We start from the raw sequence: 56,105 nt of genomic DNA on the forward strand, positions 1-56,105 counted from the left end.
GATCAGGGCAGCGCCCAGCAAGGGGAGCGCCCGATTGCCCGAACGCGCGGCGATCAGCAGTGCGGCCAGTGCCAGAACGGCAGCCCAGAGCGCCGCGCCGCCGGGCAGGGTGGCCAGCGAGACGGTCTCGCCCAGGTCACTGGTCACCGCGCCAAGGCTGGTACGCAGCGGCGCCAGCACGCCCTTGAGCATCGCATGGGCCACGACGGCAAAGACCAGCAGCACGGTCAGCGCCCGCAAGTTGCCGGTGCCGCCCAGCACGGTCAGACGCGAGATGCAGCCGCGTGTCAGCACCATGCCGGCGCCGAACATCAGCCCGCCCAGCACCACCGCCAGAACCGGCAGGTCCGAGCTCAGGAGCCGGTGATCGGCAAAGCCGATCAGCCCGGACGCCACGGCGGCCTGAGTGCCCAGGATCGCCACGGCGAGCGCGGTGAACCAGACACCGGCGGCCTGACGCGCGTCCTCGCCCACCACGGCGCGGCGGAAACAGAACCGCGTCCGCTCGGCCAGAAGGCCAAACAGAAAGCCCAGGATCAGGCCCAGAAGAACGCTGATCTCTTTTGCGGTGGTCTCTTCGAAACCAAGGGACTCGAACATGGCAGTCTCACGGGGAATTGAGAATATTTTCCCAGATGCGGGCAAAACGCGTGACAATCAAGCATATCAGAATACGTTCTGACGTTCTCGGGCGGGATTTTGTCCCATTCATGGGGAGGTGTCGAAAATGCTGTTCCGGCCTTGCCGGTTACAGGAAACCAAAAGGCCGCCCCGGATCGGAGCGGCCTTTCTTTCGTTCTTTTTTGCCTCAACGGCCCCGGATGCGCGGGTCGAGCGCGTCGCGCAGGCCGTCGCCCATATAGTTGACGCTCAGCACCGTCAGCGAGATCGCCAGCCCGGGCCAGATCACCCGCTCGGGGAATTGTTGCAGATAGTCGACGCCATCGAACAACAACCGCCCCCAAGTCGGAAAGTCGGGCGGGAAGCCCAAGCCCAGGAAGCTGAGCGCGCTTTCGGTGATGATCGCGGTGGCGATGCCTAGCGTGGCCGAAACCATGATCGGCGACAGCACGTTGGGCAGGATATGCCGGGTGATCAGCCGCGTGTTCGTGGTCCCGATCGAGCGGGCTGCCAGCACGAATTCCCGCTCTTTCAGGGCCAGTACGTCGCCGCGCACGATGCGTGCGGTGGGCATCCACGAGGTGATCCCGATGGCCGACACGATCAGGATGAATATCCCCCGTTCCAATCCGAATGCCGCGTTCAGCGGCTCGCGGAACAGCAGCATCATGACCAGCAGCAGGGGCAGCAGGGGCAGGGCAAGGAACAGGTCGGTGAGCCGCATCAGCGGCCCGTCGAGCTTGCGGAAGAACCCGGCCAGCACGCCGACGAAAGAGCCAAGAAACAGCGCCAGCAGCATCGCGGTGATCCCCACCGAGACAGAAGTGGCACCTCCCGCCATCATCCGGGCCAACAGGTCGCGACCCAGCTGATCGGTGCCAAAGGGATGGGCCAGGCTGGGCCCCTGGTTGCGTTCCCGGATCGCCGTCTTGGTCGGGTCGATATCCCAAAGATACGGACCCAGATAGACAGCGGCCACGATCAGGAAGAACAGGGTCGCCCCCATCATCGCGCCCTTGTGCTGACGGAACTGGTCCCACACGTCATACCATTGGCTGCGCGGCGGTTTGGTGGGCTGGGGTTGGCTCAACTCAGTCATAGCGGATCCGCGGGTCAAGGATGCCGTAAAGAACGTCGGCGATCAGGTTGAAGAGGACGATCAGCACGGCAAAGATAAAGGTCAGGGTTTGTACCATCGGCAGGTCATTGGCCTGAAGCGCACCGATCAGCAGCTGGCCGATACCATTCACCTTGAACACCTGCTCGGTGATGATGGCGCCGCCAAAGATCGACGGGATGCCCAGCGCGATCACCGTCACCACCGGGATCATCGAGTTCCTGAGCACATGCACCATGACCACGACATACTCGCTGAGCCCTTTGGCGCGGGCGGTGCGGACGTAATCCTGGTTCAGGTTGTCCAGCATCGAGGCCCGCATGAAGCGGGAAAGCTGTGCGGTGATCTGGAGCGCCAGCACCATCACCGGCATGATCATCTGTTTGAGCTGATAGACGAAACTATCCCAGCTGTTGACCACATGGGTGGTGTCATAGATCGACGGGAACCAGCCCAGCTGCACCGAGAAGATCACGATCACCAGCACCCCCGAGAAGAAGGGGGGCACCGAGAAACCGACCATCGAGACAAAGGTGCCAAGCTGGTCAAACCAGCTGTACTGCCGATAGGCGGAGTAGATACCGATGGGCAGGGCGATGATGATGGCGACCACATAGGCGGTGCCGACCACCCAGAGGGTCTGCGGGACGCGCTGCACCACGATATCCATCACCGGCGAGCGGGTCTGCCACGAGATCACCCGCAGCTTGCCCTCGGAAAAGGCGGTGCCAAAGTAATGGTCGATCAGCACCTGCGGCTCGATCCAGAAGAACTGCACGATCCATTTCCAGAAGCGGATATGCAGCGGTTGGCCCAGGCCCAGGGCCTCGCGCATCTTTTCCTTGACCTCGGGGGGCACCGTCAGTGGTACCTGCGCCATCGGGTCACCGGGGGCAAGTTCTAGCAGCAGGAAAATGACAAGACTGATGAACAAAAGCGTCGGGACGGCCAGGACCAGACGACGGATGGTGAAGGTCAGCATTCGGGTGCGCCTTTGTTAACGAGTCTTTTTGTTGGGACGGATGCCAAGGCGCCGCGCCCCGATCATGGATCGGGACGCGGCTGAAAGGTGTTGGCGTTACTTGATGCGGTGCCAGTCGGCTGCGTTCCACAGCTCGCTGTCCCACACGTTCAGGACGACGCCGCCCAGCGTGTTGGAATGGGCCGACAGACGACCACGGTGCACCAGCGGGATCATGCCGCCGTTTTCAACCATGATGTCGTTCAGACGCTTGGCGATTTCCGCGCGCGCATCTGCACCAGCCGTTTTGGTGAGTTCCGCATGCAGCGCGTCGAACTCTTCGTTGCAGAAGCGGCTGATGTTCTCACCCTGCCACTGGCTTTCCGGCCTGGGGGCCTTGTCGCACAGGCCGTTGCCCAGGTAGGACTGCGGGTCGGTGCCGTTGAAGGTGTTGGCGTACATTTCAACGTCGGCATAGAACTTCTGGAAGGTGTCGGGCGAGCCCGGGTCACCACCGAAGAACACGGATGCGTTGATGTTGCGCAGTTCGGTTTCGATACCGATCTCGGCCCACCACTCTTTGATCAGTGCCTGGAAGTCCTGACGCACGGCGTTGGTCGAGGTCTGGTAGACCACTTTCAGCGGCACGCCGTCCTTTTCGCGCACGCCGTCGCCGTTGGTGTCGACGATGCCCGCATCATCCAGCAGCTTCTTGGCGCCTTCGATGTCCTGGGTGTCGCAGGAGAAAGTGTCCGAGTTCACCGCAGCAGGCGCCGGAACCCAGTTGCAGGTGACCTTGCCGGCCTGGCCATAGCCGATCTCAACCAGCAGCGGCCGGTCGATGGCCATCGACATCGCCTTGTAGACAGCCGGATCCTTCAGGAAGGGATGCGGATGCTTGGCGGTCGAACGCTCGCCTTCGGGCAGGTCGGGCGAGGGGTTGGTCTGGTTCAGCATGATACGCTCGACCAGCGGACCAAAGCCCGCGACCGGGGTGCCCTTGCCGCCGGCCTGCATCTGCTGGATCACCTCGGGCGCCAGCTGCAGGTTCCAGGCATAGTCGAACTCGCCGGTTTCCATCACGGCACGACCGGCCGCGGTGGCATCGCCGCCGCCCTTGAAGGTCAGCGTGGCAAAGGCCGGCTTGTTCGGGTCACGATAATTGTCGTTGGCCTTCATCGTGATCACGTCGTTCGGCTTGAACTCGGTGACGACAAAGGGGCCGGTGCCGATCGGACCAAAGTTCTCGGTAGTGCATTCGGGGGCCTTGGCGCCCATGCAGTTCTCGAATTGCGCCTTCTGGATGATCGGGCTTTCGCCACCCACGAAGGGGCCATAGGGGAACGGGGTCGGCTTGTCGAAGGTGACCTTGACGGTCATATCATCCAGCGCCTCGACCGAGGTCACGCCTTCGAACTTGGTCAGCTGCGCGCAGCCACCTTCGGGATGCATGCAGTAATCGGCGGTGAATTTCACGTCATGGGCGGTAAACGCGCTGCCATCCGACCACTTGATGCCGGGTGCGATCTTCCAGGTGATCGAGGTCAGATCCTCACTCACGCCGCCATTCTCGACGGTCGGGATCTCTGCCGCCAGGAAGGGCACCATGCCACCGTTTTCGTCGTAGCGGGCCAGCGGTTCGATGATCAGCGAGGCGGATTCAACGTCCTTGGTGCCGCCCGACAGGAACGGGTTCAGGATCGAGGGTGCCTGCCAGTAGATGATGCTGACATTGCCGTCCGAACCACGCTCGGCAAAGGCTGCCGGGGCGAGGGCCGTGCTGGCGATTGCACCCATCAAAAGGGCCTTGAGTTTCATACTACACTCCTTGTTGGACACGGATGTGTCGTGATTTTTTCCACGGTTAACCGTGGCTTGGGTGTTGCCGTCCGTTGGGTAAATCCTTGAAAGTAAATTCCTATTCCATTCGCGCTACGCGAAGGAACCAGGCTCCCCCAGGAACGGTTACGGGTCGTATCGAAACAGAGTTTTGGAAAATTGCAAGCCTTGCCGTCGGGAAAACGGTCAATGGGTTTGACTCCCCCCCCGAGAGGGCCTTAGCGTTTGCCAACAACCAAAAAGGGCGACCAAGGGGAGCGCGCGCGTGCTGGATCAGCCTATTGCACAGATCAAGAAGCTCAGAGTCGAGTTCCAGACCAAGGACGGACCGGTTGTCGGGGTCGAGGATGTCTCGTTCGATATCAATCCGGGCGAGACGGTCTGTGTTGTCGGCGAATCAGGCTCGGGCAAGTCTGTTTCTTCATTGTCGCTGATGCGATTGGTGGAGTTTGGCGGCGGTGACATCGCCGGTGGCCAGCTTTTGTTCGACCGCCGCGACGGTGGCGAACTGGATCTGGCCACGGCCGACCAGGACTATATGCGCCACATTCGCGGCAACGAGATAGGCATGATCTTTCAGGAGCCGATGACGGCGCTGAACCCGGTGTTTACCGTTGGCCGCCAGTTGACCGAGGGGTTGCGGGTGCATCGCGGGCTGAACCAGTCTCAGGCCGAGCAGCGCGCGCTGGAACTTCTGCGCCAGGTCCGCATTCCCGAACCCGAGCGCCGGCTGAAGCAATATCCGCACGAACTCAGTGGCGGCATGCGCCAGCGGGTGGTGATCGCCATGGCGATGGCCTGCGAGCCGCGCCTGCTGATCGCCGATGAACCAACGACCGCGCTTGACGTGACCATCCAGGCCGAGATCCTGGCGTTGATGGACCGGTTGAAGCGCGAGACCGGCACCGCGGTGATGTTCATCACCCATGACATGGCGGTGGTGGCACAGATGGCCGACCGCGTGGTGGTGATGTTCCGTGGCAACAAGGTCGAGGAGGGCACGGTCGAGGAGATCTTTGAGAACCCGCAACATGACTACACCAAGGCACTGCTGGCCGCGGTGCCCAAGTTGGGCGAGATGCGGGGCAAGGTGGCGCCCGAACCGATGAAGCTGATGGGGGTCGCCGATCAGAAGATCGAGCCGATCATGGGCACCGAAACCCCGTTGTTGACCGTCAAGGGGCTGACCACGCGGTTTCCGGTCAAGGGCGGCTTCTTTCGCCGCACGGTGGCCAATGTGCATGCGGTCGAGGATGTGTCGTTCACTCTCAACAAGGGGCAGACCCTCAGTCTGGTGGGCGAATCCGGTTGCGGCAAATCCTCGGCTGGTCGTTCGATCCTGCGCCTGGTCGAACCGATGGCGGGCCAGATCAATCTGGACGGCGTCGATATCATGCAGCTGGATCAGGCAGGACTGCGCAAGGCGCGGCTCGACATGCAGATGATCTTTCAGGATCCGTTCGCCTCGCTGAACCCGCAGATGCAGTTGCTGGAGCAGGTGGCCGAACCCATGCGCAACTATGATGTTGCCAGCGGCTCGGAACTGGTGGACCGCGTCGCGTCGCTGTTTGATCGGGTGCAATTGCCGCGCAGCTTCATGCGCCGCTATCCGCATGAAATGTCGGGCGGCCAGCGGCAACGAATCGCGATTGCGCGCGCGCTGGCGCTGAACCCCAAGCTGATCGTCGCCGACGAGGCGGTCTCGGCGCTGGACGTGTCGGTGCAGGCGCAGGTGCTGAACCTGATGATGGAATTGCAGGCGGATCTGGGGCTCAGCTATCTGTTCATCAGCCATGACATGGCCGTCGTCGAACGGGTCAGCCACCATGTGGGCGTCATGTATCTGGGCCGGATTGTCGAACTCGGGCCGCGCGTGCGCGTGTTCGAAAACCCGCAGCATCCCTATACCCAGGCCCTGATGAAGGCGGTGCCGATCGCCGACCCGCGCCGACGCAAGTCCGAGAAGGACCTGAACTTCAAGCCGATTCCCTCGCCGATCCATCCGATCGGCTACGACCCTGATCCCTCGCGCTATATCGAGGTCGAGCCGGGCCATTACGTGCTGGATGGCGAATGGGCGGGCTATACGGTCGACCGCGATTCGATCAATGCGGCCGCTCTGTCGCATGCGGGACAGGGCGGACACTGACCCATGACTGAACGCCTGTCGCCGGTCGAGATCATGGGAGCGCTTGTCGCCTTTCCGACCGTCAGCCGCGATACCAACCTGCCGCTGGTGGACTGGGTCGAAACCTATCTGGCCGGGCACGGCATCACCGCCCATCGCTGGGTTGATCCCGACCAGCCGCACAAGGCGGCGCTCTTTGCCCATGTCGGCCCTTGGGAAGAGGGGGCCGTGGTGCTCTCAGGCCATACCGATGTGGTGCCGGTCGATGGCCAGCCCTGGGACAGCGATCCGTTCACCGTGGTCGAGCGCGACGGCAAGTATTTCGGGCGCGGCACCTGCGACATGAAGGGGTTCGATGCGCTGGCGATCTGGGCGCTGGTCGAGGGGCGCTATCGCGATCTGAAGCGCCCGCTGCAACTGGCGCTCAGCTTTGACGAGGAGGTCGGCTGTACCGGCGCGCCACCGATGATCGTCGAGATGCAGAACCACCTGCCCAAAGGCAGCGCCGTGATCGTGGGCGAGCCGTCGATGATGCAGGCAGTAACCGGGCACAAGGGCGGTTTTGGCTATGACACCCATGTTGTCGGCTTCGAGGTGCACAGTTCGATCATGCATACCGGGGTCAACGCGATCATGGCCGCCGCGCCGCTGATCGACTGGGCCAATCACCGCAATGCCGAAAACCGCGCGGCGACGCCTTCGGCGCTGGCGGCGATGTTCGATCCGCCCTGGACCACCTGCCATGTGGGCATGATCTCGGGTGGAACCGCGCATAACATCACCGCCAAGGACTGCCGCTTCGCGATGGATTTTCGCATCGTGCCCGGCGAGGCAAAGGAGCGGTGGCGCGACGCCTATTTCGAGGCGGTGCGCGAGGTCGAGACGCAGATGCAGGCGGTGCATCCCGAGGCACGGATTGATCTCTCCGAACAGTTCCACGTGCCGCCGCTGGTCCCCGAGCAGGAGGGCGAGGCCGAGATGCTGGTGCGCGCCCTGACCGGCGACAATGCAGGCCACGTGGTCAGCTATGGCACCGAGGCCGGACAGTTCCAGGAGGCGGGTTACTCCGCTGTGATCTGCGGCCCCGGCGACATCGCCCAGGCGCATCAGCCCAACGAGTTCATCACCGTCGCCCAGTTCGAGGCGGGTCATGGTTTCATGGCGCGATTACTCGACCGATTGTCGGAGTAACGGCAATGCAGGTGCGACCGGGCGCAACAGGATGGACCCCAACAGGTCGGCGCACCGGCGCAGCCGCCAAGCCCCGTTTTCACGCGCCGTGCCCCCGGATATCCGGGGCGCGGCGTTTTCGTTTGTGTCAGGTGCCCGGATGTATCCGGCAAGGAGAGCAATAAATGCCGATCAAGAACCGTCTTGCGGACATGAAAGAAGAAATCACCGGATGGCGCCGGCATCTGCATGCCCATCCCGAGCTGTTGTTCGATGTGCATCAGACCGCCGCATTTGTGGCCGAGCGTCTGCGTGAATTCGGTGTGGATGACATCACCACCGGCATCGGGCGCACCGGGGTTGTCGCCACCATCAGGGGCAAGACCGACACGGCGGGCAAGGTGATCGGCCTGCGCGCCGATATGGACGCGCTGCCGATCACCGAGGCGACCGGGCTTGACTATGCCTCGACCGTGCCGGGCAAGATGCATGCCTGCGGTCATGACGGGCATACCGCCATGCTGCTGGGTGCCGCCAAATACCTGGCCGAGACCCGCAATTTCGACGGCACGGCGGTGTTGATCTTTCAACCTGCCGAAGAGGGCGGCGCGGGGGGCCGCGAGATGTGCGAGGACGGCATGATGGACCGCTGGAACATCCAGGAGGTCTATGGCATGCACAACACGCCGGGCCTGCCGGTCGGGCAATTTGCGATCCGGCCCGGGGCGCTTCTGGCCTCGTCCGACGAGTTCGAGATCGTGGTAACCGGCAAGGGCGGCCATGCCGCCGCCCCGCATGATGCTATCGACACCACGCTGGTGGCCTCGCAGATCGTGGTCTCGCTGCATTCCATTGTCTCGCGCAACGTGGATCCGATCAAACGGGTGGTGCTGACCGTCGGCACGTTCGAGACGGACAGTGTCGCCTCGAACATCATCGCCCATACCGCGCGGCTGTGCGGGACGGTGCGCACGCTTGACCCCGAATACCGTGCCCTCGCCGAGGCGCGGGTGCGCCGCGTGGCCGAGGATATCGCCTCGGCCTATGGTGCCACGGCGCAGGTGGTCTGGACCCCCGGCTATCCCGCCACCATCAACAGCGAGACCGAAACGCAATATGCGGCCGAGGCCGCGCTGGCGGTCTCAGGCGCGGTGGATGATGCTGTCGACCCCATCATGCCCAGCGAAGATTTCGCCTATATGCTGGAAGAACGGCCCGGCGCCTATATCTTCCTTGGCAACGGGGACACGGCGCAATGCCATCACCCGGCCTATAATTTCGATGACGAGGCGATCCCGGCGGGCAGCAGCTGGTATGCCGAGATGGTCGAACGCCGCATGCCCGCGCGCTGAGCGGTAATAAAGACAGGGAAGAGAACAAGATGCCGATCAAGAACCGTCTGGCGGAGATGCATGAGGAAATCGCGGGCTGGCGGCAGGACATCCACCAGCACCCCGAGATCCTGTATGAAACGCACCGGACCAGCGCGCTGGTGGCAGACAAGCTGCGCGAATTCGGCTGTGACGAGGTGGTCACCGGCATCGGTCGCACCGGCGTTGTCGGCGTGATCCGGGGCAAGGCGGATACGGCGGGCCGGGTTGTGGGGCTGCGCGCCGATATGGATGCGCTGCCGATGCAGGAGCAGACCGGGCTGGCACATGCCTCGACCATCCCCGGCGCGATGCATGCCTGCGGCCATGACGGCCATACCGCGATGCTGTTGGGGGCGGCCAAATACCTGGCCGAGACCCGCAATTTCGACGGCTCGGTGGTGGTGATCTTCCAACCCGCCGAAGAGGGCGGCAATGGCGCCGAGGCGATGGTCAAGGACGGCATGATGGACCGGTTCGGCGTGCAGGAGGTCTATGCCATGCACAACAATCCGGGCCTGGCTGCCGGTCAGTTCAAGATAAGGCCCGGTCCGCTGCTGGCCGCTGCCGACACGTTCGAAATCCATCTCGAAGGGCGCGGCGGCCATGCGGCCAAACCGCATGACACTGTCGATACCACGGTGATGCTGTCGCAGATGATCGTGGCGCTGCAAACCGTGGTGTCGCGCAATATCGATCCGATCCTGCAGGCGGTTCTGTCAGTCACCTCGGTCGAGACCTCGTCCAAGGCCTTCAACGTGATCCCGCAGGCCGCCGCCCTCCGGGGCACGGTGCGCACCCATTCGGGTGAGATGCGCGACCTGATTGAACGGCGTCTGGGCGAGGTGGTGCAGGGCGTGGCTGCCACCTTTGGCGGCAAGGCCAAGGTGAACTACGAACGCGGCGTGCCGGTGACGGTGAACGCCGAAGAGCCCACCCGCTTTGCCGCCGAGGTGGCCAAGGCGGTCTCGGGCAGCTGCGGTGAGGCGCGCATGGTGATGGGGGGCGAGGATTTCTCCTTCATGTTGGAGGCGCGCCCCGGCGCCTTCATCATGATCGGCAATGGCGACAGCGCCGGGTTGCATCACCCTGAATACGATTTCAACGACGAGATCATCCCGGCCGGATGCAGCTGGTTCGCCGAAATGGTCGAACGTCGCATGCCCGCCGCCTGAGAAGGACCCAGCCGATGCCGGTCAGAAACCGATTTGCCGAGTTGCAGGATCAGATCGCCGAATGGCGCCGTGACATCCATGCCCATCCCGAGATCCGGTTCGAAGAGCACCGCACCGCCGCGCTGGTGGCCGATCGGCTGCGCGCCTTTGGCTGCGATGCTGTGGAAACCGGCGTCGGGCAGACCGGGGTTGTTGGCCTCATACGCGGGCGCCAAAGCACCTCGGGCCGGGTGATGGCGTTCCGCGCCGATATGGACGCGCTGCCGATTACCGAGGCGACCGGGCTGCCGCATGCCTCGACCCATCCGGGCAAGATGCATGCCTGCGGCCATGACGGTCATACCGCAATGCTGCTGGGCGCGGCGCAATACCTGGCCGAGACCCGCAATTTCGACGGTACCGTGGTGCTGCTGTTCCAGCCCGCCGAAGAGGGCGGCGGCGGCGCCAAGGCGATGCTCGCCGACGGGGTAATGGACAAGCACGGCGTAACAGAGGTCTATGGCCTGCATAACTGGCCCGGCCTGCCGGCGGGCCAGTTCGCCCTGCGTGAAGGGCCGATGATGGGGGCAGTGGATTTCTTTGAAATCCGGGTGCAGGGCCGGGGCGGGCACGGCGCGATGCCGCATTTGACCGCCGATGCCACGCTGGCCGCCGCGCAGCTGACCGTGGCCTTGCAACAGGTGGTGGCGCGCAATGTCGATCCGATGAAACCGGCGGTGCTGTCGGTCTGTTCGCTGCGCACCGACAGCAACGCCCATAACGTGATCGCCGACAGTGCGATGATCAAGGGCACCGTGCGCTACCTGCACCCCGAGGTTCAAGCGTTGATCCGCACCCGCATCGCCGAGGTGGCCCGCGCCACGGTCGAGGCGCATGGCGCAACGGCCGAGCTGAATTACATGCAGCTGGTGCCGGTCACCAGCAACCCAGCAGCCGGGACAGCCCATGCCGCCGAGGCGGCCCGGGCGGTGACCGGCCAGGCGCCGCTGGAGATCGACCCGGTGATGGGGGGCGAGGACTTTGCCGACATGCTGGCCGAACGCCCCGGCGCCTTCATTTTTCTGGGCAATGGCGATAGCGCCGATCTGCACCACCCCGCCTACGAATTCAACGACGCGGCCATCCCCGCCGGATGCAGCTGGTTCGCCACGCTGGCCGAGCAGCGGATGCCGCTTAACCCCTGATGTGACGCAAGAGGAAACACCATGCCCGTCAAGAACCGCTTTGCAGAATTGCAATCCGAGATCACCGAATGGCGCCGGGACATCCATGAAAACCCGGAAATCCTGTTCGAAACCCACCGGACCAGCGCGCTGGTTGCCGAAAAACTGCAAGAGTTCGGCTGTGACGAGGTGGTCACCGGTATCGGCCGCACCGGCGTTGTCGGCATCATCAAGGGCAAGAGCGACAGCAAGGGCAAGGTGATCGGGTTGCGCGCGGATATGGACGCGCTGCCGATCCATGAGCAGACCGGGCTCGACTATGCCTCGAAGACGCCCAATGCCATGCATGCCTGTGGCCATGACGGTCATACCGCCATGCTGTTGGGCGCGGCAAAATACCTGGCCGAGACCCGCAATTTCGACGGCACCGTGGTGGTGATCTTTCAGCCCGCCGAAGAGGGCGGCGGCGGTGGCCGCGAGATGTGCGAGGATGGCATGATGGACCGCTGGAACATCCAGGAGGTCTACGGCATGCACAACTGGCCGGGTGCCCCCGTGGGCAGTTTCGCAATCCGGCCCGGTGCCTTCTTTGCCGCTACCGATCAGTTCGATATTACGTTCGAGGGGCGCGGTGGCCATGCGGCCAAGCCGCATGACACGATCGACACCACGGTGATGACCGCTCAGGCGGTGCTGGCGCTGCAAACCATCGCCAGCCGCAACGCCGACCCGATCGATCAGGTGGTGGTCTCGGTCACCTCGTTTGAGACCTCGTCCAAGGCGTTCAACGTGATCCCGCAGCGGGTGCAGATCAAGGGCACGGTACGCACCATGTCAAAGGAAATGCGCGATCTGGCCGAGAAGCGCATTCACGAGATCTGCGCGGGCATTGCGGCCACTTTCGGCGGTACCGCGCATATCCGCTATATCCGGGGTTATCCGGTGATGGTGAACTCGGACGAGCAGACCGAGTTCGCCGCCAAGGTGGCGCGCGACGTGTCGGGCGGCTGCGAGGAGGCGGCGCTGGTCATGGGCGGCGAGGATTTCGCCTATATGCTCGAAGAGCGCCCGGGCGCCTATATTCTGGTCGGCAACGGCGACACCGCGATGGTGCATCACCCCGAATACAACTTCAACGACGAGGCCATTCCGGCGGGATGCAGCTGGTGGGCCGAGATCGTCGAACAGCGGATGCCCGCTGCCTGAGCAAGAAACAGGGAGAGGCGCCGCCTCTCCCATAGCCTCGCAAGGCGCGTGCCACCCAGATCGTTACCCGGTCTGCGGAGGTGCGAATGCGGTCTCGTCCAGTCCCGACCAGCCATCCGTTCCAGCCAGTTCGTGGGTTACCGGAGCCGAGCGGCAGATCACCGCGCCCTTGCGGATGGTGGCCAGGCGATGGGCGCGCAGGCGGATCGCCTCGATCCGGTCGCGGGCCTGCAACAGCACGAAATTCGCATGACAGCCCTTGGCCAGCCCATAACCGTCGAGACCCATGATCCGGGCCGAGTTGACAGTAACCGCGTCAAAGCACCAATCCATGTCGGCGCGGCTGGACAATTGCCCCACATGCAGCCCCATGAAGGCCACGTCGAGCATGCAGGCGCGGCCCAGCGAATACCACGGGTCCATCACGCAATCCGAGCCGAAGCCCACGGTGATGCCCGCATCGCGCAGCTCGCGCACGCGGGTCTGGCCGCGCCGTTTGGGATAGCTGTCATGCCGCCCCTGCAACATGATGTTGATCAGCGGATTGGGAATGGCATGAACGCCTGCCTCGACCATCAGCGGGATCAGCTTGGACACATAGTAGTTGTCCATCGAATGCATCGAGGTCAGGTGCGAACCCGCCACACGGCCCTGAAGGCCCAGACGCCGGGTCTCATAGGCCAGCGTCTCGACATGGCGGCTCAGGGGATCGTCGCTCTCGTCGCAATGCATGTCGACCATCAACCCGCGTTCGGCGGCAATCTCGCACAAGAGGCGCACGCTTTCGGCGCCATCGGCCATGGTGCGCTCGAAATGCGGGATGCCACCCACCACATCGATGCCCATGTCCAGCGCGCGTACGGTGTTGGCCATCGCGGTCGGGTCGCGCAGCACCCCGTCCTGGGGAAAGGCCACCAGTTGCAGGTCGAGCCGGTCCTTGACCCGCTCGCGCACCTCGAGCAGGGCCTGCACGCCTTTCAATTCGTCGTCGCAGGTGTCCACATGGCTGCGGATCGCGCCGATCCCCTTGGCCACCGCCAGATCACAATAGCGCAGGGCGCGAGCAATGATGTCATCGATCGACTGGATCGGCTTCAGCTCACCCCACAGCGCGATCCCCTCCAGCAGCGTGCCCGAGATGTTCATGCGCGGCGTGCCCAGCGACAGGGTTGCGTCCATGTGAAAATGCGGATCGACAAAGGGCGGCGAGACCAGATTGCCGCCCGCCTCGATCACCGTGCCCGCCTCTGCGGTGATGCCGGGTTCGACGGCGGCGATCAGGCCATCCTTGCAGGCGATATCGACGCCGCTCTGCCCGTCGGGCAGATTGGCGTTCTTGACGATCAGGTCGAACATGGCAGGCTCCTATCGTTGGCCCTTGAACCAGGGTTGCAGCAATGCGCGCGGATAGTCGGCAGAGCGCGCGGCGATGACAAGGGCGATGATCGAAAGGATATAGGGGGCCATCAGGAACACCTGTCCCGGCACCAGCGCGCCCATCTCGGTCTGCAACCGGACCTGAAGCGCATCGAAGGCGCCAAACAGGAGCGCCCCGAACAGCGCCTTGCCCGGTCGCCAGCTGGCAAAGATCACCAGCGCGATACAGACCCAGCCGCGCCCGTTGACCATGCCGAAAAAGAAGGCGTCGAACGCGCTCATCGTCAGGAAGGCGCCGCCAAGCGCCATCAGCGCCGAGCCCGCCACGATGGCACCGATCCGCAGCCCATAGACAGACAGGCCCTGCGCATCGACACTGTCGGGATTGTCTCCCACCGCCTGAATGGCCACCCCCAGCGCGGTGCGGTTCAGCACGTACCAGACCAGTCCCACCATCATCAGTGCCAGCCAGGTCAGCGCGGTCTGCTGAAACAGTACCGGCCCGAGGAAGGGCAGATCGGACAGCACCGGCAGGTCCAGCGGCTGAAACGGCTCGATCCGGGGCGGCGACGAGACATTGGGCAGCGCGGTGCGATAGGTGAAATAGCTGACCGAAGTGGCAAACAGGGTGATGCCAAGGCCCGAGACGTGTTGCGACAGGCCCAGCGGAACGGTCAGGATCGCGTGCAACAGGCCAAAAAAGGCCCCGGCCAGTGCCGCCACCAACACGCCGCCCCACAGGCCCGCGCCCAGCCAGACTGCCATCCAGCCGCACATGGCGCCGACCACGAATATCCCCTCGATACCAAGGTTCAGCACGCCTGCGCGTTCACAGATCAGCGCGCCCAGCACGCCGAATATCAACGGGGTCGCGATCCGCAGGCTTGCGGCCCAGAAGCTTTCGCTGAGCAGGATGTTCAAGATGTCCATCATGACGCGGCCCTTCCCGTGCCCGAGCGGATGATCCGGTAGCGGGCGATGAAGCCGCCCACCAGAACGCAGAGCAGCGACATCGACACCACCAGATCGGCCAGGAACGAGGACACGCCCATTGCCCGGCTCATGCTGTCGGCGCCGACAAAGACCGAGGCGATGAAGAGGGCGGCGATGACAACCCCCACCGGCGACAGGCCCGCCAGCATGGCCACCACGATGCCGGTATAACCGAAACCGGGCGACAGATCGGCGGTCAGATAGCCCTTGAGGCCCGCGACCTCGCTGACGCCCGCCAGCCCGGCCAGTCCGCCCGAGATGATCGCCACGCCAAACAGCGAACGGTTGACGTTGATCCCGGCATGGCGGGCGGCGGCGGCGTTCTCGCCCACCGCGCGCAGCCGGAACCCCCAGACCGAGCGCGCCAGCATGAACTGCGCCACTGCGGCCAGTACCAGCGCCAGGATCAGCCCGGAATGCACCCGCATCCGGTCCATCAGTGGCGGCAGCATGCCCTGGTCGAGGATAGGCGCCGATTGCGGCCAGCCCAGCCCCATCGGATCCTTGAGCGGTCCTTCAAGCATCATTTGCAGGAAAATCAGGATGATGAAGTTCAACAGAAGCGTGGTCACCACCTCGTCGGCGCCAAAGCGCGATTTCAGGTAGGTCGGCACCGCCATGCCCGCCGCCCCGGCCGCAGCGCCAAGGATCACGATCAGCGGCACCAGCACCAGCCCCGGCAGGTCGAGCCAGCCGGCGCCGACCGCCACCGCCGCCATCGCACCGAGGTAGAGCTGACCCTCGGCCCCGATGTTCCAGAGCTTGGCGCGAAAGGCCAGGGCGGCGGCCAGCCCGGTAAAGATCAGCGGTGTCGCGCGGGTCAGCATTTCGGACACGGCAAAGACCGAGCCAAAGACGCCCTTGACCATCTCGCCATAGGCGGCGATCGGGTTGGCGCCCGCCGCCATCAGCGGAATGGCCGCAAAGGCCAGCGCGATCACGGCAGAAAGCACCGGAATACCCAGGTCCATGGTGCGCGACCTGTTTTGGCGCGGTTCAATCCGGATCATGCCGCCTCTCCTGCCATCATCAATCCAATCCGCTCGCGGTCATGGCTGCCGGTCTCGACGATCTGGCCGTCGCGGATCACCACCACCCGGTCGGCTAGGCCCAGGATTTCGTCCAGATCCTCCGAGATCAGCACGATCCCGGCGCCGCGTTCGCGCGCCTCGAGCAGGCGCCGCCCGACCTCGGCCGCCGCCCCCATGTCCAGACCGCGTGTCGGCTGGTTGGCCAGGATCAGGCGGGGCGCGCGTTCGAACACCCGCGCCAGGATCAGTTTCTGGATATTGCCACCAGAGAGCAGCCGCGCAGGTGCCGTGACGCCCGGACCGCGCACGTCATAGGCACGGGCCAGTTCGTCGGCATGGGTCGCGATCGCCTCGCGCCGGAGCAGCCCGCGCGATTGCACCTGCGGGTCGTCCAGCCGTTCGATCACCATGTTCTCGGCCACGCTCATTGCGCCGACAATGCCCTCGTGATGGCGGTCCTCGGGGATGCGCCCGACACCGGCGCGCACCATCCTGGCGGGAGAGGGGCGGGGGATCTCGCTCCCATCCACCCGGATATGCCCTGCGGTGGGGACCGAAAGGCCCGATATCACGTTGGCCAGCGCGCTTTGCCCGTTGCCCGAGATGCCGGCAACACCCAGGATTTCATGGGCATGTACGGTCAGATCGGCCTGTTTCAGGCTGTCGCGCTGGGACCGGCCCGCGACCGACACCCCCTGCAAATGCAGCACCGGGGCACCCGGCGCCATGGCGCTGCGCGCGATGCGGGGCGTGTCTGCGCCCACCATCATGCGGGCAATCGCCGCCTCGTCGGCCTCGGACGTGGCCATCTCGCCCACCTTGCGCCCATGGCGCAGCACCGCGATCCGGTCGGAAAAGGCCAGCACCTCGCGCAGCTTGTGCGAGATGAATATCACCGACAGGCCCTCGGCCGTCATCGCCTTGATGCTGGCAAACAGCGTATCGGCCTCTTGTGGGGTCAGCACCGCGGTGGGTTCGTCCAGAACCAGGATACGGGCATCGCGATAAAGCGCCTTGAGGATCTCGACCCGCTGTCGCTCGCCCACGGAAAGGCGGCCCACCGGCACGTTCAGCGGTGCCTTGAGCCCGCTATGGGTCATGATCGCCTCGATCCGCGTCCGCGCGCCGCGCCGGTCGCGGCGGATCGCACGCAGCGGCTCGGCGCCCAGCGTGATGTTGTCGAGCGCGTTCAGGTTCTCGGCCAGGGTGAAATGCTGGTGTACCATGCCCACGCCGGCGGCCAGCGCCGCCTGCGGATGGCCCAGCGGCAGGGGCGCAAGATGCCCGGCCTCGTCCGCCACCTCGACCGTTCCCGCGTCGGGCAGGTAATGCCCGAACAGCATGTTCATCAGCGTGGTCTTGCCCGCGCCGTTTTCGCCCAGCAGCGCCAGCACCTCGCCGCGCGCCAGCGACAGGCTGACATCGTCATTGGCCACCACCGGGCCAAAGCGCTTGCTGAGCCCGTTCAGCCTGAGAACCGTTCTATCTGTCATGGGGAAACGGGTCGGCGGTCGCGCCCGCCGGCCCTGCTTTCATCAGTTGTCCGAGACCGGGCGGTCATCGTTCACGTTAACACGGAACAGACCATCCAGAATCTCGGCTTCCTTGGCCTTGACCGCCGTGATGGTTTCCGGCGCGACCAGGCTCTCGTCCATCACCAGCGAGCCGCCGCCATAGGCCATGAAGCTGTACTGGCCGTAATCGGCAGCCTCGAAACTGCCTCCGGCGACGTTTTCGATCGCCTTGTCGATGGTGGCCTCCATGTGCCACAGCGCCGAGGCGATGATGGTACCGGGATAGTCGCCCGAGGTGTCGATCACGTTGCCGACCGCCTTAACGCCGCGCTCGACCGCGGCATCGGAGACGCCGAAGCGTTCGGCATACATCACATCCGCGCCCGCATCCATCATGGCAAAGGCGCTTTCCTTGGCCTTGGGCGGATCATACCAGCTGTCGATGAAATTGACGATGAACTTGACATCGGGATTGACCGAGCGCGCGCCGTCCATGAACGCATGCATCAGCCGGTTCACCTCGGGGATGGCATAGCCCCCGACCATGCCGATCACGTTCGATTCGGTGGCGGCCCCGGCCACCATGCCGGTCAGATAGCTGGGTTCGTGGATCCAGTTGTCGAAGACCGAGAAATTCGGTGCCACCGGCCCGAAGGACGATCCCATCAGAAAGGCGGTGTCGGGATAGTCCTTGGCCACCTTGCGCGCGGCGCGTTCCAGACCGAACACCTCGCCCACGATCAGTTGGGCACCCTGTTCGGCATATTCGCGCATTACCCTTTCATAATCGGTATTTGCGACGTTTTCCGAGAAGGCATATTCGATATCGCCGCGGTCGGCGGCGGTGTTCAGCGCCTTGTGAATGCGGCTGATCCACTGCTGTTCCACCGGCAGCGTGTAGATGGCCGCGACCTTGACCTTTTCGGCGGCGGCGGCCCCCGCCGTCATCAGCGCCGAGGCTGCGACGGCCGCAGCAAGCATGACCCTGCGCGTGATTGATGTGTTCTTCATGATCCTCTCCTGCTTTTTTCAGGAAGCGGAGCATTATTTTACCGATTAGTCAATTTTTTCACGCAGGCACGTTGGTAAACCGGGCTTGAATTCGGCCGTCCTGCCTCCGGTTTGCGCATCTGGCCGGGTCAGGCCTTGGGGGCAGCCTGCGACCAGAGCTGTTGATAGACTTCCTCGATCCCCGCGGCCTCGCGCGCGGCGCTGAAATTCTCGACCGCGATTTCACGGGCGGCAAGGGCGGCGGCACCGTGGACATCCTCGTCGGCCAGCAGGGCGCGGGCGGCCTCGGCCCCCTGGGCCGCGTTTTCAAGCGGTACCACCCGCCCGGTACGGCCCTGGGCCGAGAATTCGCGAAAGAATCCGGTGTCCGAGCCGACAAAGGGTACGCCCGAGGCCATCGCTTCGAGCGGGACCATGCCGTATCCCTCGTATCGCGGCAGTTGCACCACCAGCGATAGGGCGCGCATCAGGTCCGGCAGGCGGTTGGGCGGCACCTCGTCGATGAAACGGATGCGGTCGATCATGCCGGCGCGCTGCACCTTGTCCTTGAGGGTCAGGGCGAATTTCTGATGCTCCTTGGTGGCGCGGCCCACCACCAGCGCCACCGCGCCCGGCATATCAGGCAAAAGGCGCAGCATCGCTTCGACAAACAGGTCGGTGCCCTTCTCCGGGCGCACCCGCCCGATGGTGGCAATGCCGAAGTCGCCGCCATAGCCCTGCGCCGCCCAGGCGGCGGGGCGGTCGGGGGCGGGGGTGAAGCGGTCGGTATCGACGCCATGGGGCACCACTGCGCGCACATGCGGGACAAAGCTTGCCGCTGCGTCCGAGGTGGCCACTACCGCGTCCATCCGGCTGATCAGCCAGCACGGAAAGGCCGAATGCCGCCGGATCGCGGCCGAGGTAAAGACGATGCGGATCGGCAGGCGCAGCACGTCGCGCGCCCAGATCGCGGTGTGCATTTCGGGGTTGCGGCGCACATGCCAGATGGCAAAGGGCTTGCCCGGCGGTGGCGTGCGTGAGAGCGCGCGCGCGGCGCGGGCGCTGATCGGTGCGGGGCAGCCGGGCAGGGCGTGGCCCACCAGCGCCAGATCGTGGCTTTGGACCTGCTGGCGGATCACATTTGCCGCCGTGGCCGAGACGCCGGTGAAGTTGCGGTTGAAATTGGTGACGAAGAGATCGGGCATCAGTCCAGTCCCAGCCGGGTTGTCAGGGTGTCGATGACACCCTCAAGCGCGGTTTCTTGCGCGGCGACCAGCGCGCGGGCCTGGGTGCGGGCGGTGTCAAACGCCTCTGCATCGTCAAGCCAGCGGCGGACGGCTCGGGCCAGCGGAGCGGCGCCTGTCACCTCTATGGCGCCACCGCTCGCAATCAATGGTTGATAGGTTTCGGCAAAGTTGAAATAGCCCGGCCCGGTGATCACCGCCGCGCCCGCCTGGGCCGGTTCGAACGGGTTGTGGCCGCCGATCTCGCGCAGCGAGCCGCCGAGGAAGACCAGCGGGCAAAGCGCGTACCAGGTGCCGGTCTCGCCCAGCGTGTCGGCCAGATAGATCTGTGTCGTGGAGGTGATCCGCTCGCCGCTGCTGCGGCGGGCGGAGGTGAGTCCGGCACCTGTTATCAGCGCCGACACTTCAGTGCCGCGCTCGGGGTGGCGCGGGATCAACAGCAGCAACAGTTCAGGGTGGTCGGCCAGCAATTGGCGATGTGCTTCCAGCACCACCTCCTCCTCACCCTGATGGGTGGAACTGGCGACCCAGACCGGGCGGGGGCCGATGGCGGCACGCATCTCTGTCAGCAGGGCGGCATCGACCGGCAGCGGCCCCGCCATAGCCTTGAGGTTGGTGCCGGGCGTGACCCGCGCCGGGTCGGCGCCCATGGCGATCAGGTTGTCGGCGGTCTGCTGGTTCTGGGTCAGGAACAGGCGGAAACGGTCCAGCAGGAATCGCGCTGTATCCGGGAAACGTTGCCAGCCGCGTACCGATTTCTCGGACAGGCGGGCATTCAAGAGGGCCAGCGGCACGCCCTCGCGGGCACCCTCGACGATCATGCGCGGCCAAAGCTCGCTTTCGACGAACACCGCCGCGTCGGGGCGCCAGTGGCGATAGAACCGCGCCACCGGGCCGGGCCCATCGAGCGGCGCGAACTGGTGGCGGCAGCGCGGCGGCATCCGCCGCGCGATCAGATCGGCCGAGGTGGGCGTACCCGAGGTGATCAGGAATTCGAGGTTTGGCAGGCGCTCGCCCATGCGGGTGATCAGTCGCAGCACAGACAGGCTTTCGCCGACGCTGGCGGCATGGAACCACACAAGTTGCCCGGGCGGGCGTGGTAGGCTGGCATGGCCCAGCCTTTCGTGTTGACGCTCCAGCGGCACATCGGCGCGGCTCAGCTTTTTGCGGACGGCGCGCCATGCAAACGGAACCAGCACCGACGAGGCCGCGCGGTACAGATGATAGAGCGGGGTCGGCGTCAGGCCGGGGCCGGACATGCGTCAGCCGCCCGTGTGGCTCATATGCCGGGACATCCTGCCGTCGACCTGCTGGCGGGAATAGTCGAAATCATGGCCCTTGGGTTTCAGCCCGATGGCGGCACGGATCGCCTGTTCCAGCGGCTCCTCGCCGCCCGGGTGGTCGCGCAAAGGCTTGCGCAGATCGGCCATGTCCTCTTGGCCGAGGCACATATACAGCTCACCGGTGCAGGTCAGCCGCACCCGGTTGCAGCTTTCGCAGAAATTATGGCTGAGCGGTGTGATGAAGCCGATCTTTTGCCCGGTCTCCTCCAGCCGCACGTAGCGCGCCGGGCCACCGGTGCGTTCGGACAGGTCGGTGACGCGGTAATGGTTTTCATACTCCGCGCGCACGTCCTTGAGCGACCAGAACTGGCCCAGCCTGTTCTCGTTGCCGATATCACCCATCGGCATGACCTCGATCCAGGTCAGGTCCATGTCACGCTCGGCGCACCATTCGGTGATGCGCGGCAGTTCTTCCTCGTTGAAGCCCTTGAGCGCGACCGCGTTGATCTTGATCCTGAGGCCCGCGCGCTGGGCCGCGTCGATGCCGCGCAGCACCTGCGGCAGGCGGCCCCAGCGGGTGATGTCGGCGAATTTCTGATCGTCCAGCGTATCAAGCGAGACATTCACCCGGCGCACGCCTGCGGCATAAAGCTGATCGGCAAAGCGTTCCAATTGCGAGCCATTGGTGGTCAGCGTCAGTTCTTTCAGCGCACCGCTGTCCAGATGCCGGGTCATGCCGTTGAAAAAGGTCATGATCTCGCGACGCACCAGCGGCTCGCCACCGGTGATGCGCAGCTTCTCCACTCCCATGCGCACAAAGGTCGAGCACATGCGGTCCAGCTCTTCAAGCGTCAGCAGCTCTTTCTTGGGCAGAAAGGTCATGTTTTCCGACATGCAATAGACGCAGCGAAAATCGCAGCGGTCCGTGACGGAAACACGCAGATAGGTGATGGCGCGCGCGAAAGGGTCGATCAGTGGAGCTGTCATGGCGACATAGGTAAAGCGGGTCGCTGCCAGCGGCAAGGGCGATGTGGGTTTGGGCTGGCGCAGGCCCGCTCTCTGGCGCTAGGGTCGGGCCATGAGATACCTGGTTCTGATTTCCCTCGTGGCGCTGGCGGGCTGTGACCGCGTGCGCACCACCACCGACAAGCTGTTCGGGGGCGACAAGGCCCCGGAAACCACCGCCGCGCCGCAGGCCGAAACCGCGCCTGAAGAGGCGGTCGAGGCCGCAACGCCCGAGGCCGAAACCGCCGCGCCACCTGCCGACATCCTTCCCGGATGGGAGGGCGCGCGCCAGACCGTGGCCGGTCTGGGCGATCCCACGATTCCGGGCCGCTGGATGGAGACCGCGCTGGTCGAGCAGGAGCGCAACGGCCGCGTGGTGGTGCGAAAGACCGGCGCCACCGCCCATGTCACGCTGATTCCTGCAGGAGGCGATCCGGGCAGCGGCAGCCGCCTGTCGCTTGACGCGATGCGGGCGCTCTTGGCACCGATCGACGAACTGGTCGAGCTTGACGTCTATTCCAACTGAGCCCTCAGGTATTTGCCCGCCTCCTTGCGGGCAAATGCCTTCATGGCGGGGCCGTGTTCGGCCAGAAAGGCGCGCACCGCTTCGGGATCGTGCTTGGAATGGTCGCGCAGCCACCAGGCCACGGATTTCTGGATGAACCAGTCTCGGTCGGACACATAGCCCGCCGCCCATCCCAGGATACGGTCGCGCGCGGCGGTATCGGCGGGTTTGGGGTTGCTCATCTTGGCCCAGGGCAGGGTGGCCACCAGCGCGGCGCGCCGGGTCCACATATGGTCCGAGCGGATCCAGCCCTCGACCTGGTCCAGCCGCGCCGGATCGGCCACCAGCCGTTTCTGCATCGCCATCGCCGCATGATCGGCAATTGCCCAGGCATCGAAATCGGGCAGCCATGACAGCAGCAGGTCCCAGACCGCGTCGTCGGGGCGGATGCGAGCCTGGGTCAAAAGCTTGGCCGCAGCCACCCGCGCCTCGTGGATATCGGTCTGCCAAAGCGCCTTGGCCAGCGCCACCCGGTCGGGAACAGCCAACTGTTGCCGCCAGTCCCGGCTTAGATCGTTCAGCACCGGGTTGGCGACCCCCAGATAGACGCGCGGAGCCTTGTGATAGGCGGCCATCTCGGCGGCGCGTTCGGGGTCGGCATGGGCGCGGATCCGGTCGAGATAGGGGCTGAGCATGGCGTCCTCCACGGCTGGGGTAGTGACAACCGGCGCGGGCGCCGGTTGTCGTGAACCTGTCGCAGGCAGAGGCGCGTCAGGTGTCTTTCTGCTTGCGGGCCTTCTTGGCGCGCAGCATGTCGAACAGCTTGCGCGCGCGGTCGGGCTTGTTCTCCTGCTTGGTGCGGGCAACGGCCAGCGCGTCCGGTTCCACATCGCGGGTGACCACGGTGCCGGTCGCGGTCATCGCGCCGTCGCCCAGGGTGACCGGCGCCACCAGCATCGTGTTCGAGCCGATAAAGACATTGGCGCCGATGGTGGTGCGGTGCTTCATCACGCCGTCATAATTGCAGGTGATGGTCCCGGCACCGATATTGCTGTTCGCGCCGATGCTGGCATCGCCGATATAGGTCAGGTGGTTGACCTTGGCGCCCTCGCCGATCTCGGCATTCTTGATCTCGACGAAATTGCCGATGCGGGCATTCTCGGCCAGTTCGGCGCCGGGGCGCAGGCGGGCATAGGGGCCGACCACCGCGCCTTGGCTGACATGGCAGCCCTCGAGATGCGAGAAGGCGCGGATGGTGGCGCCGCTTTCCACCGTGACGCCGGGGCCGAACACCACGTTGGGCTCAATCACCGTGTCGCGTCCGATCACCGTATCGGCGGCCAGATAAACGGTGTCCGGCGCCATCAGGGTGACGCCCAGATCCAGCAACTCGGCCCGGGCGCGCTCCTGAAAGATCGCGTCTGCCGCTGCCAGATCGGCGCGCGAGTTGACGCCCAGCGTCTGCGCCTCGTCACAGGCCACCGCAGTCACCGCCAGCCCCTGTTTGCGCGCGATCTCGACCACGTCGGTCAGGTAATACTCGCCCGAGGCATTGTCATTGCCCACCGCCGCGATGAGGCCGAACAGGGTTTCCGCGTTGCAGGCCAAAAGGCCCGAGTTGCAGAAGCGGATCGCGCGCTCGGTTTCGGTGGCATCCTTGAACTCGACGATCCGTTCCAGGCTGTCGCCCTGCATCACGAGGCGACCATACCGGGCGGGGTCGGCGGCCTCGAACCCGAGGATGACCAGGTCGTGGGTCTTGCGGGCGGCCAGCATCCGCTCCAGCGTGTCGGGTTGCAGAAAGGGCGTGTCGCCATAGAGCACGACCACATCACCCGCGAACCCTTCGAGCGCGGCACGGGCCTGATCGACCGCGTGGGCGGTGCCCAGCTGCTCCTCTTGCAGGACAACCGTTGCGCCCTCGTCCTCGGCCAGAGCGGCGGCGCGCACGGCTTCGGCGCCATGACCGGCTACGATCACGGTGCGCTCAGGCTCCAGCACGGCGCCCGCGCGCATGGCATGAACCAGCATAGGGGCGTGGGCGATGGGGTGCAGAACCTTGGGAAGATCGGATTTCATCCGGGTTCCCTTGCCTGCGGCGAGAATGACCAATGCAGTGCTCATAATGCGTTTTCTCTTTAGTTTTCCTAGCGCCCGTTTTATCCGCTGGGACCACAGGCGCAAGCGATAGTGCGGGCGGGTAAAGATGGACAGGGCGGAGCACCGCCCGGAAAGGGGCGGTATGCGCACGGTGATCTTCGATCTGGACGGCACGCTGGCCGATACCTCGGGTGATCTGCTGGCCGCGGCCAATCACTGTTTTCGCGACATGGGGCTGGGCGATGTGCTGGTGCCGGGGCAGGATGCGGGTATCGCGCTCCGGGGTGGGCGGATGATGCTGACGCGCGGGTTGGAGCGCGCGGGCGTCTATGACGCGGCCACCGTTGACCGCTATTACCCGGTGCTGCTGGAGGCCTATCGCGCGGCGATCGACCATCACAGTTTCCTCTATCCCGGCGCGATGGAGGCGGTCGAGGACCTGCGCAGGCGGGGATATGGCGTCGGCATCTGCACCAACAAACCCGAGGCGCTGGCCGATCTGCTGTTGCAACGGCTGGGGGTGCGCGAGACCTTTGCGGCGCTGATCGGTGCCGATACGCTGCCGGTGCGCAAACCCGATCCCGAACCGCTGCGCGCCGCCGCGCGGGCGGCGGGGGGCGATCCGGCGGCCTGCGTTCTGGTGGGCGACAGCGATACCGACCGCAACACTGCGCGCGCCGCAGGTGTACCCACGATCCTTGTGACCTTCGGCCCTTCGGGGGCCGATATGGCGGCGCTGGAACCCGAGGCACTGCTGGACCGGTTCGAGGACCTGCCGCAGGTGGTGAGCCGGCTGATCGGATAAAACCCGATTTGGCCTTTGCAAAACTGCATCTCGGCTCTTGACCACCTGTCGGGCGCCGCCTCAGATACCAGCCATGACAGAGATATTCTCGGGTAGTTTCACCCAGCAGGAACCCATTCCGGACGAGGCGATCGAGGCGGCACTGGCGGTGCTGCGTCATGGCCGGTTGCACCGGTACAATCTAGCCAAGGGCGAGTTGGGCGAGACCGCCCTGCTGGAGCAGGAATTCGCCGCCCAGACCGGCGCGCGCTATTGCCTGGCGGTGGCCTCGGGCGGCTATGCGCTCGCCACCGCGTTGCGCGCTGCGGGGGTGGGGCCCGGCGATGCGGTGCTGACCAATGCCTTTACGCTCGCGCCGGTGCCCGGCGCCATCGCCTCGGTGGGCGCGCGGCCCGTGTTTGTGGGCGTGACCGAGAGCCTGACCATCGACCTTGACGATCTGGCCGCCAAGGCAGGCGCGGCGCGGGTGCTGATGCTGAGCCACATGCGCGGGCATCTGTGCGACATGGACCGGCTGATGCAGATCTGCGACGCGGCCGGGATCACCGTGATCGAGGATTGCGCCCATACGATGGGCGCGGCGTGGAACGGTGTGCCTTCGGGCCGGCAGGGCGCGGTCGGCTGCTATTCCTGCCAGACCTACAAGCACGTGAACTCGGGCGAGGGTGGTCTGCTGGTCACTGATGACGAAGAGATTGCGGCGCGGGCGGTGATGCTTTCGGGCTCTTATATGTTGTACGAGCGCCATCTGGCGGCGCCGGGGCCCGAGGTGTTCGAGCGCATCAAGTACCACACCCCCAATATCTCGGGCCGGATGGACAATCTGCGCGCCGCCATCCTGCGGCCGCAGTTGCGTGCGCTGGATGCGCAGGTGGCACGCTGGAACGAACGCTATCAGAGGATCGAGGCGGGGCTGCGCGGCACACCCGGCCTGAGTGTGATCGAGCGGCCCGAGGCCGAGACTTATGTCGGCTCGTCCATCCAGTTCCTGCTGCTCGACTGGGCGGCGGACAAGGTGCAGGAGGTGCTGCGCCGCTGTATTGCCCGTGGGGTCGAGCTGAAATGGTTCGGCACGCCTGAACCTGTGGGCTTTACCTCGCGCTATGACAGCTGGCGCTATGCCGAGAGCGCGCCGATGCCTGCCAGCGATAGGGTGCTGGCCGGGATCGTCGACATGCGGGTGCCGCTGACCTTCAGCCTCGAGGATTGCGATCTGATCGCGCGCATCATCCGGGCCGAGGTGGGGACGGTCCACCAGTCCTGACGTCGCGAAACGCCGCAAAGCCGCAAAGGCGCCGTTCCGCAAGGGGCGGCGCCTTTGCCGTCATGCTTCATATGCAGGAATCGTTGACGGGTGAGGAAAACGCTGGTATCGCCTTTATTGAACAGTTGTTCATTAATGCGGAGAGGAGAGCGCGATGTTCGCAGCTACCATGCAATTCGATCTGGGCGAGGACGTGAACGCGCTGCGCGACATGGTGCATCGCTGGGCGCAGGAGCGGGTTCGCCCGATGGCCGCCGAGATCGACCAGACCAACGAGTTTCCCAACGAGCTGTGGCGCGAGATGGGCGAGCTGGGCCTGTTGGGTATCACCGTGCCCGAGGAGTTCGGCGGCGCCGGCATGTCTTATCTGGCGCATGTGGTGGCGGTCGAAGAGATCGCGCGCGCCAGCGCTTCGGTCAGCCTCAGCTACGGCGCGCATTCCAACCTCTGCGTCAACCAGATCAAGCTGAACGGCAATGACGAGCAAAAGCGCAAATACCTGCCGGGCCTGGTCTCGGGCGAGCATGTGGGCGCGCTGGCCATGTCCGAGGCGGGCGCTGGGTCGGACGTGGTGTCGATGAAGCTGCGCGCCGAAAAGCGCAACGACCACTACCGTCTGAACGGCAACAAGTACTGGATCACCAACGGCCCAGACGCCGATACGCTGGTGGTCTATGCCAAGACCGACCCCGAGGCCGGCAGCAAGGGCATCACCGCCTTTCTGATCGAAAAGTCGATGAAGGGGTTCTCGACCTCCAAGCATTTCGACAAGATGGGCATGCGCGGCTCGAACACCGCCGAGCTGGTGTTCGAGGATGTCGAAGTGCCGTTTGAAAACGTGCTGGGCCAGGAGGGGCGTGGCGTTGCCGTGCTGATGTCGGGTCTCGATTACGAACGCGTGGTGCTGGCTGGCATCGGCACCGGCATCATGGCCGCCTGTCTGGACGAGATCATGCCCTATATGGCCGAGCGCAAGCAGTTCGGCAAACCGATCGGCTCGTTCCAGTTGATGCAGGGCAAGATCGCCGACATGTACACGGCGATGAATTCGGCCCGTGCCTATATCTACGAGGTGGCCAAGGCCTGTGACCGGGGCGACGTGACCCGTCAGGACGCCGCTGCCTGCTGTCTCTATGCCAGCGAACAGGCAATGGTGCAGGCGCATCAGGCGGTGCAGGCCATGGGCGGCGCGGGCTTCCTGTCGGACAGCGCGGTCAGCCGCATCTTCCGCGATGCCAAGCTGATGGAGATCGGCGCCGGTACCTCGGAGATCCGCCGCATGCTGATCGGCCGCGAACTGATGAACACGGTGCTCTGAGAACACAAACGGCCCGCAAGCCGAGGGAACTTGCGGGCCGCCTGTCTTGCCGAGGAGGGATCAGAACCGATGCACGTACTGGACGCCGATCACCAGCGGGTCGATCTCGGCCGTGCCGATTGCGGCACCGTTCAGGGTGGCGTCGGTTTCGAGGTTGATCCAGCGTGCGTTCAGACGCAGCGCGCCCCGGTCGCTGATCTGATAATCGAGGCCCGCGTTGATCGCGACACCGAAACTGTCATCCAGTTTGAGCGTGCCCAGTGGCGAGCTTTCCTCGAAGAAGGTGGTGTAGTTCACACCAATACCCAGATAGGGCTTCCACGCCGAATTGGTCGGGAAGTGATAGTTCAGCGACAGGGTGGGCGGAAGGTGCTTGACGGTCCCGGCAAAGCCGATACCGCTGATCGAGACGTCATGCTTGAAGGGCGTGGCTGCCAGCAACTCGATACCCAGATTGTCACGGATGAAGTATTCGACGGTAAAGATCCCCTGGGTGTTGTCGTCGACGGTGGCCGCGCCACCGGCCAGGGTGCCGTTGTTGGATTTGGGGTTCACATAGCCCACCCCGACACCTACGGTCCAATCGCCCTGAGATTGGGCCGCGAGTGGTCCGGCAAGGGTGACGAGAGCTGTGGAAAGCGCCAAGGCAGCAGCGATACGTGTCATGTGGGTACCTTTGTTTTAAGTGACGCTCCAATTTTGAGCACGGACATATGCAAATTCCCTGATCTGGATCAAAATACAGGCGAATTTCACCCCGTAACCAATTACGTTCATTTGAGAAGCACGTTTCAAAGCCCTTCTTTAGAAGGGATTTTGTGGGGTCGGGTCCTATGACATTCTCCGTGCGCATACCGGGTCTGCGCCCTGATGGCGGCTGGGACCTGCCCAAGCGTCTGAACATGGCGCGGCAATGCCTGTCGCAACCTGCCGACGCGCTGGCCATCATCGACCTGACCGGGCCCGCGCGGCGCGACATCACCCATGGGGATCTGACCGGGATGGTGCAGGGGCTGGCGCGGGCGCTGATGCCGCGCGTTGCGCCGGGGGACCGGGTCGGCGTGCTGCTCAGCCAATCGCCCTGGTGCGCGGCGGCGCATCTGGCGCTCTGGCATATCGGCGCCATTTCGGTGCCGCTGTTCAAGCTGTTCCAGCAGGACGCGCTGCGCAGCCGTCTGGAGGATTCCGGCGCCCGTCTGGTGCTGACCGATGCCGAGGGCGCCGCCCTGCTGGGCGATCTGGCGACCCCGTTGATGGCGGCCGAGATCGGGCTGCCCGGCGAAGCGGCGCCGCAGGCCGATACAAGGCCCGATGATCCGGCGGTGCTGATCTATACTTCGGGCACCACGGGCCGGGCCAAGGGCGCGCTGCATGGTCACCGGGTGCTGACCGGCCATTTGCCGGGCGTTTCGATCAGCCACAACCACCTGCGTCCGGGCGATTGCCTGTGGACGCCTGCCGACTGGGCCTGGATCGGTGGTCTGTTCGACGTGCTGATGCCGGGTCTGGCGCTGGGCATTCCGGTGGTGGCCGCGCGGCTGGACAAGTTCAGCGCAGGGGCCTGCGCCGATGTGATCACGCGGGGCGGGGTCAGGAACGTGTTCTTTCCGCCCACCGCGCTCCGCATGCTGAAAGCGGCGGATCAGGCACTTCCCGGCCTGCGCTCGGTCGCCTCGGGCGGCGAGCCGCTGGGGGCCGAGATGTTGGCCTGGGGCGAGGGCGCCTTTGGCCTGACGATCAACGAATTTTACGGCCAGACCGAATGCAACATGACCGTGTCCTCCTGTGCCGCCGATTTCCCGGTGCGCCCGGGCTGTATCGGCCAGCCGGTGCCGGGGCACGAGGTTGCGGTGATCGACGACACGGGCCAGCCCACAAAGGGCGAGGGTGATGTCGCCGTGCGGCGCGGCTCGGCCTCGATGCTGCTGGAATACTGGCGTAACCCGGCGGCCACCGCCGAAAAGTTCCGCGGCGATTGGCTGATCACCGGCGACCGCGGCGTGTGGGAGGGCGACTACCTGCGCTTTGTCGGGCGCGAGGATGACGTGATCACCTCGGCCGGCTACCGCATCGGCCCGGCAGAGATCGAGGATTGTCTGCTGACCCATCCGGGCGTCGCGACGGTGGGCGTGGTGGGGAAGCCCGACCCGCTCAGAACCGAGATCGTCAAGGCCTATGTGGTGCTGAAACCGGGCGCCCGGGCCAGCGCAGAAGAGCTGCAAGCCTGGGTCAAGGACCGGCTTGCCCAATATTCATACCCGCGCGAGGTGGCGTTTCTGGAGGCGCTGCCGATGACGGTGACAGGCAAAGTGATCCGCAAGGAATTGAAGCGCCGCGCAGCGGCAGAACTGGAGGCCAATCCATGAAACTCACATCCAAGGCCATGCCCGCCTCCGAGGGCTTCAAGGCGAACCGCGCCGCGCATCTGCAGGCGCTGGCGCAGATCGGGGCGGCGGCCGAGGCCGCGCGCCTGGGTGGCGGCGAGAAATCGCGGGCCCGCCACGAAAGCCGGGGCAAGATGCTGCCGCGCCGCCGGGTGGCCAACCTGCTCGACGCAGGCTCGCCCTTCCTCGAAATCGGCGCCACCGCCGCCCATGACATGTATGACAACGCGGCCCCTGCCGCCGGTGTCGTCGCGGGCATTGGCCGGGTCGAGGGGCAGGAGGTCATGGTCGTCTGCAACGACGCCACGGTAAAGGGCGGCACCTATTACCCGATGACGGTCAAGAAACACCTGCGCGCGCAGGAGATCGCCGAGGAAAACAACCTGCCCTGCATCTATCTGGTGGACAGTGGCGGCGCCAACCTGCCCAACCAGGACGAGGTGTTCCCGGACCGCGACCACTTTGGCCGCATCTTCTATAATCAGGCGAGGATGAGCGCCAAGGGCATCCCGCAGATTGCGGTGGTGATGGGATCGTGCACCGCAGGTGGCGCTTATGTTCCGGCGATGTCCGACGTCACCATCATCGTCAAGGAACAGGGCACCATCTTTCTGGCCGGTCCGCCACTGGTCAAGGCCGCCACCGGCGAGGTGGTCAGCGCCGAGGATCTGGGCGGCGGTGATGTGCACACCCGCCTGTCGGGCGTGGCCGATTACCTGGCTGAGGATGACGCCCATGCGCTGGCGCTGGCGCGCCGCGCCGTGCGCTCGCTCAACCGCCGCAAGCCGCTGACGGTGGACTGGGCCAGCCCCGAGGAACCGGCTTATGACCCCGAGGAGATCCTGGGCGTGGTGCCCGCCGATCTGAAAACCCCCTATGACATCCGAGAGGTGATCGCGCGGCTGGTCGACGGTTCGCGTTTTGACGAGTTCAAGCCGCGCTTTGGCGAGACCATTGTCTGCGGTTTTGCCCATCTCAAGGGCTGCCCGATCGGTATCATCGCCAATAATGGTGTGATCTTCAGCGAGGCGGCGCAGAAGGCCGCGCATTTCGTGGAACTGTGCAGCCAGCGCAAGATCCCGCTGGTATTCCTGCAAAACATCACCGGTTTCATGGTGGGCCGCAAATACGAAAACGAAGGCATCGCGCGCCACGGCGCCAAGATGGTGACGGCGGTCGCCACCACCAGCGTGCCCAAGATCACCATGCTGGTGGGCGGCTCGTTCGGGGCGGGCAACTATGGCATGGCGGGGCGGGCCTATCAGCCCCGCTTCCTGTGGACCTGGCCGAACAGCCGCATTTCGGTGATGGGCGGCGAGCAGGCGGCAGGTGTGCTCGCCACCGTCAAGCGCGACGGGATCGAACGGCAGGGCGGCAGCTGGTCGGCCGAGGAAGAGGCTGAATTCAAGCGCCCGACGCTGGAAATGTTCGAGCGCCAGTCGCATCCGCTCTATGCCAGTGCCCGGCTTTGGGATGACGGCATCATCGACCCGCGCAAATCCCGCGATGTGCTGGCGCTGTCGCTCAGCGCTGCGCTGAATGCCCCAATCGAGGACACGCGGTTCGGCGTGTTCCGGATGTGATCCTCGTTTCGCAGGAAATATTCCGGGGGCGCAGTAGCCGCACCATTGGGTCGATCCCAATGGCGACGGACATCGCCCCCGAACCGACCCTTGAGTCAAAAGGACCGACCCCATGTTCGACAAGATCCTGATTGCCAATCGCGGCGAGATCGCCTGCCGCGTGATGGAAACCGCGCAGCGCATGGGCGTCGCCTGTGTCGCGGTCTATTCCGATGCCGATGCCGGCGCCAAACATGTGGCGATGGCCGACGAGGCGGTGCATATCGGCGGCCCGGCCCCCGCCGACAGTTACCTCAAGGGCGATGTGATCATCGCTGCCGCGCTGGAAACCGGTGCGCAGGCCATTCATCCCGGCTATGGCTTCCTGTCAGAAAATCCCGATTTCGTGGACGCGGTGGAGGCGGCGGGGCTTACCTTCATCGGTCCCTCGGCCAGCGCGATCCGGGCGATGGGCCTCAAGGACGCCGCCAAGGCGCTGATGCACGAGGCGGGCGTGCCCGTGGTGCCCGGCTATCACGGCGACAACCAGGACCCCGAGCATCTGGCGGGCGCCGCCGATACCATCGGCTATCCGGTGCTGATCAAGGCGGTCGCGGGCGGCGGCGGCAAGGGCATGCGCCTGGTCGAGCGTCCGCAGGATTTCGCCGCCGCGCTCGACAGCGCCCGGGGCGAGGCCAGAACCGCCTTTGGCAATGACGCGGTGCTGGTCGAGAAATTCGTGTCCAAGCCGCGCCATATCGAGGTGCAGGTATTCGGCGACGGCACCCATGCGGTGCATCTGTTCGAACGCGACTGCTCGCTGCAACGCCGCCACCAGAAGGTGATCGAGGAGGCGCCCGCGCCCGGCATGACCGAGGACATGCGCGCCGCGATGGGGCAGGCGGGCGTGCGCGCCGCCGAGGCCATCGGTTACAAGGGCGCGGGGACGGTCGAGTTCATCGTCGACGCCTCCGACGGGCTGCGCGCCGACCGGTTCTGGTTCATGGAGATGAACACCCGCCTGCAGGTCGAACATCCGGTGACCGAGGCGATCACCGGCGTCGATCTGGTGGAATGGCAGCTGCGTGTCGCTGCGGGTGAGAGCCTGCCCGCCCGGCAGGAGGAACTGTCCATCACCGGCCACGCCTTCGAGGCGCGGCTTTATGCCGAGGATGTGCCCAAGGGGTTTCTGCCCGCCACCGGCACGCTCAGCCATCTGGCCTTTCCCGAGGGCTGCCGCGCCGATAGCGGCGTGCGCGCGGGCGACACCATCAGCCCCTGGTACGATCCGATGATCTCGAAGGTGATCGTGCACGGGCCCACCCGCGCGGTGGCGCTGTCACGGCTGGACCGGGCGCTGGCGGGGACGCAGGTGGGCGGCACCGTCACCAACCTGGCCTTTCTTGGTGCGCTGACCCGGCATGCGGGCTTTGCCGCTGGCGATGTGGATACGGGCCTGATCGGGCGCGATATCGACGCGCTGGTCGCGGCCCCCGCGCCCGAGCCGCGCCATGTGGCCGCCGCCGCCATGGCGGTGCTGGGACTGGCCGGGGATCAGGCCGAGCAGGGCTTTACCCTCTGGGCGCCGCTGCACCGGGCAATCACGCTTGGCTGGCAGGGTGAGGAGCTTGCCGCCGATGTGCAGGTCGAGGGACGTGACCGCCAGCTTTGGCAGATCGGCGCGGATCAGGTGGTGGCCGAACGGCGCGACGGGCGCTGGCGCATCGGCGGGCGGGCGATGCCCGATGTGTCGGTCGCGGGGGGCGTGGCCACCGTGTTCGACGGCTATGGCCTGCCCTTCGACATCATCGACCCGCTAGAGCGCGACAGCAGTGCCGGTGGTGATACAAACGTGGTGCTGGCGCCGATGCCGGGCCTGGTCAAGGCGGTCTTTGCCAGCGCCGGTCAGTCGGTGAAGGAGGGTGACCGCCTCGCCATCCTGGAGGCGATGAAGATGGAACATTCGCTGCTGGCCGCCCGCGACGGGGTGGTGGCCGAGGTTTTGGCCGAGGCCGGCGCCCAGGTCGAGGCCGGTGCCGCGCTGGTGCGTCTGGAAGAGGAAGAGGCTTGACGCGCCGCCGCGGACATGCGGCGGTGGGGCAGGTGAACTGAGCGCAACGGGACAGGAGTGCGGCGATGGGCGATTGGGTCGAAATCTTCGAGATGGGGCCGCGCGACGGGCTTCAGAACGAGAAACGCGAGATTCCGGTGGCCGAGAAGGTGGCGCTGGTCGATTGCCTCAGCCGGGCCGGGTTCCGCCGGATCGAAGTGGCCAGCTTCGTCTCGCCCAAATGGGTGCCGCAGATGGCCGGGTCTGCCGAGGTGCTGGCCGGGATCGCCCGCGCCGAGGGGGTGCGCTATGCGGCGCTGACCCCGAACATGCGCGGATATGAAGATGCGCTGGCGGCGCGTGCAGACGAGATTGCGGTCTTTGCCTCGGCATCCGAGGGCTTTTCCAAGGCCAATATCAACGCCACCATCGAAGAGAGCATCGCACGGTTCGAACCGATTCTCGAGGCCGCGCGCCATATCGACCTGCCGGTGCGGGGCTATGTGTCCTGCGTGACCGACTGCCCCTATGATGGCGCGGTGGCGCCCGAGAAGGTGGCCGAGGTGGCCGACCGGCTGTTCGCGTTGGGTTGTTACGAGATCTCGCTGGGCGACACGATCGGGCAGGCGACCCCGGACAAGATCGCGCGCATGCTGCTGGCGGTGCGCGAGCGGGTGCCGGTCTCGCGGCTGGCAGGGCATTACCACGACACGGCGGGACGGGCGCTGGCCAATATCGACGCCTCGCTGGCGCTGGGCGTGCGGGTTTTCGATGCTGCAGTGGGCGGCTTGGGCGGCTGCCCCTATGCGCCGGGCGCGGCGGGCAATGTGGCGACCGAGGCGGTCGCGGCGCATCTGGAGCGGCTGGGCTACCAGACCGGGCTCGACATGGATGTGATCGCCGAAGCGGCAGAGATGGCACGCGCCATGCGCACCGGGTGAGACCCGGAATTCTGCAAGAATTCCGGCCCGTTTTCCGTGCCGGAAAACGGTTCTGAAGGAGAGGTCATGTACGAAACCATCACCATCGATACGGATGCGCGCGGGGTTGCCACCCTGACGCTCGACCGGGCGGAGAAACACAATGCCATGTCGGCGCAGATGCTGGCCGATCTCAGCGCTGCCGCCGCCCGGCTGGCCACTGACGACGCGGTGCGAGTCGTGGTGCTGACCGGCGCCGGCAAAAGCTTCTGCGCCGGTGGCGACCTGGGCTGGATGCAGGCGCAGATGGCCGCCGATGCCGAAACCCGGTTTGTCGAGGCGCGCAAGCTGGCCGAGATGCTGCAGTCGCTCAACAGCCTGCCCAAGCCGCTGATCGGCGCGGTGCAGGGCAATGCCTTTGGCGGCGGCGTCGGCATGGCCAGCGTCTGCGATATCGCCATCGGGGTCGACACGCTAAAGATGGGCCTGACCGAGACCCGGCTGGGCATCATCCCCGCCACCATCGGCCCTTATGTCATCGCCCGCATGGGCGAGGCGCGCGCGCGCCGCGTCTTCATGTCGGGGCGCCTGTTCGGGGCCGCCGAAGCGGTGGAACTGGGTCTGCTCGCCCGCGCGGTGCCTGCCGAAAATCTTGCCGCCGCGATCGAGGCCGAGGTCACGCCTTATCTGGCCTGCGCCCCCGGCGCCGTCGCCTCGGCCAAGGCGCTGATCCGCGATCTGGGACCGCGCGTCGACGATGCCGTCATCGACCGCACCATCCGTGCGCTGGTCGACCGCTGGGAGACCGACGAGGCCCGCGAGGGAATCGGCGCCTTTTTCGACAAGCGCAAACCTGCATGGAACACTTAGGTTTGATCTCCTGTCGATCACCAGTGCCTGACCGAAAATATGCCTGAAAACCGATACCTGCTGCGTCGAAATATGCGCGGCAGGACGCGTTCGTTCAGTTGACCCTCTGAGCGGGCACGGGTAGAGAAGGTCCAGTCAACACGCCAATTGACGGCGCGTCCCCGACCGGGCGCGCAGGAAAGGAGCCACTCGTGGAAGAGCTGTTGCGGGAATACCTCCCGATCCTGGTGTTTCTGGCCGTCGCCGCTGGCCTTGGACTTGTCCTGATTCTCGCCGCCGTCGTGCTGGCGGTCCGCAATCCCGATCCCGAAAAGGTCAGCGCCTATGAATGCGGCTTCAACGCATTCGATGACGCGCGGATGAAATTCGATGTCCGGTTCTATCTGGTGTCGATCCTGTTCATCATTTTCGACCTCGAGATCGCTTTCCTGTTTCCCTGGGCCGTCGGCTTCAAGGACATGAGCGATGTGGGCTTCTGGTCGATGATGGTGTTCTTGGGCGTGCTGACCATCGGCTTTGCCTATGAATGGAAGAAAGGGGCGCTGGAATGGCAGTGATGACGGGTGCCAACACCGCGGGCGTCGACAAGGAAGTCGCCACCCAGGCCCTGAACGCCGAGTTGCAGGACAAGGGTTTCCTGCTGACCTCGACCGAGGACATCATCAATTGGGCGCGCACCGGGTCGCTGCACTGGATGACATTCGGTCTGGCCTGCTGTGCGGTCGAGATGATGCATACCTCGATGCCGCGCTATGACGCCGAACGGTTCGGCATCGCGCCGCGTGCGTCGCCGCGCCAGTCGGACGTAATGATCGTGGCCGGCACGCTGACCAACAAGATGGCGCCCGCGCTGCGCAAGGTCTATGACCAGATGCCCGAGCCGCGCTACGTGATCTCGATGGGCTCCTGCGCGAATGGCGGCGGTTATTACCACTACAGCTATTCCGTGGTGCGTGGCTGCGACCGGATCGTGCCGGTGGATATCTACGTACCGGGTTGTCCGCCGACCGCCGAGGCGCTGCTGTATGGTCTGTTGCAACTGCAACGCAAGATCCGCCGCACCGGCACAATCGTGCGCTGAGGAGAGAGCGAAATGAGCGACGCACTCAGAGAACTGGGCACCCATCTGGAGCTGAAACGCGCCGACTGCATCCTGTCCTGGGATGTGACCTTTGGCGAGCTGAATGTGGATGTGGCGCCGTCGAACCTGGTCGATTTCGTGGATTTCCTGCGCTCGGACAGCAGCTGCCGCTTCTCGACGCTGGTCGATATCACCGCCGTGGACTATCCCGAACGGGCCAAGCGTTTCGACGTGGTCTATCACTTCCTCAGCATGTACCAGAACCAGCGCATCCGCCTGCGGGTCTCGATCCGCGAAGAGGATATGGTGCCTTCGATCACCGGTGTGCATCCCTCGGCCAACTGGTTCGAGCGCGAGGTGTTCGACATGTTCGGCATCCTGTTCACCGGCCACCCGGACCTGCGTCGCATCCTGACGGATTACGGGTTCCGGGGCTATCCGCTGCGCAAGGATTTCCCAACCACCGGCTATACCGAGGTCCGCTATGACGAGGCGGAAAAGCGGGTTGTCTATGAACCCGTGAGCTTGGTGCAGGAATATCGGCAGTTCGATTTCATGTCCCCGTGGGAAGGCGCCGATTACATCCTTCCGGGAGACGAGAAGAAAGAGGGCTAAGCCATGGAGTTCCTGATCTGGATTGCATTGGCGGTCGCGACGATCATCCCGATGATCAAGCTGCTGCCGCATTTCGGGATCAACCGGAACTGGGCCTTTGCCTGCGTGATCTCACCGGTGGTCATCGTGCTGCTTTGGATCATGGCCATGAAGCTGCAAGAGATGGAGCGCCGCTGACATGCTGACGATCCTGGGGGAACTGGCCGCGCTGGCGGCGCTGGGACTGGCCCTGGCGGGTGCTGCGGCCAAGGCGGCGCAGGCAGAACGGGCCCGCGTGCGGGCCACGGCAAAACGGAATTCGCGGGCGCGTCGCTGACGCCCGCATGGGCCGCGCCCGATGGGGCCGGTACGACACGACAAGCCGGGCAGGGCGCCCGGACAGGAGAGACAGATGATGGATGGCGGCAAGGGCTTCGAGGACGCGCTGACAGGCGAGCAGAAGATCCGCAACTTCAACATCAACTTCGGCCCCCAGCACCCGGCGGCGCATGGCGTGCTGCGGATGGTGCTGGAACTGGACGGCGAGATCGTCGAACGTTGCGATCCGCATATCGGCCTTTTGCATCGCGGCACCGAAAAGCTGATGGAAAGCCGCACCTACCTGCAAAACCTGCCCTATTTCGACCGGCTCGACTATGTGGCGCCGATGAACCAGGAACATGCCTGGTGTCTTGCCATTGAAAAGCTGACGGGTGTCGAGGTGCCGCGTCGCGCCAGCCTGATCCGGGTGCTGTATTCCGAGATCGGCCGTATCCTGAACCACCTGTTGAACGTGACCACCCAGGCGATGGACGTGGGCGCGCTGACGCCGCCGCTCTGGGGGTTCGAAGAGCGTGAAAAACTGATGATCTTTTACGAGCGGGCCTGTGGCGCCCGCCTGCACGCGGCCTATTTCCGGCCCGGCGGCGTGCATCAGGACCTGCCCGATGCGCTGTTGGACGATATCGAGGCGTGGAGCCATACCTTCCCCAAGGTGCTCGACGATATTGACGGGCTGTTGACCGAGAACCGTATCTTCAAGCAGCGCAACTGTGATATCGGCGTGGTGAACGAGGAAGAGATCCTGCAATACGGATTCTCGGGCGTGATGGTGCGCGGCTCGGGCCTGGCCTGGGATTTGCGCCGTGCACAACCCTATGAATGCTATGACGAATTCGAATTCCAGGTGCCGGTGGGCAAGAACGGCGACTGTTACGACCGTTACCTCTGCCGGATGGAAGAGATGCGCCAGTCGATCTCGATCATCCGACAGGCCATTGCCAAGCTGCGCGACTGCCCCGGCGACGTGCTGGCGCGGGGCAAGCTGACGCCGCCGAAACGCGGTGACATGAAGACCTCGATGGAAAGCCTGATCCATCACTTCAAGCTTTACACCGAAGGGTTCCACGTGCCCGCAGGCGAGGTCTATGCCGCCGTCGAGGCGCCCAAGGGCGAGTTTGGCGTCTATCTGGTGGCCGATGGCACCAACAAACCCTATCGCTCCAAGATCCGGGCACCGGGCTATCTGCATCTTCAGGCGATGGACCATGTCGCCAAGGGCCACCAGCTGGCTGACGTCGCCGCCATCATCGGCACGATGGACGTTGTGTTCGGGGAGATCGACAGATGAGCCCGATGCGATCCACTTTGATCGGAATGGGGGTGCTGGCTGCGCTGGCCGCCTGTGACGTGGCGCCCACGGGCGAGGGCAGCACGGGCGTGATCACCGGCGAGATGCGCGACGATTATCTGGACGCTGTGGCGAGCGTCGGCTGCGTGCTGCGGGACGAACGCCAATATGGCGCGGTCGATTTTCAGGCCGGTCTGAGCCGCGAGCAGACGCTGGCGATCACCGCGAATTATCTGTCGAGAGGCAAGGCGGAACGGGTGGGGGATGGTAACTCCATCCGGATCAACACCGGGCCCTGTGCCGCGTAACGGGAATTAGAAGGACAAGAACACAATGCTACGCCGTCTGTATCCCGAACAGCCCGACAGTTTTGCCTTTACGCCCGCCAATCAGGCCTGGGCCGAGGCGCAGGTTACCAAGTTTCCCGAAGGCCGCCAGGCCAGCGCGGTTATTCCGCTGCTCTGGCGCGCGCAAGAGCAGGAGGGCTGGCTGACCCGGCCCGCCATCGAAGCCGTCGCCGACATGCTGGGCATGGCCTATATCCGGGTTCTGGAAGTGGCCTCGTTCTACTTCATGTTCCAGCTGCAACCGGTTGGAACCGTGGCACATATCCAGATTTGCGGCACCACCTCCTGCATGATCTGCGGCGCCGAGGACCTGATCGCGGTCTGCAAGGAAAAGATCGCCGACAAACCGCATACCCTTTCCGCCGATGGCAAGTTCAGCTGGGAAGAGGTGGAATGTCTCGGTTCCTGCACCAATGCGCCCATGGCGCAGATCGGTAAGGATTATTACGAGGATCTGACCGCCAAGCGGTTCGGCGAGCTTCTGGACGAGCTGGCCGCTGGCAAGGTGCCGGTTCCGGGTCCGCAGAATGGGCGTTACGCGTCCGAGCCTCTCAAGGGGCTGACAAGCCTCACCGACTATGACAGCGGCAAGACCCGCTATAATGCCAGCGTGCAACTGGCCACCGATATCGGTGACACGGTCAAGCGGATCGACGGCACCGAGGTACCGCTGCTGACGCCCTGGATCGGCAAGGACGGCACGGTAGCCAGTCGCGCGGGCAAGGTCAGCCCGCCGCCCGCACCCGCCGCGCCGAAACCGGCGGTCAAGCAGACCCCCAAGGCCGAGGCGGAACCCGCGCCCAAGCCCAAAGCGGAGCCGGTCGTGAAACCCTCGACCGCACTGCCGGGGCAGGAGGATCTGGCCAGCCGCAAGGGCACATGGCGCTATGAGGCCGAGGGTGCCGATACCACGGCCGATGAGGCGGGCGAGGAACAGCCGCTGACCCTGAGCGCGGCACGCGAAGGTGGGGCCGACGACCTCAAGCTGCTCAAGGGCGTGGGGCCCAAGCTCGAAGGTCTGCTCAACGAGCTGGGATTCTATCATTTCGACCAGATTGCCGCCTGGACCCCGGCTCAGGTTGCCTGGGTCGATGCGCGGCTGAAGTTCAAGGGCCGGATCGAACGGGACGGCTGGATCGATCAGGCCCGCCAACTGGCGGCGGGCGAGGAAACGGAATTTGCCAAACGGGCGAAGAAGGACGGAATTTACGACGAATAACTGACAACAGGGAGACCATATCATGACGACCTCAACGGACAAATCGGCAGACACGGCGCGTGTCTGGAAACGGGCGGCCTATGGCGGGCTCGTGGTCGCGGGTGTGATCCTGGTATTCGGTCAGACAAGCTTCATGACAGCTGTTGTCGCCGGACTGGTGGCCTTTGCCGCGGGCGGCTACCTGGGGGGCAGAATGTCCGCGGCCGCGCAACAGGCCGAGGCGCGGGGCAATCTGGGCGAGGACATTCGTGCCGATGTCGCCCAGAGTGCGCCGGCGCCGATGGCGGAACCTGAGGTGGTCGACGTCGTGGCAGAGCCCGAGCCGGTCGAGGCCATGGCAGAGCCCGAGCCGGTCGCGACCGTGGCAGAGCTCGAGGCAGAAGAAGAGATGAAATTGGTTCAGCCCTCCAAGGCCTTGCCGGGCGAAGCTGAACTTGCTGCGCGCAAGGGTACGTGGCGATACGAAGGAAACAGTGCCACGGCGTGATCCGTGGCGGGCACTGGAAACATGGACGATAAACTGGAACAGGTCATTGCCCGCAAGGGCCGCCATATCGCCTTGGTCATCGTCGTGACCATGGTGCTGTGGCTTGTCCTGTCGATGTTCATCGGTCCGGCGCTTGGGCTGCCGGGCCGGTACGCGCTGCTGATCGATTTCGCAGCACTTGCCGGTTTCATCTATGCGGTGATCAACATTTTTCAACTCTGGCGCCTGCGTCAGGATAGCCAAAGGTAGGCAGGAAGCATGCTGAAGGATCAGGACCGGATCTTTACCAATCTCTACGGGATGCACGACCGCACGCTGAAAGGCGCGATGGCACGCGGCCATTGGGACGGAACCGCCGGCATCATCGCCAAGGGGCGGGACTGGATCATCCAGCAGATGAAGGATAGCGGGCTGCGCGGGCGCGGCGGCGCGGGCTTTCCCACCGGTCTGAAATGGTCCTTCATGCCGAAGGAAAGCGATGGCCGCCCGTCCTATCTGGTGGTCAATGCCGACGAATCCGAGCCGGGCACCTGCAAGGACCGCGAGATCATGCGTCACGATCCGCATACGCTGATCGAGGGTTGCCTGATCGCCAGTTTCGCGATGAACGCAAACGCCTGCTATATCTACATTCGCGGCGAATACATCCGCGAGCGCGAGGCGCTGCAGGCCGCGATTGACGAGGCCTATGACGCGGGCCTGTTGGGCAAGAATGCCGCCAAATCGGGCTGGGACTTCGACCTGTATCTGCATCACGGTGCCGGCGCCTATATCTGCGGCGAGGAAACGGCGCTGATCGAAAGTCTCGAAGGCAAGAAGGGCATGCCCCGGATGAAGCCGCCGTTCCCGGCGGGTGCGGGGCTTTATGGCTGCCCGACCACGGTCAACAACGTCGAATCCATCGCGGTGGTGCCCACGATCCTGCGGCGCGGACCGGAATGGTTTGCAGGCTTTGGCCGCCAGAACAACGCTGGCACCAAGCTGTTTGCCATCTCGGGCCATGTGAACAACCCCTGCGTGGTCGAAGAGGCGATGTCGATCTCGTTCCAGGAACTGATCGAGACCCATTGCGGCGGCATTCGCGGCGGCTGGGACAACCTGCTGGCCGTGATCCCGGGTGGCTCTTCGGTTCCCTGTGTCCGCGGGGAAAAGATGAAGGACGCGATCATGGATTTCGATTACCTGCGCGGCGAACTGGGCTCGGGCCTGGGGACCGCAGCGGTTATCGTTATGGACAAATCCACCGATATCGTGAAGGCGATCTGGCGCCTCAGCAAGTTCTACAAGCATGAAAGCTGCGGCCAGTGCACGCCCTGCCGCGAAGGCACCGGCTGGATGATGCGGGTGATGGATCGTCTGGTGCGCGGCGAGGCGGAACTGGAAGAGATCGACATGCTCTGGGACGTGACCAAGCAGGTCGAGGGCCACACGATCTGTGCCCTGGGTGACGCGGCAGCCTGGCCGATCCAGGGCCTGATCCGCAACTTCCGCGAAGAGATCGAGGATCGCATCAAGGCGCAGAAATCGGGCCGCATGGGCGCGATGGCGGCGGAGTGAACGCGATGAGCAAGCCCTCTGCCTCTCGTTTCCCCCAAAGGGCCGCGATGGCCCTTTTGATCGGTGCTGTCGCCGTGACGGCGGCCTGCAACAGAACCAAACGCGAAAATCGGCTGCTGTTCGGCGGGCATTACTTTCCGGTCAAGGCCAAGCCGGTCGACAAGAAGGCGACGCTGTCGGTGTTCACGGTGACGGTGGACAAGGTCAGCCAATCCTTTGACGACGCACGCGAGGCGGGGCGGCATGGCGGTATCTCCTACTGCATCGCCAATTACGGCAACTCCAGGATAGACTGGCAGGTCGGCCCCGACAGCGACCCCGCGCAACTGCGGATCGAGGGCGACAAGATGACCTTTCAAGGCACCTGTCAGCGGCCATGAGCGGACGGTCGGCATATCCCTGCCGGTCGGGCGCGCTGTTATTGCATAACAGGCCCGGCATGCATCGGTCTGGTTCTTCCAGACCGAAAGGACATGCCATGATCAAATCCATCCTGACTGCCGCCGCCAGCCTGGCCATTGCGGCCTCGGCCGCCGCGGCCAAGCCGCCGCTGCGCGAGGTGCCCGAGATTGCCGACGGCATCTTTACCATCGTGGTGGCAAACGAAATCCGCAAGAATTGCGACGATATAGACGGGCGCCTGTTCAAGGGGATCGGCGAGATCCGCCGCCTGCGCGCCCGTGCCAACGAATTGGGCTATTCCGACAGCGAGATCCGCGCCGTTCTTGACAGCGACGTCGAAAAGGAACGGTTCCGCGACCGTGGCCGCAAGTACATGGCCGAACTGGGCCTCAACTATGACAAGCCGGGCGACCTGTGCCGACTGGGCCGGCTGGAAATTTCGAACAACAGCGCAATCGGCGCGCTACTGAGGGCGAATTAGATCATGTCTGACCTCCGCAAGATCAATATCGACGGGCACGAGATCGAAGTCGAGGGCGCAATGACCCTGATTCAGGCCTGCGAAGTGGCCGGGATCGAGGTGCCGCGCTTCTGCTATCACGAGCGTCTGTCGATCGCGGGCAATTGTCGGATGTGCCTGGTCGAGGTCGTGGGCGGCCCGCCGAAACCGGCGGCCTCCTGCGCGATGCAGGTGCGCGACCTGCGCCCGGGGCCGGAAGGCCAGCCGCCGGTGGTCAAGACCAACTCGCCCATGGTCAAGAAGGCCCGCGAGGGCGTGATGGAATTCCTGCTGATCAACCACCCGCTGGATTGCCCGATCTGCGATCAGGGCGGCGAGTGCGATTTGCAAGATCAGGCAATGGCTTATGGCGTCGACTTCAGCCGCTTTCGCGAGGCCAAGCGTGCGGTGGACGATCTGAATCTGGGCCCGCTCGTTGGCACCGCGATGACCCGTTGCATCAGCTGCACCCGCTGCGTCCGCTTCACCACCGAGGTGGCTGGCATCACCCAGATGGGCCAGACCGGCCGGGGCGAGGATGCCGAGATCACCAGCTACCTGAACCAGACGCTGGATTCGAACCTGCAGGGCAACATCATCGACCTGTGCCCGGTGGGTGCACTGACCTCGAAACCCTATGCGTTCACCGCCCGTCCCTGGGAATTGACCAAGACCGAGAGCATCGACGTGATGGATGCGCTGGGGTCGAACATCCGCGTCGATACCAAGGGCCGCGAAGTGATGCGCATCCTGCCGCGCAACCATGACGGCGTGAACGAAGAGTGGATCAGCGACAAGACCCGTTTCGTTTGGGACGGGCTGCGCCGTCAGCGGCTGGACCGCCCCTATGTGCGCGTAGATGGCAAGCTGAAACCCGCCACCTGGCTCGAAGCGCTGAGCGCCGCCGCCGCTGCGATGAAGGGCAAGAAACTTGCCGGCCTGATCGGTGATCTGGCCCCGGTCGAGGCCGCGTTTGCACTGAAACAACTGGTCGAGGGACAGGGCGGCAAGGTGGAATGCCGCGTTGACAATGCCCGCCTGCCGATCGGCAACCGGGGCGCCTATGTGGGCACCGCCGCCATCGAGGATATCGACGACGCCGATATGATCCTGCTCATTGGCACCAACCCGCGCGACGAGGCGCCGGTGCTTAACGCACGTATCCGCAAGGCCTGGACCCGGGGCGCCGAAGTGGCGCTGATCGGCCCCGCCGCCGATCTGACCTATGACTATTTCCACGCCGGAACCGACCGGCAGGCGCTGGCCGACATGATCGCCGAGGGCGTTTCGGACGAGACCCGCGAGAACAAGAAATCGCTGGTGATCGTGGGGCAGGGCGCCCTGCGAGAGGCCGACGGTCTGGCGGTTCTGGCGGCGGCGCAGAAGATGGCCGAAATCTCGGGCTCGGGCCTGTTGGTGCTGCACAGCGCGGCGGGTCGTGTGGGTGCAATGGATATCGGCGCGGTGACCGAAGGCGGCATCGAGGCGGCCATCGACGGAGCCGAGGTGATCTATAACCTGGGTGCCGACGAGGTCGAAATCGACGCGGGTGCATTCGTGATCTATCAGGGCAGCCATGGTGATCGGGGTGCGCATCGTGCCGACGTGATCCTGCCCGGCGCCGCCTATACCGAGGAAAACGGCCTGTTCGTCAACACCGAAGGCCGCCCGCAATTGGCGATGCGCGCGGGCTTTGCCCCCGGCGAGGCCAAGGAAAACTGGGCCATCCTGCGGGCGCTGAGCGCCGAGCTGGGCGCGACCCTGCCGTTCGATTCGCTGGCGCAGCTGCGTCAGGCGCTCGTGGCTGAGGTGCCGCATCTGGCGAAGATCGACCAGGTGCCGGAAAACGTGGTCGAGGCGCTGGAACAGGGCCCGCTGGGCGCGGCCAGCTTCCGCAACGCGGTGGACGATTTCTATCTCTCGAACCCGATTGCGCGGGCCAGCGCCCTGATGGCTGAACTGTCGGCCGCCGCCAAGGCGCGTCGGGCGGAGAAGATTGCCGCCGAATGACCCGTATTGCACTCATATCGCCCCTGGCCCTGATGGCCTGTGCCGACCCGGCGCAGGATCAGGTGTCGCGTTTCGCGCCCCAATACATGGGCGTCGAAACCGCGCTGCTGGAAGGTGATCTGGTGCAATTCGGGGTGCGGATGAGCGGCGCGCGTAGCGCCGCCGATCTGGATGACTATGCCGAATGCGCGGCAGCCCAATATGCCCTGATCCGGGGCTACGGCTTTGCGCGTCATTTGCGCACGAATGTGAATGAAAAGGGTGGCGTGTGGGCGGCGGATGCTGTTTACACCATCTCGCCATCCCTGCCGCGCGGGGCAAAGACCATCGACGCCGAAGTCGTGGTCGCGCACTGCGCCGAAAACGGAATACCCACGGTGTGAGGACCTATGGCTGAATTCTTTGACACCCCAGGCGGCATAGCCCTGATCATCCTGGCACAAGTGCTTGCGGTCGTTGCCTTCGTGATGATCTCGCTTCTCTTCCTCGTCTATGGCGACCGCAAGATCTGGGCCGCGGTCCAGATGCGCCGGGGCCCCAACGTGGTGGGCGTCTATGGCCTGCTGCAATCGGTGGCCGACGCGCTGAAATACGTGGTCAAGGAAGTGGTCATTCCCGCCGGCGCCGACCGGACGGTGTTCATCCTCGCGCCGATGACATCCTTTGTGCTGGCGATGATCGCCTGGGCGGTTATCCCGTTCAACGACGGCTGGGTGCTGAGCGATATCAACGTGGCCATCCTATACGTGTTCGCGGTCTCCTCGCTTGAGGTTTACGGCGTGATCATGGGCGGCTGGGCATCGAACTCGAAGTATCCGTTCCTGGGCTCGCTGCGATCCGCCGCGCAGATGATCTCTTACGAGGTCTCGATCGGCCTCATTATCATCGGGGTGATCCTGTCGACCGGCTCGATGAACTTTGGCGATATAGTGCGGGCGCAGGATACCGGCTGGGGCTTCTTCGGCTGGTACTGGCTGCCGCATTTCCCGATGGTCTTCCTGTTCTTCATCTCGGCACTGGCCGAAACCAACCGTCCGCCCTTTGACCTGCCCGAGGCGGAATCGGAGCTGGTGGCGGGCTATCAGGTGGAGTATTCCGCCACGCCCTTCCTGCTGTTCATGGCCGGGGAATATATCGCCATCTTCCTGATGTGCGCGCTGACCTCGCTGTTGTTCTTCGGCGGCTGGCTGTCGCCCATTCCCGGCCTGCCCGACGGGGTGCTGTGGATGGTCGCCAAGATGGCGTTCTTCTTCTTCCTCTTTGCAATGGTCAAGGCGATCACGCCCCGCTACCGGTATGACCAGCTGATGCGGCTGGGCTGGAAGGTCTTCCTGCCGTTCAGCCTGGTCTGGGTGGTGTTCGTGGCCTTTGCGGCGAAATTCGACTGGTTCTGGGGCCTCTTCGCCCGCTGGACCGTGGGGGGCTGATCATGGCGAATATCGACTATACCCGCGCCGCCAAGTACTTCCTGCTTCAGGATTTCTGGGGCGGCATGAAGCTGGGGCTGAAATACTTCTTCGCCCCCAAGGCGACCGTGAACTATCCGCATGAAAAGGGGCCGCTGTCGCCCCGGTTCCGCGGCGAACACGCGCTGCGCCGTTACCCCAATGGCGAGGAGCGTTGCATCGCCTGCAAGCTTTGCGAGGCGATCTGCCCGGCGCAGGCCATCACCATCGACGCCGAACCGCGCGAGGACGGCAGCCGCCGCACCACGCGTTATGACATCGACATGACGAAATGCATCTATTGCGGTTTCTGCCAGGAGGCCTGCCCGGTCGATGCCATTGTCGAAGGGCCGAATTTCGAGTTTGCCACCGAGACCCGCGAAGAGTTGTTCTATGACAAGGAGAAACTCCTGTCGAACGGCGACCGCTGGGAGGCCGAGATTGCCCGCAACCTGGAACTGGATGCGCCCTACAGATGACCGATGCGCCGAAAAACCCGTTCGAGATGATGCTCGCCCAGGCTCATGACATGGCCAAGGCGTTCAATCCGGCATTGGAGAATTTCTCTCCCTCCGAGGCCTTCAAGGGGTTCGAGGCGATGTGGCCCACCATGCCCAAAGAGGTCATGGAGCTGATGTTCGGCAACACCGTCAACAAGGACGGGCTGGATGCCAGGACCCGGCTGCTGCTGACGCTGGCGGGGCTGACCTGTCAGGGTGCCCAGGCCGACACCGCCGTGCGCCAGACGGTGCGCCACGCGCTGGAAGCGGGGGCGAGAAAACAAGAGATCGTGGAAACGATCGGACAGATGTCGGTCTTTGCCGGCATTCCGGCCATGACCCGCGCGCTGAACTTGGCGCAAGAGGTCATGGGCGATAATGGGGACGATGATCAATGAGCGTGTTTGCGTTTTACCTCTTTGCCATCAGCGCCATCACTGGCGGGCTGTTCACCGTGATCAGCCGCCAGCCGGTGCATTCGGTGCTGTGGCTGATCCTGGCCTTCATCTCTTCGGCGGGCCTCTTTGTGCTCTTGGGGGCCGAGTTTGTGGCCATGCTGCTGGTCATCGTCTATGTCGGCGCGGTCGCGGTTCTGTTCCTGTTCGTCGTCATGATGTTGGACGTGGATTTCGCCGAGCTGAAGGCCGAAATGGCGCGCTATATGCCGCTGGCCTTGCTGATCGGGCTGGTGATCCTGATGCAGTTCGTCATGGCCTATGGCGCCTGGGAAACCGCCGAGGGTGCCGCCGGGCATCTGGCACAACCGGTGCCGGCGGATCGCCACAATACCGAGGCTTTGGGCCTTATCATCTATGATCAGTATTTCCTTCTGTTCCAGCTTGCCGGGCTGATCCTGCTGGTAGCGATGATCGGTGCCATCGTGCTGACCCTGCGTCACCGCCAGGACGTCAAGCGTCAGGACGTGATCGCACAGATGATGCGCGACCCGGCCAAGGCAATGGAACTCAAGGACGTAAAACCGGGGCAGGGGCTGTGAGCGACCCGATTTTTTGCAAAAAAATCGGCCCGAAATCTTTGCAAGATTTCGGTGCCGCGCGAAGGACAGGATGGACGAATGATCGGACTTGAACATTATCTAACGGTCGCGGCGACGCTGTTCGTCATCGGCATTTTCGGTCTGTTCCTGAACCGCAAGAACGTGATCGTTCTGCTGATGAGCATCGAACTGATGCTTCTGGCGGTGAACATCAACCTTGTGGCCTTCTCCTCGTTCCTGGGCGATCTGGTCGGGCAGGTCTTTACACTCTTCGTGCTGACCGTCGCTGCCGCCGAGGCCGCCATTGGCCTCGCCATCCTCGTCTGTTTCTTCCGCAACCGCGGCACCATCGACGTCGAAGACGTCAACGTGATGAAGGGGTAAGGGATCATGGAAACAACCATCCTCTTTGCCCCGCTCGTGGGTGCCATCCTGTGCGGGTTCGGCTGGAAGTTCATTGGCGAGAAAGCTGCCATGTGGACCGCCACGGGCCTGTTGTTCCTGGCCTGTGCGCTCAGCTGGATCGTGTTCCTGGGTTTTGACGGCCATACCCAGCAGATCGAGATCTTGCGCTGGATCGAGAGCGGGTCGCTCTCGACCTCGTGGTCGATCCGCCTCGACCGGTTGACCGCGATCATGCTGATCGTGGTGACGACCGTCTCCGCGCTCGTGCATCTCTACAGCTTCGGCTATATGGATCACGACCCGCAATGGCGCACCGGTGAAAGCTACAAGCCGCGTTTCTTTGCCTATCTGTCCTTCTTCACCTTCGCCATGCTGATGCTGGTGACGGCGGATAACCTGGTGCAGATGTTTTTTGGCTGGGAGGGCGTGGGCGTCGCCTCGTACCTGCTGATCGGGTTCTACTATCGCAAACCCAGTGCCAATGCGGCGGCGATGAAGGCGTTCATCGTCAACCGGGTGGGCGACTTTGGCTTTGCGCTGGGTATCTTTGCCCTGTTCTTCCTCGTGGACAGCATCAACTTCTCTGACATCTTTGCCGCCGTGCCGACGCTGGCTGAGACACAGATGACTTTCCTCTGGCGTGAATGGAACGCGGCCGAGGTGATCGGCGTGCTGCTGTTCATCGGCGCGATGGGCAAATCGGCGCAGCTGATCCTGCACACCTGGTTGCCCGACGCGATGGAAGGCCCGACCCCGGTGTCGGCGCTGATCCACGCGGCCACCATGGTGACGGCGGGCGTGTTCCTGGTCTGCCGGATGTCGCCGCTCTATGAATTTGCGCCGGGTGCGGCCGGTTTCATCACCGTGCTGGGCGCCACCACCGCGTTCTTTGCCGCGACCGTGGGTCTGGTGCAGACCGATATCAAGCGCGTGATCGCCTATTCGACCTGTTCGCAGCTGGGCTACATGTTCGTGGCCGCCGGCGTGGGCATGTATTCGGCGGCGATGTTCCACCTGTTCACGCACGCGTTCTTCAAGGCGCTTCTGTTCCTTGGCGCCGGTTCGGTCATCCATGCGATGCATCACGAGCAGGACATGATGAACTATGGCGCACTGCGCAAGAAGATCCCCTATACCTTCTGGGCGATGATGATCGGCACACTGGCCATCACCGGTGTCGGCATCCCGCTGACAACCATCGGCTTTGCCGGGTTCCTGTCCAAGGACGCGATCATCGAAAGCGCTTATGCGGGTGGATCCGCCTACGGGTTCTGGCTGCTGGTGATCGCCGCGTTCATGACCTCGTTCTACAGCTGGCGACTGATCTTCCTGACCTTCTACGGCGAGGCGCGGGGCGACAAACATACCCATGACCACGCCCATGAAAGCCCCAAGGTGATGCTGGTGCCGCTGGGCGTGCTCAGCCTGGGCGCGGTGTTTGCGGGGATGATCTGGTACGGCAACTTCTTTGGCCATGCCGATCAGGTGGGCAAGTTCTATGGCATCCCGGTGGCCGAGGCCGCTGCGGGTGGTCAGGACGCGGCCCATGGCGCCTCGGATAGCGACACGGTCAGTGGCAGCGATGCAAGCCATGGTAACGCGGACGCCGGTCACGGCGATGACGCGGCGCATGGCAAGGCCGAGGGCGAGCATCACGCAGCCTTTGCCGGGGCACCGGGCGAGGGAGCGCTTTACTTCGGTCCCGACAACCATGTGCTGGACGATGCCCACGCGGCCCCGAAATGGGTCAAGGTCTCGCCCTTCATCGCGATGGTGCTGGGTCTGGCGCTGGCCTATCTGTTCTACATCGTCAATCCCGAGCTGCCCAAGCGGCTGGCGGCCAATCAGCGTCCGCTCTACCTGTTCCTCAAGAACAAGTGGTATTTCGACGAGATCTACGACGCCATCTTTGTCCGCCCGGCGCTGGCCCTGGGCCGGCTGTTGTGGAAACGCGGTGACGGCGGCACGATCGACGGCTTCCTGAATGGCGTCGCCATGGGCGTGGTGCCCTATTTCACCCGCCTCGCGGGCAAGGCTCAGTCGGGCTACATCTTCACTTACGCTTTCTGGATGGTTCTGGGCATCGCTGCCCTGGTCACCTGGATGTCGATCGGCGGGGGCGCACACTGATGGACAACATCCTTTCCATTGTCACCTTCATCCCGGCCCTGGCCGCGGCGATCCTGGCCGTGTTCCTGCGGGGCGAGGATGCCGCAGCCCAGCGCAATGCCAAATGGGTGGCGCTGTTTGCGACAACCGTGACCTTCCTTGTGTCCATCGGTATCTATGCCGGCTTTGACCCGGCCGACACCGGCTTTCAGATGGTGGAAGAGGCCGAATGGCTGATGGGCCTGAAGTACAAGATGGGCGTTGACGGGATCAGCGTTCTCTTCGTGCTGCTGACCACCTTCATCATGCCGCTGACCATCCTGGCCAGCTGGGAGGTCACGACCCGCGTCAAGGAATACATGATCGCCTTCCTGCTCTTGGAAACACTCATGCTGGGCGTGTTCATGGCGCTCGACCTGGTGCTGTTCTACCTGTTCTTCGAGGCAGGGCTGATCCCGATGTTCCTGATCATCGGGATCTGGGGCGGCAAGGAGCGCATCTATGCCTCCTTCAAGTTCTTCCTCTACACCTTCCTCGGCTCGGTGCTGATGCTGGTGGCGATGGTGTCCATGTATGTGGATGCCGGCACCACCGATATCGCGCTGCTGATGAAGCACCAGTTCTCGTCCGAAAGCTTCAGTGTGTTGGGCGTGCATGTGCTGGGTGGGGCGCAGACCCTGATGTTCCTGGCCTTCTTCGCCAGCTTCGCGGTCAAGATGCCGATGTGGCCGGTACATACCTGGTTGCCCGACGCGCACGTACAGGCACCGACCGCCGGTTCGGTGGTGCTGGCCGCGATCCTGTTGAAGATGGGCGGCTACGGTTTCCTGCGCTTCAGCCTGCCGATGTTCCCCGTGGGCGCAGAGGTGATGACCGACCTGATCCTGTGGCTGTCGGCCATCGCGGTTGTCTACACCTCGCTGGTGGCGATGGTGCAGGAGGACATGAAGAAGCTGATCGCCTATTCCTCGGTCGCGCATATGGGCTTTGTCACCATGGGCATCTTTGCCGCCAACCAGCAGGGGGTCGACGGGGCCATCTTCCAGATGCTCAGCCACGGTTTCATCTCGGCGGCGCTGTTCCTGTGTGTCGGCGTGATCTATGACCGGATGCATACCCGCGACATCGACGCCTATGGCGGTCTGGTGAACCGGATGCCGACCTATGCCCGCGTGTTCATGCTGTTCACCATGGCCAATGTCGGCCTGCCGGGCACCAGCGGGTTCATCGGCGAGTTCCTGACCCTGATGGGCACCTTCCAGAAGAACACCTGGGTTGCGGCGGTCGCCGCCTCGGGCGTGATCTTTTCGGCGGGCTATGCACTGTGGCTCTATCGCCGGGTGGTGTTCGGGGACCTGATCAAGGAAAGCCTCAAGGCGATCACCGACATGAACAGCCGAGAGCGCGCCATCTTTGCGCCGCTGATCGTGATGACCATCCTTCTGGGGGTCTATCCCGCGCTGGTCACCGATATCATCGGGCCGTCGACCGCCGCGCTGATTTCGAACTTTGACACGGCCCTGGCCGCGGCCGAAGCCGCGACCCAGGTCGCATCGCATTAAGGGAGCTTTGGGAACATGATCCAGGCTGATCTGTACATTATCCTGCCCGAGATCGTTCTGGCGGTCTATGCGATGGCGGCGCTGCTGGGGGCGGTCTATACGACCAAGGACGGGATGGGCCCGGCGCTGGTCTGGGCCACGGCGGCACTGATGGCGGTGCTGGCGATCTGGATCGCGACCCAGGACAGCGGCACCCGCGTGGCATTCGGCGGCATGTTCGTCGATGACGCGTTTGCCCGCTTTGCCAAGGTGGCGATCCTTCTGTCGGCCGGTGCCGTTCTGCTGATGAGCCAGGACTACATGGCGCGGCGCGGGCTGTTGCGGTTCGAATATCCCTTGCTGGTGGCGCTGGCCGCTGTCGGCATGATGATGATGGTCAGCGCCGGCGACCTGATGTCCCTTTACATGGGGCTAGAACTGCAATCGCTGGCGCTCTACGTCGTGGCCTCGCTGCGCCGCGACAGCGTGAAATCGACCGAGGCGGGTCTGAAATACTTCGTGCTGGGTGCGCTGAGTTCCGGCCTGCTGCTTTACGGCGCCTCGCTGGTCTATGGCTATACCGGCACCACGCTGTTCTCGGGCATCCTGACCAGCGCCCATCATGGTGAGGTCTCGATCGGGTTGCTCTTTGGTCTGATCTTCCTGATCTCGGGTCTGGCGTTCAAGGTCTCGGCGGTGCCGTTCCATATGTGGACGCCGGACGTCTACGAAGGCTCGCCCACCCCGATCACCGCCTTCTTTGCCACAGCGCCCAAGGTGGCGGCGATGGGTCTGTTCGCGCGCCTGATGTTCGATGCCTTCGGCAATGCAGTCAGCGATTGGCAACAGGTTCTGGTGGTGCTCTCGGTCCTCAGCATGTTCCTGGGCGCGGTGGCCGCGATTGGCCAGCGCAACATCAAGCGGCTGATGGCGTTCTCGTCCATCGCGCATATGGGCTATGCCCTGATCGGTCTGGCCGCGGGCACCCAGGCAGGGGTGCAGGCGATGCTGATCTATCTGGCAATCTACGTCACCATGAACGTGGGTACCTTTGCCTTTATCCTGATGATGGAGCGGGACGGCCAGCCGGTGGTGGATATCGACGCCCTGCGCCAGTTCTCGCGCCGTGATCCGGGCAAGGCGCTGGCGGTGCTGATCCTGATGTTCAGCCTAGCGGGCGTGCCGCCGATGCTGGGCTTCTTCGCCAAGCTGGGCGTCTGGCAGGCCGGTATCGACGCCGGGCTGATGGGGCTGGTCGTGGCCTCGGCCATCGCGTCGGTCATCGGCGCCTTCTACTATCTGCGCATCGTGTTCTACATGTATTTCGGCGCCGAGAACGAGGAACCGATCGACACCCATTCCTCGCCCGTGCTCTGGGTGGCGCTGATGGGGTCGGCCGCGATGATGCTGGTGGGGCTGTTCTATCAGTTCGGGGTTGAAGGGGCGGCTGCCGCCGCGGCGGCGACGCTTGTCAACTGATCCTGCAACACAACCGACAAAGGAGGGCTCGGTCCGTGGACCGGGCCTTTTTGCGCAATGAGTGAATGGCCTCAAGGCTACGGCAAGCGGGTGCTGGACGAGGTCGACAGCACGCTGAACGAGGCAGGCAGGATCGCATCGACCCTGTCGGGGCCGGAATGGATCATGGCGCGGCGCCAGACCGCCGCCCGAGGGCGGCGGGGCAGGGCCTGGGTGCAAGCGCAGGGCAATCTGGCGGCAACATTGGTGATGCGCCCGGTGGGCGAGGCCAAACAGGCCGCGCTACGCAGTTTTGTCGCGGCGCTGGCGTTGTTCGATGCCTGTGTGGCGGTGACCGGACGGGCAGAGGGGCTGTCGCTGAAATGGCCCAATGACGTGCTGCTGAACGGCGGCAAGCTGGCGGGTATCCTGCTGGAAAGCACCGGCCACGGCAGTGGTGTGGCGCATCTGGCCATAGGCGTCGGGGTCAACCTGGCCGATGCCCCCGGCGCCGACGCGGTCGAGCCGGGCGCGGTCCGCCCGGTCTCGCTGGTCTCGGAGACCGGCGCGCAGGTCGAGCCCGAGCTGTTCCTGACCGAACTGGCGGCTGCCTTTGCGCGATACGAGACGCAGTTCCTGACCTATGGATTTGCGCCTATCCGCAGTGCCTGGCTGGCCCGCGCCGCGCGTCTGGGCGAGGTGATCACCGCACGCACCGCGACGTCTGAAACCGTGGGCACCTTTGAAACGGTGGACGCCGAGGGCAACCTTGTCCTAAACACCGCCCAGGGCCGGGTCAGCATCCCGGCGGCAGAGGTCTATTTCTAGGGAGACAGGGCCATGCTTCTGGCCATTGACTGCGGCAATACCAATACCGTCTTCTCGATCTGGGATGGCGAGAAATTCCTGTGCACGCTCAGGACCTCGACCCATCACGCGCGCACGGCGGATGCCTATTTCACCTGGTATTCGACCCTGATCAAACATTACGGGATCGAAACCGACATCACCGATGTGATCATCTCCTCCACGGTGCCGCGCGTGGTGTTCAACCTGCGCGTCTTTGCCGACCGCTTCTTTGGCTGCCGTCCGCTGGTGGTGGGCAAGCCCGACTGCCTGCTGCCGGTGCAGCCGCGTGTCGATGCGGGTACCGCCGTCGGCCCCGACCGTCTGGTCAATGCCGCCGCTGCCTATGACCGCCATGGCGGCAACAAGATCGTGGTCGATTTCGGTACCGCGACCACATTCGACGTGGTCGATGACGACGGCGCCTATGTGGGTGGCGTGATCGCGCCCGGCGTGAACCTCAGCCTTGAGGCGCTGCATATGGCGGCGGCGGCGCTGCCGCATGTGGATATCGCCAAGCCGCAGGCGGTGATCGGCACCAATACCGTGGCCTGCATGCAATCGGGCGTGTTCTGGGGCTATGTCGGGCTGGTCAAGGAAATCTGCGCCCGCATCAAGGCGGAACGCGACCGCGATATGCAGGTGATCGCGACCGGCGGGCTGGCGGCGCTGTTTCAGCAAAGTGAAATTCTGTTCGATATCTTCGAAGACGATCTGACGATGCACGGGCTGACCGTGATCCATCGCTATAACAAGGAAAACGGGACCGTATGAGCCGTGAGAGATTGATCTACCTTCCATTGGGGGGCGCCGGCGAGATCGGCATGAACGCCTATGTCTATGGCTATGGCAAGCCGGGTAAGGAGCGGCTGATCCTGGTCGATATCGGTGTCGCCTTCTCCGATATGGACACCACGCCGGGGGTGGATCTGATCTGGGCTGACATCTCGTGGCTGCGAGAGAATGTCGACCGGCTTGAGGCGGTATTCATCACCCACGCGCATGAGGATCAC

At 64.2% G+C, this 56,105-nt stretch carries 56 protein-coding genes (1 of these 56 running past the window's edge); 41 read left to right on the forward strand and 15 right to left on the reverse strand.

The window, feature by feature from the left end:
• The 4 genes from AC2FL1_RS06755 to AC2FL1_RS06770 form a co-directional block, all read right to left on the reverse strand.
• On the reverse strand, positions 1-600 hold a 600-nt coding region (locus AC2FL1_RS06755; protein WP_496876386.1), incomplete at its 3' end, for a YeeE/YedE thiosulfate transporter family protein.
• Positions 601-808: 208 nt separating this feature from the next.
• Entirely contained in the window at positions 809-1,720 is a 912-nt protein-coding gene (locus tag AC2FL1_RS06760; protein ID WP_496824575.1) for an ABC transporter permease, read from the reverse strand.
• Positions 1,713-2,720, reverse strand: coding sequence for an ABC transporter permease (locus AC2FL1_RS06765; protein ID WP_496824573.1), 1,008 nt, complete (start codon positions 2,718-2,720; stop codon positions 1,713-1,715). Before AC2FL1_RS06765 ends, AC2FL1_RS06760 begins: the two co-directional genes overlap by 8 nt.
• Positions 2,721-2,816: 96 nt before the next feature.
• Positions 2,817-4,517, reverse strand: coding sequence for a peptide ABC transporter substrate-binding protein (locus AC2FL1_RS06770; protein WP_496876387.1), 1,701 nt, complete (start codon positions 4,515-4,517; stop codon positions 2,817-2,819).
• 286 nt (positions 4,518-4,803) lie between these two features.
• Between AC2FL1_RS06770 and AC2FL1_RS06775 the strand changes: the two genes are divergently transcribed.
• The 6 genes from AC2FL1_RS06775 to AC2FL1_RS06800 all read left to right on the forward strand — a co-directional run bounded on the left by AC2FL1_RS06775 (position 4,804) and on the right by AC2FL1_RS06800 (position 12,750).
• On the forward strand, positions 4,804-6,687 hold the full coding sequence (locus tag AC2FL1_RS06775) for an ABC transporter ATP-binding protein (RefSeq protein WP_496876388.1): 1,884 nt from the start codon (positions 4,804-4,806) through the stop codon (positions 6,685-6,687).
• 3 nt (positions 6,688-6,690) lie between these two features.
• Complete coding sequence (gene argE, locus AC2FL1_RS06780) at positions 6,691-7,857, forward strand: acetylornithine deacetylase (protein ID WP_496876389.1); 1,167 nt, start codon at positions 6,691-6,693, stop codon at positions 7,855-7,857.
• 164 nt (positions 7,858-8,021) lie between these two features.
• Positions 8,022-9,188 (forward strand): M20 aminoacylase family protein, encoded by a 1,167-nt coding sequence (locus AC2FL1_RS06785; protein WP_496824567.1) that lies wholly within the window; start codon positions 8,022-8,024, stop codon positions 9,186-9,188.
• 29 nt (positions 9,189-9,217) lie between these two features.
• The gene (locus AC2FL1_RS06790; RefSeq protein ID WP_496876390.1) at positions 9,218-10,381 is read left to right on the forward strand and encodes a M20 aminoacylase family protein; all 1,164 of its coding nucleotides are present in this window, start codon (positions 9,218-9,220) and stop codon (positions 10,379-10,381) included.
• 14 nt (positions 10,382-10,395) lie between these two features.
• Entirely contained in the window at positions 10,396-11,565 is a 1,170-nt protein-coding gene (locus AC2FL1_RS06795; protein ID WP_496824564.1) for a M20 aminoacylase family protein, read from the forward strand.
• Positions 11,566-11,586: 21 nt separating this feature from the next.
• A complete protein-coding gene (locus AC2FL1_RS06800; protein WP_496876391.1) occupies positions 11,587-12,750 on the forward strand; it encodes a M20 aminoacylase family protein in 1,164 nt (387 codons plus the stop codon).
• A 63-nt stretch (positions 12,751-12,813) separates the two neighbouring features.
• Here AC2FL1_RS06800 and AC2FL1_RS06805 read toward each other — a convergent pair whose 3' ends face one another.
• The 8 genes from AC2FL1_RS06805 to moaA form a co-directional block, all read right to left on the reverse strand.
• Positions 12,814-14,106 (reverse strand): amidohydrolase family protein, encoded by a 1,293-nt coding sequence (locus AC2FL1_RS06805; protein ID WP_496876392.1) that lies wholly within the window; start codon positions 14,104-14,106, stop codon positions 12,814-12,816.
• A 9-nt stretch (positions 14,107-14,115) separates the two neighbouring features.
• Positions 14,116-15,057 (reverse strand): ABC transporter permease, encoded by a 942-nt coding sequence (locus tag AC2FL1_RS06810; protein ID WP_234163107.1) that lies wholly within the window; start codon positions 15,055-15,057, stop codon positions 14,116-14,118.
• On the reverse strand, positions 15,057-16,127 hold the full coding sequence (locus AC2FL1_RS06815) for an ABC transporter permease (RefSeq protein WP_496825040.1): 1,071 nt from the start codon (positions 16,125-16,127) through the stop codon (positions 15,057-15,059). The genes AC2FL1_RS06810 and AC2FL1_RS06815 overlap by 1 nt, the downstream gene beginning before the upstream one ends.
• The gene (locus tag AC2FL1_RS06820; protein ID WP_496824559.1) at positions 16,127-17,644 is read right to left on the reverse strand and encodes an ABC transporter ATP-binding protein; all 1,518 of its coding nucleotides are present in this window, start codon (positions 17,642-17,644) and stop codon (positions 16,127-16,129) included. The genes AC2FL1_RS06815 and AC2FL1_RS06820 overlap by 1 nt, the downstream gene beginning before the upstream one ends.
• Before the next feature lie 42 nt (positions 17,645-17,686).
• On the reverse strand, positions 17,687-18,676 hold the full coding sequence (locus AC2FL1_RS06825; protein ID WP_496876393.1) for a BMP family protein: 990 nt from the start codon (positions 18,674-18,676) through the stop codon (positions 17,687-17,689).
• Positions 18,677-18,804: 128 nt separating this feature from the next.
• Positions 18,805-19,860: a glycosyltransferase family 4 protein gene (locus AC2FL1_RS06830; protein ID WP_496824556.1), complete on the reverse strand. Its 1,056-nt coding sequence runs from the start codon at positions 19,858-19,860 to the stop codon at positions 18,805-18,807.
• The gene (locus AC2FL1_RS06835) at positions 19,860-21,158 is read right to left on the reverse strand and encodes a 3-deoxy-D-manno-octulosonic acid transferase (RefSeq protein ID WP_496824554.1); all 1,299 of its coding nucleotides are present in this window, start codon (positions 21,156-21,158) and stop codon (positions 19,860-19,862) included. The genes AC2FL1_RS06830 and AC2FL1_RS06835 overlap by 1 nt, the downstream gene beginning before the upstream one ends.
• Before the next feature lie 3 nt (positions 21,159-21,161).
• Positions 21,162-22,169 carry a GTP 3',8-cyclase MoaA gene (gene moaA, locus AC2FL1_RS06840; protein WP_496876394.1) on the reverse strand — a complete coding sequence of 336 codons (1,008 nt, stop codon included), beginning with the start codon at positions 22,167-22,169 and terminating at the stop codon, positions 21,162-21,164.
• Between the two features lie 91 nt (positions 22,170-22,260).
• Here moaA and AC2FL1_RS06845 point away from each other — a divergent pair, with 91 nt between their 5' ends.
• Positions 22,261-22,713 carry a hypothetical protein gene (locus AC2FL1_RS06845; RefSeq protein ID WP_496876395.1) on the forward strand — a complete coding sequence of 151 codons (453 nt, stop codon included), beginning with the start codon at positions 22,261-22,263 and terminating at the stop codon, positions 22,711-22,713.
• Here the strand turns inward: AC2FL1_RS06845 and AC2FL1_RS06850 are convergent.
• Both AC2FL1_RS06850 and glmU read right to left on the reverse strand, forming a co-directional pair.
• Positions 22,701-23,387 (reverse strand): DNA alkylation repair protein, encoded by a 687-nt coding sequence (locus tag AC2FL1_RS06850; protein ID WP_496876482.1) that lies wholly within the window; start codon positions 23,385-23,387, stop codon positions 22,701-22,703. The two genes, AC2FL1_RS06845 and AC2FL1_RS06850, sit on opposite strands and share 13 nt — an antisense overlap.
• A gap of 76 nt (positions 23,388-23,463) precedes the next feature.
• On the reverse strand, positions 23,464-24,816 hold the full coding sequence (glmU, locus tag AC2FL1_RS06855; protein WP_234169429.1) for a bifunctional UDP-N-acetylglucosamine diphosphorylase/glucosamine-1-phosphate N-acetyltransferase GlmU: 1,353 nt from the start codon (positions 24,814-24,816) through the stop codon (positions 23,464-23,466).
• 118 nt (positions 24,817-24,934) lie between these two features.
• On the opposite strand from glmU, the gene AC2FL1_RS06860 reads away from it, so the two are divergent.
• The 3 genes from AC2FL1_RS06860 to AC2FL1_RS06870 all read left to right on the forward strand — a co-directional run bounded on the left by AC2FL1_RS06860 (position 24,935) and on the right by AC2FL1_RS06870 (position 28,179).
• Positions 24,935-25,597, forward strand: a complete 663-nt coding sequence (locus AC2FL1_RS06860; protein WP_496876396.1) for an HAD-IA family hydrolase — start codon at positions 24,935-24,937, stop codon at positions 25,595-25,597.
• A gap of 73 nt (positions 25,598-25,670) precedes the next feature.
• Positions 25,671-26,861 carry a DegT/DnrJ/EryC1/StrS family aminotransferase gene (locus AC2FL1_RS06865; protein ID WP_496876397.1) on the forward strand — a complete coding sequence of 397 codons (1,191 nt, stop codon included), beginning with the start codon at positions 25,671-25,673 and terminating at the stop codon, positions 26,859-26,861.
• A 154-nt stretch (positions 26,862-27,015) separates the two neighbouring features.
• Positions 27,016-28,179 carry an isovaleryl-CoA dehydrogenase gene (locus AC2FL1_RS06870; protein WP_496824544.1) on the forward strand — a complete coding sequence of 388 codons (1,164 nt, stop codon included), beginning with the start codon at positions 27,016-27,018 and terminating at the stop codon, positions 28,177-28,179.
• 60 nt (positions 28,180-28,239) lie between these two features.
• On the opposite strand, the gene AC2FL1_RS06875 is transcribed toward AC2FL1_RS06870, so the two are convergent.
• The gene (locus tag AC2FL1_RS06875) at positions 28,240-28,845 is read right to left on the reverse strand and encodes an OmpW/AlkL family protein (RefSeq protein ID WP_496876398.1); all 606 of its coding nucleotides are present in this window, start codon (positions 28,843-28,845) and stop codon (positions 28,240-28,242) included.
• 167 nt (positions 28,846-29,012) lie between these two features.
• Between AC2FL1_RS06875 and AC2FL1_RS06880 the strand changes: the two genes are divergently transcribed.
• The 31 genes from AC2FL1_RS06880 to AC2FL1_RS07030 all read left to right on the forward strand — a co-directional run.
• Positions 29,013-30,545 (forward strand): AMP-binding protein, encoded by a 1,533-nt coding sequence (locus AC2FL1_RS06880; RefSeq protein ID WP_496876399.1) that lies wholly within the window; start codon positions 29,013-29,015, stop codon positions 30,543-30,545.
• Positions 30,542-32,146 carry a carboxyl transferase domain-containing protein gene (locus tag AC2FL1_RS06885; RefSeq protein WP_496876400.1) on the forward strand — a complete coding sequence of 535 codons (1,605 nt, stop codon included), beginning with the start codon at positions 30,542-30,544 and terminating at the stop codon, positions 32,144-32,146. Before AC2FL1_RS06880 ends, AC2FL1_RS06885 begins: the two co-directional genes overlap by 4 nt.
• Before the next feature lie 112 nt (positions 32,147-32,258).
• Positions 32,259-34,196, forward strand: coding sequence for an acetyl/propionyl/methylcrotonyl-CoA carboxylase subunit alpha (locus AC2FL1_RS06890; RefSeq protein WP_496876401.1), 1,938 nt, complete (start codon positions 32,259-32,261; stop codon positions 34,194-34,196).
• Between the two features lie 65 nt (positions 34,197-34,261).
• Complete coding sequence (locus AC2FL1_RS06895) at positions 34,262-35,116, forward strand: hydroxymethylglutaryl-CoA lyase (protein ID WP_496876402.1); 855 nt, start codon at positions 34,262-34,264, stop codon at positions 35,114-35,116.
• 66 nt (positions 35,117-35,182) lie between these two features.
• Complete coding sequence (locus AC2FL1_RS06900) at positions 35,183-35,965, forward strand: crotonase/enoyl-CoA hydratase family protein (protein WP_496876403.1); 783 nt, start codon at positions 35,183-35,185, stop codon at positions 35,963-35,965.
• 191 nt (positions 35,966-36,156) lie between these two features.
• Positions 36,157-36,522, forward strand: coding sequence for an NADH-quinone oxidoreductase subunit A (locus AC2FL1_RS06905; RefSeq protein WP_011048485.1), 366 nt, complete (start codon positions 36,157-36,159; stop codon positions 36,520-36,522).
• Complete coding sequence (locus AC2FL1_RS06910; protein ID WP_030003237.1) at positions 36,513-37,046, forward strand: NuoB/complex I 20 kDa subunit family protein; 534 nt, start codon at positions 36,513-36,515, stop codon at positions 37,044-37,046. The genes AC2FL1_RS06905 and AC2FL1_RS06910 overlap by 10 nt, the downstream gene beginning before the upstream one ends.
• A gap of 12 nt (positions 37,047-37,058) precedes the next feature.
• A complete protein-coding gene (locus AC2FL1_RS06915; RefSeq protein ID WP_496876404.1) occupies positions 37,059-37,661 on the forward strand; it encodes an NADH-quinone oxidoreductase subunit C in 603 nt (200 codons plus the stop codon).
• Positions 37,662-37,664: 3 nt separating this feature from the next.
• Positions 37,665-37,838 (forward strand): hypothetical protein, encoded by a 174-nt coding sequence (locus AC2FL1_RS06920; RefSeq protein ID WP_496824532.1) that lies wholly within the window; start codon positions 37,665-37,667, stop codon positions 37,836-37,838.
• Between the two features lies 1 nt (position 37,839).
• Positions 37,840-37,977: a hypothetical protein gene (locus AC2FL1_RS06925; protein WP_496876405.1), complete on the forward strand. Its 138-nt coding sequence runs from the start codon at positions 37,840-37,842 to the stop codon at positions 37,975-37,977.
• A gap of 78 nt (positions 37,978-38,055) precedes the next feature.
• Entirely contained in the window at positions 38,056-39,270 is a 1,215-nt protein-coding gene (locus AC2FL1_RS06930) for an NADH-quinone oxidoreductase subunit D (protein ID WP_234139054.1), read from the forward strand.
• On the forward strand, positions 39,267-39,578 hold the full coding sequence (locus AC2FL1_RS06935) for a hypothetical protein (RefSeq protein ID WP_496824528.1): 312 nt from the start codon (positions 39,267-39,269) through the stop codon (positions 39,576-39,578). The genes AC2FL1_RS06930 and AC2FL1_RS06935 overlap by 4 nt, the downstream gene beginning before the upstream one ends.
• A gap of 25 nt (positions 39,579-39,603) precedes the next feature.
• Positions 39,604-40,836 (forward strand): NADH-quinone oxidoreductase subunit E, encoded by a 1,233-nt coding sequence (locus AC2FL1_RS06940; protein ID WP_496876406.1) that lies wholly within the window; start codon positions 39,604-39,606, stop codon positions 40,834-40,836.
• Between the two features lie 22 nt (positions 40,837-40,858).
• On the forward strand, positions 40,859-41,323 hold the full coding sequence (locus AC2FL1_RS06945) for a hypothetical protein (protein ID WP_496876407.1): 465 nt from the start codon (positions 40,859-40,861) through the stop codon (positions 41,321-41,323).
• 21 nt (positions 41,324-41,344) lie between these two features.
• A complete protein-coding gene (locus AC2FL1_RS06950) occupies positions 41,345-41,572 on the forward strand; it encodes a DUF5337 domain-containing protein (RefSeq protein ID WP_496876408.1) in 228 nt (75 codons plus the stop codon).
• Positions 41,573-41,581: 9 nt separating this feature from the next.
• Entirely contained in the window at positions 41,582-42,880 is a 1,299-nt protein-coding gene (nuoF, locus tag AC2FL1_RS06955; protein WP_234138972.1) for an NADH-quinone oxidoreductase subunit NuoF, read from the forward strand.
• Positions 42,881-42,927: 47 nt separating this feature from the next.
• A complete protein-coding gene (locus AC2FL1_RS06960; RefSeq protein WP_496876409.1) occupies positions 42,928-43,260 on the forward strand; it encodes a hypothetical protein in 333 nt (110 codons plus the stop codon).
• A 98-nt stretch (positions 43,261-43,358) separates the two neighbouring features.
• On the forward strand, positions 43,359-43,763 hold the full coding sequence (locus tag AC2FL1_RS06965; protein ID WP_496824520.1) for a DUF5333 domain-containing protein: 405 nt from the start codon (positions 43,359-43,361) through the stop codon (positions 43,761-43,763).
• A 3-nt stretch (positions 43,764-43,766) separates the two neighbouring features.
• Positions 43,767-45,791, forward strand: a complete 2,025-nt coding sequence (gene nuoG, locus AC2FL1_RS06970; RefSeq protein ID WP_496876410.1) for an NADH-quinone oxidoreductase subunit NuoG — start codon at positions 43,767-43,769, stop codon at positions 45,789-45,791.
• Complete coding sequence (locus tag AC2FL1_RS06975; RefSeq protein ID WP_496824517.1) at positions 45,788-46,174, forward strand: YNQ4 family lipoprotein; 387 nt, start codon at positions 45,788-45,790, stop codon at positions 46,172-46,174. The genes nuoG and AC2FL1_RS06975 overlap by 4 nt, the downstream gene beginning before the upstream one ends.
• A gap of 6 nt (positions 46,175-46,180) precedes the next feature.
• Entirely contained in the window at positions 46,181-47,218 is a 1,038-nt protein-coding gene (gene nuoH, locus AC2FL1_RS06980) for an NADH-quinone oxidoreductase subunit NuoH (RefSeq protein ID WP_234143507.1), read from the forward strand.
• Positions 47,219-47,220: 2 nt separating this feature from the next.
• Positions 47,221-47,715, forward strand: coding sequence for an NADH-quinone oxidoreductase subunit NuoI (nuoI, locus tag AC2FL1_RS06985; RefSeq protein WP_234138978.1), 495 nt, complete (start codon positions 47,221-47,223; stop codon positions 47,713-47,715).
• Positions 47,712-48,134 (forward strand): carboxymuconolactone decarboxylase family protein, encoded by a 423-nt coding sequence (locus AC2FL1_RS06990; protein WP_164128683.1) that lies wholly within the window; start codon positions 47,712-47,714, stop codon positions 48,132-48,134. Before nuoI ends, AC2FL1_RS06990 begins: the two co-directional genes overlap by 4 nt.
• Positions 48,131-48,733 carry an NADH-quinone oxidoreductase subunit J gene (locus AC2FL1_RS06995; RefSeq protein WP_234138981.1) on the forward strand — a complete coding sequence of 201 codons (603 nt, stop codon included), beginning with the start codon at positions 48,131-48,133 and terminating at the stop codon, positions 48,731-48,733. The genes AC2FL1_RS06990 and AC2FL1_RS06995 overlap by 4 nt, the downstream gene beginning before the upstream one ends.
• 78 nt (positions 48,734-48,811) lie before the next feature.
• Complete coding sequence (nuoK, locus tag AC2FL1_RS07000; RefSeq protein ID WP_011048465.1) at positions 48,812-49,117, forward strand: NADH-quinone oxidoreductase subunit NuoK; 306 nt, start codon at positions 48,812-48,814, stop codon at positions 49,115-49,117.
• Positions 49,118-49,123: 6 nt separating this feature from the next.
• Positions 49,124-51,268 carry an NADH-quinone oxidoreductase subunit L gene (gene nuoL, locus AC2FL1_RS07005; RefSeq protein ID WP_496855838.1) on the forward strand — a complete coding sequence of 715 codons (2,145 nt, stop codon included), beginning with the start codon at positions 49,124-49,126 and terminating at the stop codon, positions 51,266-51,268.
• Positions 51,268-52,809: an NADH-quinone oxidoreductase subunit M gene (locus tag AC2FL1_RS07010; RefSeq protein WP_496876411.1), complete on the forward strand. Its 1,542-nt coding sequence runs from the start codon at positions 51,268-51,270 to the stop codon at positions 52,807-52,809. The genes nuoL and AC2FL1_RS07010 overlap by 1 nt, the downstream gene beginning before the upstream one ends.
• A 15-nt stretch (positions 52,810-52,824) precedes the next feature.
• A complete protein-coding gene (gene nuoN, locus AC2FL1_RS07015) occupies positions 52,825-54,267 on the forward strand; it encodes an NADH-quinone oxidoreductase subunit NuoN (RefSeq protein ID WP_496876412.1) in 1,443 nt (480 codons plus the stop codon).
• Between the two features lie 57 nt (positions 54,268-54,324).
• Complete coding sequence (locus tag AC2FL1_RS07020; protein WP_496876413.1) at positions 54,325-55,074, forward strand: biotin--[acetyl-CoA-carboxylase] ligase; 750 nt, start codon at positions 54,325-54,327, stop codon at positions 55,072-55,074.
• A gap of 12 nt (positions 55,075-55,086) precedes the next feature.
• On the forward strand, positions 55,087-55,866 hold the full coding sequence (locus AC2FL1_RS07025; protein WP_496824508.1) for a type III pantothenate kinase: 780 nt from the start codon (positions 55,087-55,089) through the stop codon (positions 55,864-55,866).
• Positions 55,863-56,105 carry the beginning of a ribonuclease J gene (locus AC2FL1_RS07030; RefSeq protein WP_496824506.1) on the forward strand. It continues 1,425 nt past the right edge of the window, so 243 of the gene's 1,668 nt are visible here — the first part of the coding sequence; it begins with the start codon at positions 55,863-55,865; its stop codon lies beyond the right edge, outside the window. The genes AC2FL1_RS07025 and AC2FL1_RS07030 overlap by 4 nt, the downstream gene beginning before the upstream one ends.

It is taken from the genome of Ruegeria sp. YKSF070, assembly GCF_059612725.1.

What these genes read in the sequence shown, in the direction of transcription:
- AC2FL1_RS06850 (WP_496876482.1), bottom strand. Translation starts at nt 23,387, where the DNA reads ATGCTCAGCCCCTATCTCGACCGGATCCGCGCCCATGCCGACCCCGAA.
- AC2FL1_RS06870 (WP_496824544.1), top strand. Translation starts at nt 27,016, where the DNA reads ATGTTCGCAGCTACCATGCAATTCGATCTGGGCGAGGACGTGAACGCG.
- AC2FL1_RS06765 (WP_496824573.1), bottom strand. Translation starts at nt 2,720, where the DNA reads ATGCTGACCTTCACCATCCGTCGTCTGGTCCTGGCCGTCCCGACGCTT.
- AC2FL1_RS06785 (WP_496824567.1), top strand. Translation starts at nt 8,022, where the DNA reads ATGCCGATCAAGAACCGTCTTGCGGACATGAAAGAAGAAATCACCGGA.
- argE (WP_496876389.1), top strand. Translation starts at nt 6,691, where the DNA reads ATGACTGAACGCCTGTCGCCGGTCGAGATCATGGGAGCGCTTGTCGCC.
- AC2FL1_RS06950 (WP_496876408.1), top strand. Translation starts at nt 41,345, where the DNA reads ATGGACGATAAACTGGAACAGGTCATTGCCCGCAAGGGCCGCCATATC.
- AC2FL1_RS06880 (WP_496876399.1), top strand. Translation starts at nt 29,013, where the DNA reads ATGACATTCTCCGTGCGCATACCGGGTCTGCGCCCTGATGGCGGCTGG.
- AC2FL1_RS06825 (WP_496876393.1), bottom strand. Translation starts at nt 18,676, where the DNA reads ATGAAGAACACATCAATCACGCGCAGGGTCATGCTTGCTGCGGCCGTC.
- AC2FL1_RS06990 (WP_164128683.1), top strand. Translation starts at nt 47,712, where the DNA reads ATGACCGATGCGCCGAAAAACCCGTTCGAGATGATGCTCGCCCAGGCT.
- AC2FL1_RS06915 (WP_496876404.1), top strand. Translation starts at nt 37,059, where the DNA reads ATGAGCGACGCACTCAGAGAACTGGGCACCCATCTGGAGCTGAAACGC.
- AC2FL1_RS06795 (WP_496824564.1), top strand. Translation starts at nt 10,396, where the DNA reads ATGCCGGTCAGAAACCGATTTGCCGAGTTGCAGGATCAGATCGCCGAA.
- AC2FL1_RS07010 (WP_496876411.1), top strand. Translation starts at nt 51,268, where the DNA reads ATGGACAACATCCTTTCCATTGTCACCTTCATCCCGGCCCTGGCCGCG.
- AC2FL1_RS06925 (WP_496876405.1), top strand. Translation starts at nt 37,840, where the DNA reads ATGCTGACGATCCTGGGGGAACTGGCCGCGCTGGCGGCGCTGGGACTG.
- AC2FL1_RS06860 (WP_496876396.1), top strand. Translation starts at nt 24,935, where the DNA reads ATGCGCACGGTGATCTTCGATCTGGACGGCACGCTGGCCGATACCTCG.
- nuoI (WP_234138978.1), top strand. Translation starts at nt 47,221, where the DNA reads ATGGCGAATATCGACTATACCCGCGCCGCCAAGTACTTCCTGCTTCAG.
- AC2FL1_RS06900 (WP_496876403.1), top strand. Translation starts at nt 35,183, where the DNA reads ATGTACGAAACCATCACCATCGATACGGATGCGCGCGGGGTTGCCACC.
- AC2FL1_RS06945 (WP_496876407.1), top strand. Translation starts at nt 40,859, where the DNA reads ATGACGACCTCAACGGACAAATCGGCAGACACGGCGCGTGTCTGGAAA.
- AC2FL1_RS06930 (WP_234139054.1), top strand. Translation starts at nt 38,056, where the DNA reads ATGGATGGCGGCAAGGGCTTCGAGGACGCGCTGACAGGCGAGCAGAAG.
- AC2FL1_RS06890 (WP_496876401.1), top strand. Translation starts at nt 32,259, where the DNA reads ATGTTCGACAAGATCCTGATTGCCAATCGCGGCGAGATCGCCTGCCGC.
- AC2FL1_RS06975 (WP_496824517.1), top strand. Translation starts at nt 45,788, where the DNA reads ATGACCCGTATTGCACTCATATCGCCCCTGGCCCTGATGGCCTGTGCC.
- nuoH (WP_234143507.1), top strand. Translation starts at nt 46,181, where the DNA reads ATGGCTGAATTCTTTGACACCCCAGGCGGCATAGCCCTGATCATCCTG.
- nuoK (WP_011048465.1), top strand. Translation starts at nt 48,812, where the DNA reads ATGATCGGACTTGAACATTATCTAACGGTCGCGGCGACGCTGTTCGTC.
- AC2FL1_RS06830 (WP_496824556.1), bottom strand. Translation starts at nt 19,860, where the DNA reads ATGCCCGATCTCTTCGTCACCAATTTCAACCGCAACTTCACCGGCGTC.
- AC2FL1_RS06935 (WP_496824528.1), top strand. Translation starts at nt 39,267, where the DNA reads ATGAGCCCGATGCGATCCACTTTGATCGGAATGGGGGTGCTGGCTGCG.
- AC2FL1_RS07020 (WP_496876413.1), top strand. Translation starts at nt 54,325, where the DNA reads ATGAGTGAATGGCCTCAAGGCTACGGCAAGCGGGTGCTGGACGAGGTC.
- nuoL (WP_496855838.1), top strand. Translation starts at nt 49,124, where the DNA reads ATGGAAACAACCATCCTCTTTGCCCCGCTCGTGGGTGCCATCCTGTGC.
- AC2FL1_RS07025 (WP_496824508.1), top strand. Translation starts at nt 55,087, where the DNA reads ATGCTTCTGGCCATTGACTGCGGCAATACCAATACCGTCTTCTCGATC.
- AC2FL1_RS06790 (WP_496876390.1), top strand. Translation starts at nt 9,218, where the DNA reads ATGCCGATCAAGAACCGTCTGGCGGAGATGCATGAGGAAATCGCGGGC.
- nuoN (WP_496876412.1), top strand. Translation starts at nt 52,825, where the DNA reads ATGATCCAGGCTGATCTGTACATTATCCTGCCCGAGATCGTTCTGGCG.
- AC2FL1_RS06820 (WP_496824559.1), bottom strand. Translation starts at nt 17,644, where the DNA reads ATGACAGATAGAACGGTTCTCAGGCTGAACGGGCTCAGCAAGCGCTTT.
- AC2FL1_RS06835 (WP_496824554.1), bottom strand. Translation starts at nt 21,158, where the DNA reads ATGTCCGGCCCCGGCCTGACGCCGACCCCGCTCTATCATCTGTACCGC.
- glmU (WP_234169429.1), bottom strand. Translation starts at nt 24,816, where the DNA reads ATGAGCACTGCATTGGTCATTCTCGCCGCAGGCAAGGGAACCCGGATG.
- nuoF (WP_234138972.1), top strand. Translation starts at nt 41,582, where the DNA reads ATGCTGAAGGATCAGGACCGGATCTTTACCAATCTCTACGGGATGCAC.
- AC2FL1_RS06760 (WP_496824575.1), bottom strand. Translation starts at nt 1,720, where the DNA reads ATGACTGAGTTGAGCCAACCCCAGCCCACCAAACCGCCGCGCAGCCAA.
- AC2FL1_RS06805 (WP_496876392.1), bottom strand. Translation starts at nt 14,106, where the DNA reads ATGTTCGACCTGATCGTCAAGAACGCCAATCTGCCCGACGGGCAGAGC.
- AC2FL1_RS06770 (WP_496876387.1), bottom strand. Translation starts at nt 4,517, where the DNA reads ATGAAACTCAAGGCCCTTTTGATGGGTGCAATCGCCAGCACGGCCCTC.
- AC2FL1_RS06895 (WP_496876402.1), top strand. Translation starts at nt 34,262, where the DNA reads ATGGGCGATTGGGTCGAAATCTTCGAGATGGGGCCGCGCGACGGGCTT.
- moaA (WP_496876394.1), bottom strand. Translation starts at nt 22,169, where the DNA reads ATGACAGCTCCACTGATCGACCCTTTCGCGCGCGCCATCACCTATCTG.
- AC2FL1_RS06960 (WP_496876409.1), top strand. Translation starts at nt 42,928, where the DNA reads ATGGCCCTTTTGATCGGTGCTGTCGCCGTGACGGCGGCCTGCAACAGA.
- AC2FL1_RS06865 (WP_496876397.1), top strand. Translation starts at nt 25,671, where the DNA reads ATGACAGAGATATTCTCGGGTAGTTTCACCCAGCAGGAACCCATTCCG.
- AC2FL1_RS06920 (WP_496824532.1), top strand. Translation starts at nt 37,665, where the DNA reads ATGGAGTTCCTGATCTGGATTGCATTGGCGGTCGCGACGATCATCCCG.
- AC2FL1_RS06965 (WP_496824520.1), top strand. Translation starts at nt 43,359, where the DNA reads ATGATCAAATCCATCCTGACTGCCGCCGCCAGCCTGGCCATTGCGGCC.
- AC2FL1_RS06910 (WP_030003237.1), top strand. Translation starts at nt 36,513, where the DNA reads ATGGCAGTGATGACGGGTGCCAACACCGCGGGCGTCGACAAGGAAGTC.
- nuoG (WP_496876410.1), top strand. Translation starts at nt 43,767, where the DNA reads ATGTCTGACCTCCGCAAGATCAATATCGACGGGCACGAGATCGAAGTC.
- AC2FL1_RS06940 (WP_496876406.1), top strand. Translation starts at nt 39,604, where the DNA reads ATGCTACGCCGTCTGTATCCCGAACAGCCCGACAGTTTTGCCTTTACG.
- AC2FL1_RS06810 (WP_234163107.1), bottom strand. Translation starts at nt 15,057, where the DNA reads ATGGACATCTTGAACATCCTGCTCAGCGAAAGCTTCTGGGCCGCAAGC.
- AC2FL1_RS06845 (WP_496876395.1), top strand. Translation starts at nt 22,261, where the DNA reads ATGAGATACCTGGTTCTGATTTCCCTCGTGGCGCTGGCGGGCTGTGAC.
- AC2FL1_RS06800 (WP_496876391.1), top strand. Translation starts at nt 11,587, where the DNA reads ATGCCCGTCAAGAACCGCTTTGCAGAATTGCAATCCGAGATCACCGAA.
- AC2FL1_RS06875 (WP_496876398.1), bottom strand. Translation starts at nt 28,845, where the DNA reads ATGACACGTATCGCTGCTGCCTTGGCGCTTTCCACAGCTCTCGTCACC.
- AC2FL1_RS06995 (WP_234138981.1), top strand. Translation starts at nt 48,131, where the DNA reads ATGAGCGTGTTTGCGTTTTACCTCTTTGCCATCAGCGCCATCACTGGC.
- AC2FL1_RS06885 (WP_496876400.1), top strand. Translation starts at nt 30,542, where the DNA reads ATGAAACTCACATCCAAGGCCATGCCCGCCTCCGAGGGCTTCAAGGCG.